The 47839-nt window shown below is 31.1% G+C and carries 43 protein-coding genes; 26 read left to right on the top strand and 17 right to left on the bottom strand.

Features of this window, described 5'->3' with window-relative positions; genetic code table 11:
• Positions 1-76 precede the first annotated feature (76 nt).
• The gene (locus tag IJI80_RS03830) at positions 77-547 is read right to left on the bottom strand and encodes a DUF2299 domain-containing protein (RefSeq protein WP_292787789.1); all 471 of its coding nucleotides are present in this window, start codon (positions 545-547) and stop codon (positions 77-79) included.
• 118 nt (positions 548-665) lie between these two features.
• Between IJI80_RS03830 and IJI80_RS03835 the strand changes: the two genes are divergently transcribed.
• Positions 666-1691, top strand: coding sequence for a cobalamin biosynthesis protein (locus IJI80_RS03835; RefSeq protein ID WP_292787791.1), 1026 nt, complete (start codon positions 666-668; stop codon positions 1689-1691).
• 250 nt (positions 1692-1941) lie between these two features.
• Here IJI80_RS03835 and IJI80_RS03840 read toward each other — a convergent pair whose 3' ends face one another.
• The 3 genes from IJI80_RS03840 to IJI80_RS03850 all read right to left on the bottom strand — a co-directional run bounded on the left by IJI80_RS03840 (position 1942) and on the right by IJI80_RS03850 (position 4006).
• Complete coding sequence (locus IJI80_RS03840) at positions 1942-2943, bottom strand: DUF6569 family protein (RefSeq protein ID WP_292787793.1); 1002 nt, start codon at positions 2941-2943, stop codon at positions 1942-1944.
• 80 nt (positions 2944-3023) lie between these two features.
• Positions 3024-3389, bottom strand: coding sequence for an HIRAN domain-containing protein (locus IJI80_RS03845; RefSeq protein WP_292787794.1), 366 nt, complete (start codon positions 3387-3389; stop codon positions 3024-3026).
• A gap of 362 nt (positions 3390-3751) precedes the next feature.
• Entirely contained in the window at positions 3752-4006 is a 255-nt protein-coding gene (locus IJI80_RS03850; protein ID WP_292787795.1) for a UPF0147 family protein, read from the bottom strand.
• A 278-nt stretch (positions 4007-4284) separates the two neighbouring features.
• Here IJI80_RS03850 and IJI80_RS03855 point away from each other — a divergent pair, with 278 nt between their 5' ends.
• Entirely contained in the window at positions 4285-4791 is a 507-nt protein-coding gene (locus tag IJI80_RS03855; RefSeq protein ID WP_292787796.1) for a Panacea domain-containing protein, read from the top strand.
• Positions 4792-4800: 9 nt separating this feature from the next.
• Here the strand turns inward: IJI80_RS03855 and tsaA are convergent, their stop codons facing one another.
• The 3 genes from tsaA to IJI80_RS03870 all read right to left on the bottom strand — a co-directional run bounded on the left by tsaA (position 4801) and on the right by IJI80_RS03870 (position 7739).
• Complete coding sequence (gene tsaA / locus IJI80_RS03860; protein ID WP_292787798.1) at positions 4801-5292, bottom strand: tRNA (N6-threonylcarbamoyladenosine(37)-N6)-methyltransferase TrmO; 492 nt, start codon at positions 5290-5292, stop codon at positions 4801-4803.
• Between the two features lie 83 nt (positions 5293-5375).
• The gene (locus IJI80_RS03865; protein WP_292787800.1) at positions 5376-5957 is read right to left on the bottom strand and encodes a class II aldolase/adducin family protein; all 582 of its coding nucleotides are present in this window, start codon (positions 5955-5957) and stop codon (positions 5376-5378) included.
• A 78-nt stretch (positions 5958-6035) separates the two neighbouring features.
• Entirely contained in the window at positions 6036-7739 is a 1704-nt protein-coding gene (locus IJI80_RS03870) for a DNA-directed DNA polymerase II small subunit (RefSeq protein WP_292787801.1), read from the bottom strand.
• Between the two features lie 330 nt (positions 7740-8069).
• Here IJI80_RS03870 and IJI80_RS03875 point away from each other — a divergent pair, with 330 nt between their 5' ends.
• From IJI80_RS03875 to IJI80_RS03890, 4 genes are all read left to right on the top strand, one after another.
• Positions 8070-8861 (top strand): hypothetical protein, encoded by a 792-nt coding sequence (locus IJI80_RS03875; RefSeq protein WP_292787803.1) that lies wholly within the window; start codon positions 8070-8072, stop codon positions 8859-8861.
• Positions 8862-8946: 85 nt separating this feature from the next.
• On the top strand, positions 8947-10083 hold the full coding sequence (locus IJI80_RS03880) for a cysteine-rich small domain-containing protein (protein ID WP_292787805.1): 1137 nt from the start codon (positions 8947-8949) through the stop codon (positions 10081-10083).
• A 102-nt stretch (positions 10084-10185) separates the two neighbouring features.
• Entirely contained in the window at positions 10186-10794 is a 609-nt protein-coding gene (locus tag IJI80_RS03885; protein WP_292787807.1) for a potassium channel family protein, read from the top strand.
• A 100-nt stretch (positions 10795-10894) separates the two neighbouring features.
• Entirely contained in the window at positions 10895-12235 is a 1341-nt protein-coding gene (locus IJI80_RS03890; protein WP_292787809.1) for a magnesium transporter, read from the top strand.
• A 48-nt stretch (positions 12236-12283) separates the two neighbouring features.
• On the opposite strand, the gene IJI80_RS03895 is transcribed toward IJI80_RS03890, so the two are convergent.
• Positions 12284-14641: a phage holin family protein gene (locus IJI80_RS03895; RefSeq protein WP_292787810.1), complete on the bottom strand. Its 2358-nt coding sequence runs from the start codon at positions 14639-14641 to the stop codon at positions 12284-12286.
• A 327-nt stretch (positions 14642-14968) separates the two neighbouring features.
• On the opposite strand from IJI80_RS03895, the gene IJI80_RS03900 reads away from it, so the two are divergent.
• The 5 genes from IJI80_RS03900 to IJI80_RS03920 all read left to right on the top strand — a co-directional run bounded on the left by IJI80_RS03900 (position 14969) and on the right by IJI80_RS03920 (position 19387).
• The gene (locus tag IJI80_RS03900) at positions 14969-15673 is read left to right on the top strand and encodes an ABC transporter ATP-binding protein (RefSeq protein ID WP_292787811.1); all 705 of its coding nucleotides are present in this window, start codon (positions 14969-14971) and stop codon (positions 15671-15673) included.
• 124 nt (positions 15674-15797) lie between these two features.
• On the top strand, positions 15798-18092 hold the full coding sequence (locus tag IJI80_RS03905; RefSeq protein ID WP_292787813.1) for an FtsX-like permease family protein: 2295 nt from the start codon (positions 15798-15800) through the stop codon (positions 18090-18092).
• 228 nt (positions 18093-18320) lie between these two features.
• Entirely contained in the window at positions 18321-18659 is a 339-nt protein-coding gene (locus IJI80_RS03910) for a hypothetical protein (protein WP_292787815.1), read from the top strand.
• An 18-nt stretch (positions 18660-18677) separates the two neighbouring features.
• Positions 18678-19022: a hypothetical protein gene (locus IJI80_RS03915; protein ID WP_292787817.1), complete on the top strand. Its 345-nt coding sequence runs from the start codon at positions 18678-18680 to the stop codon at positions 19020-19022.
• Complete coding sequence (locus IJI80_RS03920) at positions 19019-19387, top strand: HEPN domain-containing protein (protein WP_292787818.1); 369 nt, start codon at positions 19019-19021, stop codon at positions 19385-19387. The genes IJI80_RS03915 and IJI80_RS03920 overlap by 4 nt, the downstream gene beginning before the upstream one ends.
• 2 nt (positions 19388-19389) lie before the next feature.
• Here IJI80_RS03920 and pyrB read toward each other — a convergent pair whose 3' ends face one another.
• The 5 genes from pyrB to hisG form a co-directional block, all read right to left on the bottom strand.
• Positions 19390-20313: an aspartate carbamoyltransferase gene (gene pyrB, locus IJI80_RS03925; protein WP_292787861.1), complete on the bottom strand. Its 924-nt coding sequence runs from the start codon at positions 20311-20313 to the stop codon at positions 19390-19392.
• A gap of 142 nt (positions 20314-20455) precedes the next feature.
• Positions 20456-20599, bottom strand: coding sequence for a hypothetical protein (locus IJI80_RS03930; RefSeq protein ID WP_292787820.1), 144 nt, complete (start codon positions 20597-20599; stop codon positions 20456-20458).
• Between the two features lie 28 nt (positions 20600-20627).
• Positions 20628-20792: a hypothetical protein gene (locus tag IJI80_RS03935; protein WP_292787822.1), complete on the bottom strand. Its 165-nt coding sequence runs from the start codon at positions 20790-20792 to the stop codon at positions 20628-20630.
• A gap of 122 nt (positions 20793-20914) precedes the next feature.
• Positions 20915-21742: a fumarylacetoacetate hydrolase family protein gene (locus IJI80_RS03940; RefSeq protein WP_292787823.1), complete on the bottom strand. Its 828-nt coding sequence runs from the start codon at positions 21740-21742 to the stop codon at positions 20915-20917.
• Between the two features lie 70 nt (positions 21743-21812).
• Positions 21813-22676, bottom strand: coding sequence for an ATP phosphoribosyltransferase (gene hisG, locus IJI80_RS03945; protein WP_292787825.1), 864 nt, complete (start codon positions 22674-22676; stop codon positions 21813-21815).
• Positions 22677-23212: 536 nt separating this feature from the next.
• On the opposite strand from hisG, the gene IJI80_RS03950 reads away from it, so the two are divergent.
• Entirely contained in the window at positions 23213-23416 is a 204-nt protein-coding gene (locus IJI80_RS03950) for a histone (RefSeq protein ID WP_292787827.1), read from the top strand.
• A gap of 138 nt (positions 23417-23554) precedes the next feature.
• On the opposite strand, the gene IJI80_RS03955 is transcribed toward IJI80_RS03950, so the two are convergent.
• Positions 23555-24415, bottom strand: coding sequence for a hypothetical protein (locus IJI80_RS03955; protein ID WP_292787828.1), 861 nt, complete (start codon positions 24413-24415; stop codon positions 23555-23557).
• A 523-nt stretch (positions 24416-24938) separates the two neighbouring features.
• Between IJI80_RS03955 and IJI80_RS03960 the strand changes: the two genes are divergently transcribed.
• The 3 genes from IJI80_RS03960 to IJI80_RS03970 all read left to right on the top strand — a co-directional run bounded on the left by IJI80_RS03960 (position 24939) and on the right by IJI80_RS03970 (position 27336).
• Positions 24939-25412 (top strand): hypothetical protein, encoded by a 474-nt coding sequence (locus IJI80_RS03960; RefSeq protein WP_292787830.1) that lies wholly within the window; start codon positions 24939-24941, stop codon positions 25410-25412.
• A 65-nt stretch (positions 25413-25477) separates the two neighbouring features.
• Positions 25478-25936: a hypothetical protein gene (locus IJI80_RS03965; RefSeq protein WP_292787832.1), complete on the top strand. Its 459-nt coding sequence runs from the start codon at positions 25478-25480 to the stop codon at positions 25934-25936.
• A 188-nt stretch (positions 25937-26124) separates the two neighbouring features.
• Complete coding sequence (locus IJI80_RS03970) at positions 26125-27336, top strand: restriction endonuclease (protein ID WP_292787833.1); 1212 nt, start codon at positions 26125-26127, stop codon at positions 27334-27336.
• A 179-nt stretch (positions 27337-27515) separates the two neighbouring features.
• On the opposite strand, the gene IJI80_RS03975 is transcribed toward IJI80_RS03970, so the two are convergent.
• Entirely contained in the window at positions 27516-28148 is a 633-nt protein-coding gene (locus IJI80_RS03975) for a zinc ribbon domain-containing protein (RefSeq protein WP_292787835.1), read from the bottom strand.
• Positions 28149-28365: 217 nt separating this feature from the next.
• On the bottom strand, positions 28366-29718 hold the full coding sequence (locus tag IJI80_RS03980) for a Sau3AI family type II restriction endonuclease (protein WP_292787837.1): 1353 nt from the start codon (positions 29716-29718) through the stop codon (positions 28366-28368).
• A gap of 147 nt (positions 29719-29865) precedes the next feature.
• Here IJI80_RS03980 and dcm point away from each other — a divergent pair, with 147 nt between their 5' ends.
• The 10 genes from dcm (at position 29866) to IJI80_RS04030 (ending at position 44553) form a co-directional block, all read left to right on the top strand.
• A complete protein-coding gene (dcm, locus tag IJI80_RS03985) occupies positions 29866-31158 on the top strand; it encodes a DNA (cytosine-5-)-methyltransferase (RefSeq protein WP_292787838.1) in 1293 nt (430 codons plus the stop codon).
• Between the two features lie 215 nt (positions 31159-31373).
• Positions 31374-32225 carry a hypothetical protein gene (locus IJI80_RS03990; protein ID WP_292787841.1) on the top strand — a complete coding sequence of 284 codons (852 nt, stop codon included), beginning with the start codon at positions 31374-31376 and terminating at the stop codon, positions 32223-32225.
• Positions 32222-35044: a hypothetical protein gene (locus IJI80_RS03995; protein ID WP_292787843.1), complete on the top strand. Its 2823-nt coding sequence runs from the start codon at positions 32222-32224 to the stop codon at positions 35042-35044. Before IJI80_RS03990 ends, IJI80_RS03995 begins: the two co-directional genes overlap by 4 nt.
• Complete coding sequence (locus IJI80_RS04000; protein WP_292787845.1) at positions 35034-36371, top strand: DEAD/DEAH box helicase family protein; 1338 nt, start codon at positions 35034-35036, stop codon at positions 36369-36371. Before IJI80_RS03995 ends, IJI80_RS04000 begins: the two co-directional genes overlap by 11 nt.
• A 4-nt stretch (positions 36372-36375) precedes the next feature.
• The gene (locus tag IJI80_RS04005) at positions 36376-36549 is read left to right on the top strand and encodes a hypothetical protein (protein ID WP_292787847.1); all 174 of its coding nucleotides are present in this window, start codon (positions 36376-36378) and stop codon (positions 36547-36549) included.
• 9 nt (positions 36550-36558) lie between these two features.
• Positions 36559-38535, top strand: a complete 1977-nt coding sequence (locus IJI80_RS04010) for an AAA family ATPase (protein WP_292787849.1) — start codon at positions 36559-36561, stop codon at positions 38533-38535.
• A complete protein-coding gene (locus IJI80_RS04015) occupies positions 38528-38947 on the top strand; it encodes a hypothetical protein (protein WP_292787851.1) in 420 nt (139 codons plus the stop codon). Before IJI80_RS04010 ends, IJI80_RS04015 begins: the two co-directional genes overlap by 8 nt.
• Positions 38948-38968: 21 nt before the next feature.
• A complete protein-coding gene (locus IJI80_RS04020; protein ID WP_292787853.1) occupies positions 38969-39391 on the top strand; it encodes a YkvA family protein in 423 nt (140 codons plus the stop codon).
• A gap of 163 nt (positions 39392-39554) precedes the next feature.
• Complete coding sequence (locus tag IJI80_RS04025; protein ID WP_292787863.1) at positions 39555-42737, top strand: DUF3578 domain-containing protein; 3183 nt, start codon at positions 39555-39557, stop codon at positions 42735-42737.
• Between the two features lie 16 nt (positions 42738-42753).
• Entirely contained in the window at positions 42754-44553 is a 1800-nt protein-coding gene (locus IJI80_RS04030; protein WP_292787855.1) for a DUF2357 domain-containing protein, read from the top strand.
• A 604-nt stretch (positions 44554-45157) separates the two neighbouring features.
• Here IJI80_RS04030 and IJI80_RS04035 read toward each other — a convergent pair.
• Positions 45158-45733 carry a carboxypeptidase-like regulatory domain-containing protein gene (locus IJI80_RS04035; protein ID WP_292787857.1) on the bottom strand — a complete coding sequence of 192 codons (576 nt, stop codon included), beginning with the start codon at positions 45731-45733 and terminating at the stop codon, positions 45158-45160.
• Between the two features lie 798 nt (positions 45734-46531).
• Here IJI80_RS04035 and IJI80_RS04040 point away from each other — a divergent pair.
• A partial coding sequence (locus tag IJI80_RS04040) for an amidohydrolase family protein (protein ID WP_292787859.1) occupies positions 46532-47839 on the top strand: 1308 nt, incomplete at its 3' end.

Raw genomic sequence — 47839 nt, forward strand, 5'->3', positions numbered from 1 at the left:
AAGAAAAAAAAAGAAAAAATTGAAAAATTAAAAAAATATTAATAAATGAATTTTAAAAAACAATGAATAACATAATCTATAAATCAGGAAGATTGTTGTTTTGAATGGATCCATATGTTTTACCAAGAATCCAAATGCATTGAAGCTTTCCCTTAAAGACTTTCTTGATTGTTTTTATAAGAACATGTTTTGTAAGACCATCTTCAAAAATGTCTTCTGTTATTATGAATCTTGTCAATTGATCATTTGGATGTTCCAATTCAAAATCAAGAAGCATTTCATTCAATGAAAATCTTATCTTCCAAATGAATTCCTGATTGAGATCTTTAGGACTGTTTTTAATAATGTGCTGCTCTTCCTGTGAAACTTCTGTTGCACAACCTACGATTAAAACATCCTCTTTTGATTTAGGATTGATTATGTCCATTGCATTGTTGTTTGGAAAGTTAATAATGTAATGGAAATTAGCGTTTTCATCATAAATCTTTTCACGAATAAGGTCCACTTCCATTAACCAGTTTCTGACTTGCTCTTCATCTATTGCCATATTATCATCCATAAAATAAACATAAAATTTCAAATTGTATTTACTGTAAAAATTCTAATTTTAATTAAATTTTTAATATCAATAAATTATATATAGTTTGCTAATATATTTAATTTTAATGATAACTGAACTTTACTCAAATTCAATTTACATGCTGCTTACAATACTATTGTTTGCATTGGCATTTGATTTGCTGATAGGAGAATTTCCTGCTAAAATACATCCTGTTGTATGGATTGGAAACATAATCAGCTTTTTCAAGAAATATCTTATTAAATATGACAATAAGATATCCGGATTTATTATTTCAATATGTGTAATAGCAGTTTCTTCACTTATTGTTTTAGTGCCAATGTTACTCATAAAGCATTTCATGTACCTTAATGATGCAATGCTATACCTATTCAAATTAGTGGCTCTTTTATTGCTGTCATCAACTTTTTCAGTTAAATTGCTCCTTGATTCAGCACGAGATGTGGAAAATGATCTAAGGAACAATAATTTAAACAAGGCCCGTCAGGCAGTAAGTTATTTGGTAAGCAGAAAGACAAGTGAATTGAATAAGGAACATGTAATTTCAGCTGTAATCGAAACATTAACTGAAAACATTCCAGATTCTTATGTTTCAACTATTTTTTACTATTCAATTGTCGGTATCATAACATTCCTTTTAGGATTCAATGATTTAACTGTAGTGATATTGGCTCTACTTGCAGCATTGATTCATAGAACAGTTGACACTATGGATTCAATGCTTGGATATAAAACTGATGAGCTTTACAATATAGGATTCGTGCCAGCCCATTTGGATGATATATTGAATTATATCCCAGCAAGAATTTCAGGATATTTAATTGTGATTTCATCTGCATTCCTAGCCCTTAATTGGAAAGGTGCTTATTACATAATGGGAAGGGATGCCAGAAACTGTGACAGTCCTAATTCTGGTTATACAATGGCTACAGTGGCAGGAGCATTGAATATTCAACTTGAAAAGGAGGGAGTTTATACCTTAGGTGATAACTTGCATTCGCTTAAGGTTGAATGCATTGACAAGGCAATTGACATTGCAAGACTGACCATATTCTTGATTACAATATTTTTCTTTGTAGTGTTTATGGATTTGATTCTTCTTCAATTATAAATCTTTTAGTGGTTTATGGATTTGATTCTTCTTCAATTATAATTCTTTCAGTGCTTTATGGATTTGATTCTTCTTCAATTATAGAAGAACCTATTTTTCATGTAATCAATCTTTTTTTAAAAAAAAGGAATATTTAATTTTTAAAAAAACCAATGGATTTAAAAAAGAGTATGGTGTAAAAGGATATTACTTTCTAAGTGGATTATTGATGCAAAAAGAGTTTATAAAAATGAAAAATAAAAAAATGAAGTTAGATAATAACTTCATTAATTACAAAATCCTTGAAGAAAGTCATGTGAATCAATTCATCTTCCCATAGGAGGCCAGAACCGGATCCGAAATCATTTGAAAACTTGAGATTGTCACCAAGTCCTATTGATTTTTTGGACTTGAACTTGCTATCTGAAATGTTTTCCAAAACCTTCATGAGTTCCAATCTGTCAATATTGTCCACAGATTTCTTCTCAACTATGGCTTCTATGATATAGCTTCTGCAGAGCTTTTCATGATACTGCTTGTAAATGCTATGATTGTAGAACAATTCAAATCCTTTGATTTCACCATTAACAATGAAGATAACACCATTTTGGCCATCTTCGATATGGAATTTGCTTAGGTAGTCATTTTGCTTATCCTTAAGGTTTTCATAGCTGTCATTCAATGCGCTGGTCATTGATTTGAAATTGGATCTTGATTCGAATTCACTGATTGAATCCCAGACTTCTCCTTGATAGTCACGTTCCTCATAGGACGCTCTTGATTTTCTGCTTCTTGTACTGTGATTTGCAGAATACAATGATGGCTTGAAGGTTCTTGATGCTTCACCTTCTCCTCTAGTGTGCCATCTGCCGTGTTCAGTGCAGCTAACAGGAATATTGATTGTTGACTGGGCTGGAATTAGCAATGTGTCATTTATTATACGGTTTTGCATTGCACCGGTAATCTCATCTCCATCAATCAATATGAGTGGAACCACCGAATCGTTTTTGCATGAAACGGTATTTACTGTTGAATGTTCAAGTTCCTTGATTTCAACAAGGTTCATTTCATATCCTTTATTTAGGGTAAGGAAATCTTTCTTTCCAAAGGAATCAGTCTTTATTGGAATTGCTTCAACATTTTCATACTTTTGGCTATCCAATAGCTCAATGGCTATTTTAGTGCCGTTTATGTCAATGAATGCAATGTCTTCAATCTTTTTTAAATCTTCATTAATTTCATTGTTTTCAATTTTCTCATTTGTTTTTTCCACATTATCACCCCATATTTGTTTTATACTATTCAAACTAATTTAAATTAGATATTTATAATTTTAATTTTTGATAAAATGATTTAAATGAAATTAACATCATTTTCAGGATCTTTTCTAAGTTCAGCAAGCTCATCATCTTCGATGACTTTAGCAATTACATTTTGATGAGAGATGAACTTTACGATTGCATATGCGTTCTCATCATCAATCTTGTCGTAAACCCTTCCTGAACTCATAGTGCCTCTAACAACAGTTTTAGTGCTGTTTGCCAAGTATCCCACTTTACCTGCATACCTCATTTCAACTCTGATCGCTTCTGAGTCGTGATTATTGTCAGGCTCTTTGATAAGTTTTAAAATAGAACCAATTTTGAATATCTTCTTTCCATGGAATTGGTTAAAACAGATTACAGTTACATATTTTTCATTAAATTTTTCGTCGTTCATACATTTCACCCCTTAAAAATAGCATGTACACTATGTTATGAAATCCGTTACTTATAAAGGTTTTTGATTTTGAAAAATTTTTGAAAAAAAATAAATAATTTAATACTAAACTTTCTTAATTTTACACTTGAAATGCACGTCTAGGTTTAATGTAATTTGAGTTAATTGAAATAGCATTTATGAGAGTGTGTATAATCATTTTGAAAAATTTTACTCAAATGAAAAATAATGATAAATTATGTTAAAAATAGTTATTGATGTAAATTTAAAATTTTTAAAAAAAAGATAAAAGAACTTTTCACAATATCTGTGAAAAGAGTTTTGGTCCAGGTTTTACGAGCCAAAGGCGAGTAAAAGCTGGGTTATACTGTGGTAGCTTCCAATTTAGATAAGATTTCCCAAATTAAGGTTCTTGCATGAACTGGGATATTTGGATCATTACTGATTTCATCTAACTTTAAGATTACAGCACTAGCTCTTACAGTTGGATCTTCACTTTCATCGTTTAATGTTTGGAAAGATTCATCTGCAGCTCTTCTGATATTACGTGGTACACTTGGGTTTTCCATAATATGTTTTAAAATTGCGGATACTTCTTCAAAAGTTTCGTTTACCATAATAATTCCTCCCTATTCATCAATTTTTGAAAATATTATAAAAATAAGTATAAATCAGTTTCAAAAAAAGTAAATAGTCTATAACAATAAATGATATGCTTTTTAAAGTATATATATTTATGGTATATTGTTAGTAAAATAAGAAATGATTATCTTTTTTAAGTTTTGATAAAAAGTTTATTTTTAATTAAGAAATCGTTTTTATCCATGTTTTATAATTTCAAATAAAAAGTTTTTAATAATTTATAAATGATATATAATTTCAAAGAGGGTTTAAAATGGACTTTGATAAGGATAAATTCAAAAACGTATTGCATTTCATCATATACAAGTGCGGCTTTAAGAATACTGTTGGAAGAACAGTGCTTCACAAGCTGCTTTACTTTTCAGACTTCAATTATTATAAGGAGTTCAACCAATCCATCACAAATGAGTCCTACATAAAGAAGGAAAGAGGTCCTGTGCCGATTCATTTTGAAATGGCTATAGAGGAATTGGTTGATGAAAACAAAATTAGCTTGGGAAAAAGAAGATTGCCATGCGGCAAGATAATGAACAGATACTTTTCCCTAAAAGGGCCTGAAATGGATTTCAAAAAAGAGGAATTGATTGTAATCAATAAGGTCATCAAGAAATTAAGTCATATGAATGGTATGCAGATTGGTGAGTATTCCCTTAGGGATGTGCCTGTAAAGAAAACTGAAGCTGATGAGATTATTGATTATGATTTGGTCTTTTTCCGCAAATCAAATAATCATGATAAGGTTTATGTGAAAATCAGTTAGATGATAAGTTCATTTTATGAATCTGTCATCTGCCTTTTGGCTTTTAGCCTTTTGATGGTTGTTTTCAAACCATCCTATTTTTAAATCATCAACCAAAGTGTCTTCAAATAGCTGAGGAACGTATGGCTTGATGTCAAGAAGTGGAGTTCCATCAAGTATGTCAACATTGGAAACGTATAATATGCCGTCTTCCACCTTATCTAATTTTACAGTAGTCATTCCAATATTGTTAGGCCTTTTAGGAGATCTTGTTGCAAAGACTCCATGTGTATTGTTGTCCATAAAAGGCTTGACTTCCAGTGCATGACCATTTGTCTTATGCAAGTGATAGATAAGTATCAGATGTGAAAATCCATCAATATCCTTTAATCCTGCCTTGAATTCATCCTTAATGCATATTTTTCCTTTAATTCCCTTTGCACCAGTTGGTTGGATTGGCATTCCCTCTAACTCCTTGAATGGAGAATGGATTGTTCCAATACTTTCAAATTCAATTTTCATACTATCATATTAATTTTTGATATATATAAAATTTTACAACGATGAATTATTTAAAATAAAAAATTATATAGCATTGACTTATTTTAATCTATTGAGTTCAAGACATGAGTCACAAATTGGGTTTTAGCTATTTCCTCAACGAATTCAACGAGAGCAGCAGCTTCCTTAACTGTTTCTCCAGTTGCTATGACTCCATGGTTTTTCAAGATGATTGCATCCTCTGTTTTTAGAGCTTCACTAGCAGCTTCTGCAAGTTCCTTGCTTCCAGGCTTGAAGTACTCAATGTCCTTTAGGTATTCTGATTTTATTTCTCCAAATCCTTCAAGACGCTTTATTTTCTTGTTAGAAAATGCAAATCCTGTAGCATATGGTGAATGTGTATGTGCAATTCCGTAAACATCCGGCTTTTCTCTGTATATTGCCAAATGCATTCCCACTTCAGATGATGGCTTTCCTTTTGTTAGGATTTCGCCCTTTTCATTTACAAGAACAATGTCCTCTTCCCTCAAGTCTGCAAGGGATTTCAAGGTAGGTGTAATGGCTACAATGTCGCCGCTTTCACCCTTGAATCTTGCGCTTACATTTCCAGCTTTTCCAGAGACAAGTCCTCTTTCAAATACATAAGCTGACATTTCCACAACGGATTTTACAATTTCCTTTTCCATTTTATCATCCTTAATAAATATTAAAATTAAAAAAAGCAAGATAACTAATAAATAGCTAGATTATTCATAAAAATTGATTTAATCAATGAATTTCAATTGCTTGTATATTCCACCTACATCAATGATAGGAACCTCTGCAGGTGTCGGCACAATGTTGTAAATCTTCTGGAACTCTGTTTGAGTCTGAAAAGTACCTGAATTTATGCAGTGAATTCCCTTATAGTTTGTATAAGTGTTAATGTGAACATGGCCTGTATGCAATACATCAGGTACAGTGTCAATAACCAAATGGTCCTCAAGCTCTGAAGCAAGGGGGGTTCTCTCACCATACAATGGAGCCAAATGCCTTTTTCTTAGGAATTCCTTCATGACAAGGTCATTGCGCTCATGTGAGAAATCATTTGATCCCATCACCATGTCATCTATTCCTCTTCCATGGTAAATCAATACCTCAAGGCCATCCAAGCTGACAGTACTTGGATTTGACAGGAACTCTACATTATTTAGCTTGTATAATGATTTAGCATACTTTTCAGGAACAGCCGGCTGTGGCTCAGCAACCCTTGAAGCATCGTGGTTTCCAGGAGTAATGATGATTTTGATGTCGCTTCTGATATCACCAACCAAACGAGCAGCCTCATCATATTGGGCTGTAATGTCCTTAATGGCCAATTCCTTATCCTGGTTTGGATAAACACCAATTCCATCTACAATGTCTCCACCAATAATCATATACTTAACGTTATTTGCCATTTCCCTCTGTTCTTCATTTCCATAGTCACCATTAAGCCATTTTGTAAATCTGACAAATGCATCTTCAAGGAATGTTGAACTTCCTATATGAATGTCTGATGTAAATACAGTACCGAAATCAACTTCCTTCCTATCCTTTCTTGGAACATCAGGGTCAATGAGGTTTTGACAAATTGCCAATTGGTTTTCACTTTGGCCAGCTCTTTTCTGAGCAATTACTCCAATGACTTCATCTTTCATCAGGTTTCTTGCAGCTCTTAAAAGCTCTTCATTGTCTTTGCTTACAAGGATAGGCATGGAACCTGTATCATCCTCCACTTCAATCAGATAATGGCCATTTTTAGTGCTTCTGATATCTGTAATCATTACGATTAGGTTCAAGTCAGTCTGGTTTTCAGTGATTTCATTGATCTTTTGCCAGGTTCTAAGTTCAGGCCTCTTTTCCAATATTCCGGATAATTTCTTGTATCTGTTTTGGAAGTATTCAATTAGATTTCCAATCTCACCGCTTGTGTATGATTTATTGCTTGTGTCCTTAAGGACTTTGAATTTATCAAAATTGACTTTGGATTCAGTGAGGTTTCTTTTATATTTTATTTCAACATCCTTTGAAACTTCCTCATCTTCAATTTTTACTACATGCTCACTTGCATAACCTGGATTTGATTGTGGATTTTCAGGTTTTGCACCTTCTTCTTTGATTTCAGGCTTTTGAAGTTCCATGGCTGTTTGCTTATTAGTTGGAGCTATTGTTTCAGGCGCTTTTGCTTGAATAGGCACCGGCTTTTCTTCTGCCTTAGCTTTATTATCTTGAATAGGACCTTCCATTTCTAAATTGAGCCCTTCCATTTTTTTAATGGTGTCTACATCAACTGGAACCATCTCATTAGAATAATTTCCGCTTTTCAATTTCACTATAATTTCTGAACTTAAATTTATAGGATTTTTAGAGTTTTTGATTAAATCATAAGCTTCTGGAGATAATATTATCCCTTTCCTTGCAAATTTAATAAGAATTTCAGCAGTCATATTTAATCCTCTTGTCTTTTTTTGAGTAAGTCCATATTCTTTAGGATTTACTTATTGAAACAGTTCCATTACATTCGTATAAAAATTTCTTAATCCAATTTTATATATCTTTTTATTAGTTAATAAAATAATCTATATTTCCTTCTTTTTCGATAATTTTATTATATATAAATAATAAAAATTCTATTATTATAAGATACTAACTATATGTCTTCATCACATTTAAAATTAATTGTAGAGCTTGAAAAGTTTGTTTTGTGAGGAGACATAACGATTGCTTATAAAATGATTTAGAAACGTTTTAAAAATTAATTCAAAAAGGTATGTAAAATGAAAATTTCAAGAATAATACTTATAATATTGTTATTTTTTGTATTTTTTGAAATAGGGCTATTCAGTTCCTATACTTTAGCAACTGGAGAGGTTCCTGATCCAGGAGAATTAATAAATATGCAAGTCAGCACTGTAACTTCATTTTTCAGTCCTGACAATGTTGGTGGATTGCTTATTAAAGATCCAGACCAAATCAATGTAACAAATAAATATGAATTGGCTGATAAGCTATCAGAGGTGGCAGATGTCGATGGGGTCAATGTGGAAAACATGACCATCACAACCGTTGACGATACTGATAAGGATGAATTCAATGTAACTATAACCGCTTTCGGATATTCCAAGCCTAGCGGAAAATCAGGTTCAATCATCATCAATGGTGAGCCAGATTATAAGATTATTGCTACAGCAAGTGCTGAACATACTATAAATGGTATTGAAGTCAAGTTGGACACATTAAAGGTTGATTCAATCTTGAAAATATTTGATGCTGAGGACAATAGCTATTCCATATTGGAGGATGACTATAATTCAAGTTCCAAATCCAGTTCAAGCTCAAAATACAAATCAAGTTCCAGCAGTTCCAGTAGTTCCAGTTCAAGCTCTAGCAGTTCCAGTTCCAGTTCCAGTTCATCTGATTCAGGATCAAGCTCTTCATCCGAAGGTTCTTCTTCTGGTGGTTCTAGTGGCGGTTCATCATCTGGAGGTTCATCATCTGGAGGTTCTTCTTCTGGTGGTTCTAGTGACTCTACAAGTGAACTATTAGCACCTTTATTCTATCTGTTTTAAGTTTAGCTATTTTTAGCTAAATCACTTATATTTTAAAGGTATTTTCAAAAGATAAAAAATAAGCATGTCCTTTAAAGGTGATATGATGATTAATCTTATTAATATGGGTTCTGATATAGGAAACATGACTATAAATGCATTCAATGCAATAATTGAATCTGATATCATAATCAATTATGACAATATTGACTTATCTGATTTAGATACATATTTGAAGGATAAGGAAATCATTGCTAAGGATTTAGATAAGTCCAATGATGATGTGATTATTGGTTTGGATGAATCAGAGTCTATTGAAGAGACTTGTGATATCTATTCCAAGCTTGAGGAATACTATTCAAAAATAGAAATGGCCATTTCACGGTCTTCTGGCAATAATGTAGCACTAATCTGTTCTAACGAGAGAAACATTCATGGCATTGCCAATCTTTTGATTCAATTTAGTTCAAAATATAATGGTCTTGAATTAAAGATTTATCCTGCTGTTTCTCCAATAGATTACAGTTCAGCTGTATTAGGGGCTCCATTAAATGATTTTGTAGCTATTGATTTAAACAATCCAATAGTATCAGATAAAGAGCTTAAAAATAAGATTAGCTTTGCTTTAAAAAATGATTTTGTATTGTTCATTCACAATCCAATTGGTGAAAATGATGAAAGGACCAATTTCAATAAGCTTAAGGAAATAGTCAATGATTACAATGATGAATTATTGCTTGGTATTGTTAATGAGACTTACACATATGAAATCTCCAAGTTCAAGGACATCAATGACGAAAGTGTTAAAGAAAATTCCACATTGATCATTGGAAACAAATTGTCTTACAAGCTTGAGGATTACATGGTCACTTCATCTGACTATATTGTCAAGCCTAAGTTCATTTCACAAAACATAGATTTCTTTGAAAGGTACTTGAAGGATGAAACACCTAAAGGACTTGACTATGACTGTGAATACTTGCCATGCCATAAGGAATTGGAGGCATGTGATTTCTGCTATTGTCCTTTCTATCCATGTGCTGATGGATTGACTGGAGGCGAATGGATCAAGGACAAGGATGTTTGGAGTTGTCAACACTGTGACTGGGTTCACCTTGAAGAGCCATGTCAAGCCATAAGAAAAGGACTTGAAAACATTCTGGAAGACAAGAATGACTTGATAAGCAAGCATATTGAATTGTTGAAATTAAGGCGTGAATGTCTATTGGAAACTTTAAAATAAATTTTAATAATTTTTTTAACGGATAGATTTTAAAATTTTTAACTCAGATTATTGAATTGAATTATACTTATTTATTACATATTAATTAAAGAAGGTTTTAAAATGCCAAGTGTAAAAGATATTTTAATTGAAATGAAAGATATGTCGGAATTGATGGTCGATTTAGCTTATTCTGCTGTTTTATTCAATAACAAAGCTGCAGCAGAAGAGGTATTGACCCTTGAAAACAGACTCAACAGCATGAATTATGAAATCAAGAAGCAATCTCTTGTAGCTGCACGTTCACTTGAGGATGCTGAAAAATTGACTACCTTGCTTGAGATTGCAGAAGCTGCTGAATCCATGGGTAATGCTGCAAAGGATTTAGCTGATTTGACACTAAAAGGATTCGAACCACACCTTGTTTTCAAAATGGTTATGGAAGAATCCGAAAGGAACATCATTCGTGTGAATGTTGAAGACAGTTCAGTTTTAGCAAATCAATCTTTAGGAGAATTGTTGCTCCTCAACCGTACTGGTATGAGAATCATTTCCATCAGACGTGGAGATTCCTGGATTTACGGTCCGGATAAAAATACAGTTATCCTTGCAGGTGACGTCTTGATTGCTAAAGGTTCTGAAACAGGAACTGAAATCATTGAAAAGCTTGCTGATGGAGAAATGCATTTAGAGGATTTAGGAAATATTGAAGAGTTTATTGATGATGATTAATTATTTATTGGTATTTTAGATTTTATACGAATTTGATTTCAATTAAATTATTTATTTAATATGTATGGATGTGACACAATGATGAGCGGAGGTGAACCAATTGAAAAGTCTAATGAAGATGATACGTCAATTTGGGGAATCTCTCATCACATTGGTTGTTAGCATCATTCTATTTTTATTCAATGCTGTAAAGTTCATTGTTTCACTTCCAGCACGTCTTGTCGGCTATATTAGGGAATTTTTAGCTGACACTGATTCTGTTTTAAAGGAAAGTCTTATTGCCCTTTCCATTTGTGCTGTCGGTGACTTGTGTGCAGGTATCATTTTAGGAAACATGGAATTCTTCCTACAGACCTATCCTGGTCTTATGGTAATCATTCCAGGAGCTATTGGAATGAGAGGAAACATCTTCGGATCATTCGGTTCAAGGTTAAGCACTCACCTCCACATTGGTACCATTTCCCCTGAATTCAAAAGGTCAGACCTTTTGGATGAAAACATTACAGCATCCATAATCTTGACTATGGTCCTTTCCGTTTTGCTTGGAGCTATTGCGAAGGTAATCTGCATAATATTCAATTTCCCAAGCATAAGCCTTTTTGACTTTGTATTGATTTCCTTTATAGCAGGATTGATATCAACAGTCATCATGCTTCCTATTACCATGTTCATTTCACTTAAGAGCTTTGAAGGTGGTTGGGACCCAGATAACATCACAACACCCTTCATTGCAGCAGTAGGAGACTTCTTTACATTACCTGCAATCATTTTAAGTGTTTTGATTGTCAATCTCATTGGCTTTGATCCAATAGTCAAGATGATATTGTTTGCAATCATAATCTTGATTACACTTGTATCCTTGATTTCAGGATATACCTCTGACAATGAGGTAAGGCATATCGTAAGGCAATCCACTCCAGTATTGTTCTTCTGTTCCATATTGGGAACCGTTGCAGGTGGAATATTGAACAACTCACTTAGCACACTCTTGAAGAATCAAACATTGCTGACCTTGGTACCATTGTTCTCAGGTGAAAGTGGTGGTTTGGTAAGCATTTTAGGTGCAAGATTGTCCTCTGGTCTTCACTCCGGTTTAATCGACCCAGTATTGAGACCTAAAAAGCACACCATGGAAAACTTCATAGCTATTGTTACATTAGCTATTGTAATGTATCCTTTAATAGGATTCTTGGCAGAATCCTCTACAATAGCTTTCAATAACATTGGTGTCGGATACCTTCAATCAATTTTGATAAGTCTTGTTGCAGGTATGATATTGATTTTAGTCATGTTGCTTGTAGTCTTCTATATCTCTACAATTTCATATAGAAGAGGGCTTGATCCGGATAATATTGTCATACCATTATCTACAAGCCTAACAGATTCAATATCCACATTGATTTTAATTGTAGTGTCCTTAGGTCTTTTGAGTTTTATTTAAGTGGATTAAAAAAAGAGTTTGATGAAAAGACCTATACTTTTTTTATTATTATTTTTTATTCCAGGACTTTTCCATTTCGCTTTTAAAGAACTTATAGACATTTTCAGAACCGAAAATCTCATCTTCCAATGACCATTCGCTTGGATATAGGATAAATGGATATTGCTGGTTTCCTCCAGCTCCTCCATGGGTTCCAATCAATTCCTCAAAGGCATAGACTTCATCATTTTCCTCATCATATGCACTATTGACTAAAATGTCCGGCACATGTGCGAATCCGTCTGTTCTCTTGAGCTTTCTGATTGTGTTCTTTCCAAATCTGTCCAGGAAATGATTTCCATAATACTCTTCAGTGTCGAGGTAAAGGACATCATCGTTTGACAATACTATTGTATCATATATGTCAGACTTTACCATAACGAATCCTATTCCATCATGATGAGCTAATCCACTGATAAGTCCAGGAAATGCGTCTTCTATCTGTTCATATGTCATTCTATCGGACCAGTCTGTAAAATAGATCAATCCTAAATTTCCAGAGGCAAGAACTATTGCTTGAGGGGTTTCCTTGCTTACAGTTGTCTTGCTTGAGAATTTGATGTTCAAGTTCAAGTCAGTTGAAATATTGTTCAATCTTTGGCTTAATGGCTCTTCGCTATTTAAAAAGCTTCTTTCACTTTTCAACTTATTGAAATACTCTAATGTTGAAGAGTTGTTTTTTATTTCATTGAACCTTTCACGTGGGCTTATTTCAAAGTCAAGTCTGGAATCTATTCTTTCTCTTGTGTTGTCTATTCTGGTGTCTAGTTTTTCTTTGGTGTTGTCTATTCTTTCCTTTGTATTGTCTATTCTGGTGTCTAGTTTTTCTTTGGTGTTGTCTATTCTTTCCTTTGTATTGTCTATTCTGGTGTCTAGTTTTTCTTTGGTGTTGTCTATTCTTTCCTTTGTGTTGTCTATTGATCTTTCAATCCTTCTATCCATCTTTTCTAAGTTGTCTTCAACGTATGGCTTTAGAGAGTATTTTTCCCTAAAGTGGTCATCGTTTGAATGAAGTATACTGTGAATTGTAATGTCGTCAGGCAAGAGCTCTTTCACCAAGTCATTCAAGCTTTCACCATATTTTTCCTTGAAAGTCAATCCTTTGCTTTGGCCATGGTCTGACAATACAATTAGCTTGTAGTTTCTGTCAGATTTTTGTATTGCATTATTCAAGCGCTTGAATTGCCTGTCTATTTGCCTGAGTGAATAGAATGAGTCATAATCCTCAACTCCTGAATGGTGAGCTATTTCATCATAGCCCATGTATGTTGCATAAATCACATTGTAGTTTCCTGCAAAGATATCCCCGATTAAGGTGAATGTTGTAGCTTCCCTCATAACCACGTTTGTACCTGCACGTGCAACATAGTAAGCCAGTCCTCTCCATTTCAATCTAGGCTTTATATTCTTGAATAAATGCCTTATCCTTGATGCAAGTTCCATAAGCATATCAAACATGAAGAGTATCAGGATTCTTGTAATGACATAAGGCTTTGAGTAGAGATAATACCAGCTGTTTGATCCTATGCTTTCGGATTTTGAGAATTTGCTGAATGTAAGTATGTGGTCTTTAGCATCACCTGAAAATAGATTGCTTCGGCTTGCTCCATTATTTGAAAGAAGCCCTTTTCCATTTGATATTCTTCTTTCAATGAGTTCAGAGTTATCCCTTCCATTGGAAGATATTAAACGATTGTCATTTTCCTTTTCAAGCCAACGGAATGCTGGAATGTTATTGTTGTTTCCATGAAGAATCCCTGCTTGGGATGATGATGTCTGGCTTGAAAGGTCTGTTTCCCATTTTACAAGCTCATGGCTTCCATCTTCCATCCATTTGGATAAGGTAGGCATGTCACCATTATCCAATGCCTTTCTTAATGTATTGTAGGAAAGGCCATCTATTTCCAGAAATATGAAGCCGACCTTATCACTAGGTTTAGTGTAGATAGCTTTCATTTCCTTTTCAAGAATGTTGTGGTAGTAGCTATTGTCGTCATCAATATTCAATACAAGTGAGACAAGTGAGGATATGAGTCCGATTAGAAGTGGAACTGAAAACAAGGATATTCCGCTGATGTAAACTCCTGGAATGAATAGGCTTATGATGTAAAGGAGCATTCCGTCGATAAGGAAGGTTCCGAATCCAAGTGTCACTACAATGAATCTAAGTGAAAAATAGCTTAGGATAGGCCATAAAATGGCGTTTACTAAAGACAGGAGTATTATGACTAAAAAAGCGGTTCTGAAGTTTGGTATTGTTATTCCTCCAAGGGTTTTGGTTATAAGGAAGAAGATGCTTACTTCTAGAATTAAGTAAACTATAAACAAAATGCCTTGCTTTATATCTTCCCTTATTGAGCTTGTCATAATAAAACCTGTATAATTTTAGAATATTGAATGAGTTTTTTGATTCTATTTTATATTTATTTTTTAATTATTTAAAGATTTTTTAGTTGAATAGATTAAGTATATTAAGCATTTTTACTATAATAGTTAATATAAGTTTTTCATTGTTTAAAAGCTTGTATAAAACATTTAAGGAAAATTATAATTCATTCGAATTTTAAGATAATTTTTACATGCTATAATATTTTGGCATACCTAAATATTTATATAATTTAAAATATAAATTATATGCTGATAATATTTAATTTGAAATATCATCTTGCTTAATCATTTTTTTAGAGGGTTGACATGTCAACAATGATAGAATTTGAAAACGTATCAAGAATCTATAAAAGCGGAGACCATGAATTGAAGGCTTTGGATAACTTAAGCCTTAAAATCGATAAAGGTGAATTCGTTGTTATTTTAGGCCCATCAGGTGCAGGAAAATCCACCTTATTGAACTTGCTTGGTGGATTGGATTCTGCTACTAGCGGAAAGATAGTGGTTGATGGGCAGAATATTGTAGATTTCGATGATGATGAATTGACAAAATACAGAGCCAAAAGCGTTGGCTTCATATTCCAGTTTTATAACCTGATTCCAAACTTGACTGCAAAGGAAAACGTTGAATTGATGGGGGATATCACAGATGTGGATGTGAATGGTGATGAGATCCTTGAATCCGTTGGCCTTACAGGCCATGGAAATCAATTCCCAGCTCAACTTTCAGGTGGTGAACAGCAAAGGGTATCAATTGCAAGGGCTTTGGCAAAGGAGCCTGCAATGCTCTTATGTGATGAGCCGACTGGAGCTCTTGATTCCAATACTGGTGTATTGATTCTTTCATTGCTTCAAAAAAAGTGTCATGAAAAGGACACAACTGTAGTGATTGTAACCCACAATTCAAAGCTTGCTGATGCAGCTGACAAGCTGATTAGAATTAAAAACGGAAAGATTGAAAGTGTTACTGTCAATGAAAATCCTTTAGATGTTAATTTGATTGAATGGTAGGAATGCCTTTCTTTTTATAAGTGATAATTTAATTTGATTGAATGGTAGGAATGCCTTTCTTTTTATAAGTGATAATTTAATTTGATTGAATGGTTGGAAAACTTTTCATTTTAAAAGTGATAATATGAAAATGCTATTTAGGAAAATGCTACGTGATTTTAAGGATCATAAGGCCCAATTTCTCTCTATTTTTTTAATGGCTCTTATAGGAGTCTTTGCATTTACAGGAATCAGCGGTGAGGCTGTAGGATTGGTGGAGGTGTCAAGCAGCTATTATGAAGACACCAACCTTGCCGATGGATGGATCTATGGAGAGGAAATAGATGACGATGTATTTTCCGATATTAAGTCCATGGATGAAATCAAGGATGCCCAAAGGGAGATGGTAGTGAGCACGGTTGCCAACTACTCTTCAGACCCTGACATCACTCTCCATATTGTAGAGGGAAAGCAAAACATCTCTAAATTCTATCTTTTCAAAGGGGAAGACTTTGACCATAATGATGAGGAAGGAATCTGGATTGATAAAAGGTTTGCAGATGGCCGTAATTTGGATATTGGAGATAAGATCACCTTAAAGTTCGATGGAAAGGAAGTCTCTAAAACAGTTAGGGGCATAATGTATTCACCGGAATATGTCTATTATATCCAAGAAGGCAGCTTGCTTCCAGACTTTTCTCAAGTGGGCTTTGCCTATATGCCATCTAAAGGTGCTGATTTTGACATTGTATACAATACAATAGCTCTTGATGCACACGAAGACTTGGATGAGAAGGATTTCAAGTCTGCATTGGAAGAGAAATTAGGCCAAAAGGCATATGTTCAGTATGTCGACCGTGACAATAATGTTGGAATTAAGACCTTGCAGGATGAGATAGATCAGCACAAGATGTTTTCAGGAATTTTCCCTGCGATATTTGTCCTTGTATCACTCTTGACTTTAGTTACAACCATGTCCCGTGTCATTTCAGCTCAAAGGATGCAGATAGGTACCTTAAAGGCTATGGGCTACAGCAACAAGTCAATAATCCTTCACTATCTCTCTTATGGATTCGTATTGTCCTTGACAGGTTCAGCTATTGGGCTTGTAATAGGGCCTTTGACCATACCGTATCTATTCTACCCTACAATGTCTTCAACTTATTCTCTTCCACGTTGGGGACCTTCATGGGACATCAGCTTCTTTGTCGTAGCAGGACTTATGGTAGTCTCTTCAGTATTGATTAGCTACATTTCAGTGAAGGGAATCAGCGATGAGAATCCTGCAGAAACAATCAGGCCAAAAGCTCCAAAGCTTGTAAGTTCAGGCCTTATTGAAAGAACCAAGATATGGAAAAGGTTCAGCTTCAATGAAAGATGGAACTATAGGGATGCTAAAAGGAACAAGACCAGAGCAATCATGAGTGTCTTTGGAGTCTTTGCATGTGCCCTTTTGGTGATGTCTGCATTTGGAATGGTGGATTCAATCAATGATGTAGAGGATTGGCAGTACAATCAGATCTATAACTTCAATTCTAAGCTGATATTGGAGGAAAACATCACCGATTCACAATTGGATCATATCCTGGATGAGACCGATGGTGAAGGAATCAGGGAAGAGGCAATTGAATTGAAGTACAAGGGAATCAAGAAGACAGGAACCCTTACGGTAATGAATGATTCTGAGTATTACAAGGTCACAGATGCCAATAGAAATTATATAAGCTTGGATCCTAAAGGAGTGGCCATTTCAGACAAGATGGCTGAAGTTTTGGGATTGAAGGTTGGAGATAAGGTAAGGTGGCATGTTGCAGGAAACCCTAAATGGATTGACTCTGAGATTACAGAAACCTATTCAATTCCTTTTGGCCAAGGATTGATAATGTCTCCTGAAGTCTTTGATGAGATTGGAGGGGATGACTACAACTACAGCACAAATGTTGTCTTGACTAAGCAAAATGTAAAAAAGAATTACACTGGAGTAAGCAGCGTTACAACAAGTGAAGACATCAGAAAGGGATGGAACACCATGACTGAAGCATTGGATATGATGGTCAGTGTTCTCACTACCTTTGCAATTGTATTGGCAGTTGTGGTATTGTATAATCTTGGGCTGTTGTCATTCACTGAGATTCAAAGGGAACTTGCGACCCTCAAGGTTCTTGGATTCAATTCAAAAAGCTTGAGAAGGCTTTTGCTCACTCAAAACCTATGGTTCTCAACCATTGGATTTATTCTAGCTATTCCTGGAGCTTATCTCTTGATAAGCATTATGATGGGGTCAACTGGGGATGACTATTGCTTCCCAATCAACATTTACTTATGGAACTTCGTTCTTAGTTTCCTGATTACCTTTGGATTGTCTGTTCTTGTTAATCTAGCATTTTCTAGAAAGATCAAGAAGGTAAATATGGTTGAATCCTTGAAGAGCAATGAATAGATATCCATAATTTTCTTTTTTTATTTTTATTATAATTTTTAAATTTTCTCATGGTTTACTATATAAAACTATATCTGTTAAAATCACTCTAATTTTACTATATCATTATAAAATTGATTCAATTTTGTTAAAAAGACTTTTTAATTTAGTTATCTTTAAATATAACTTTTTTTATACTATTATTTAAGAAATAAAGATTTTTAATTAATTTTTAAAAAAGGTGATATTTTGTTAATTCATGAAAACAATAAGGGGTGTGTATTGGATAATTTTAAGTTAGTAAATCGTGATGAAATAATAAATTTTATTAATTCTCACAATGGCTTATTGGAATTAATAGAAAAAGCATATCCTTTGCTAAAAATCTATTTTCCAAAATATTCTTATTGTTTATTATATTCAATAGATCCTGAAATTATCAATCTCGAGCATATCATGCTATTTATCAATGGTGATGAAAAGGTTTATGATGAGGATTGTTTGAGGTTAAAAGAATTGGAAAATGAAATAGAGAAATTGAAAGTTTCTAATTGCAATGTTAAGCCATTACTTTTAGTTGATATATGATTTGATACAAGTGATAGTATGTTAATTGAAGAAAATAAAAGAGATTGCATATTAGATAATTTTAAATTAATCAATCAAAAAGAGATTATTGATTTTATTCGTTCTAATACTGGATTATTGGAGTTAATTGAGAAAGTCTATCCTTTGCTTGAATCTTATTTTCCAGATTATTTCTATTCATTATCATATGCAACTGATCCTGAAATAAAGGATTTGGAAGATCTGATGCTATGCATTCATGGTGATGAAAAGGAATTTAAAAGCAATCGTAAGAAGTTGCATGATTTAGAAAGGGAAATCGATTGTTTGAAAGTCTCTAACTGCAAGGTAAAGCGTTTGCTATTAGTGGAGGTATTGTTTTGACTTTCACTTGGGATAAATTTTATGATGTTGGAAGCTGCATGAAAAATATTTCCAAAAAGGAAGAGTATCAACGTTCTGCTGTAGGCCGTTTTTATTATGCAGCTTTTGGATTAGTGAAGAATTATTATGAAGATAAATATCAAAAAACAGTTCCTTCTAATGATTCTCATTCATTTTTAATAAATGAATTGGAAAAATCTTATGGTGATGAGAAGGCCTTAGGTGAAAACTTGAGAAAAATTAGAAGATTTAGGAATTATGCTGATTATGACAATAAGTTCTATATTAAAAATGTTGGAGTCAGCGAAGAAATATATAATGAAATTGTTCAATTATTGAATAATTTGAATAAAAAAAGTAAATGATATTACTCATACCTATGAGTAATCAAGTTTCTTAAGATAGCCATTCTTACTGGAATTGCATTTGCTGCCTGTTCAAAGTACTTATTGTACTTTGTATCATCAACATCATATGCAATCTCATCAATTCTTGGAAGCGGGTGCATGACAATAAGGTCCTTTCCTTCAAGCAATTCCTTATTGATTAGGTAAGCTCCCTTGATTTTTTCATATTCCTCTTCATCAGGGAATCTTTCCTTTTGGATTCTTGTAACGTAGAGAACATCAACATCATCAATGACATCCTTAATGTTATTGGTTTGCTTGAACTTGATGTTGTTCTCTTCAAGGTCATGCAATGTTTCCTTAGGCATCTTAAGCTGGTCTGGAGAGACAAAGGTCATCTCCACATCATACATTCCCAAAGCGTATGAGAGGGAATGGACTGTACGCCCATATTTCAAGTCTCCAAGAAGGGCAATGTTCAATCCATCTATCTTTCCAAAGTGCTTTTTGATTGTGTAAAGATCCAATAATGTTTGGGTTGGGTGTTGGCCAGCACCGTCACCTGCATTAATGATTGGAACATCCACCATATCGGATAGGAAACGTGATACTCCTTCAAGGTCATGCCTTATCACAATTGCATCACAGTATGATTCAAACATCTTAGCTGTATCAGCAATGCTTTCACCTTTAGCGACTGAACTGATTGAAATGTCTCCAAGTTCAATGCATTCCCCTCCAAGTCTTTTCATGGAGGCTTCAAAGGAAAGTCTTGTTCTTGTGGAAGGTTCATAGAATAAGAGTCCTAATATTTTTCCTTCAAGCTCTTTAGATAGCTTTTTTGATTTAGCAACATCTTCAAGCTTGCTTGCTTCCTCTAAGATGAATTCAATTTCATCCTTTTTAAAATCCTTTAATGAAATAAGGTTTTCATGGCCAAATATAGTATTACGCTCCTTAGATTTACAGTTGAAACACTGTTTTTATAAATAAAAAGAAAAAAATAGATATGAATTTTATTTTAAAAAAAAATGAAAAAAGTTTTTAATTTAGATTAAAAACTTTTTAATTCAATTCATCATATTATTAGAATATGTATCCTAATAATGCCATTATGATGAATACAAGAATAGCGATGATAAACACTTTCATGCCTATCTTCATCATCCATTTCAATAGCCCAAATATAATCATCAATAGTATAGCTATTATAATAATCTCTATAATCATTTTTTCACCAGGCTATAAAAAAGGATACTTAAGGAGCGATTTCGTCTCCTTTGAACCATCCAATAATTCCCACAATTACGGAAATGATAATACCAAGAATTAATGCTTTCCAGAAGTGGTGCATAAAGAATCCTACTATTGGGATTAAAAAGAATAATACGATTGCACATAAACAAACTTTATTTAATTCCATATTTTCACCTCTTTTTCAGAACTCCTTTTTTAAATAAAGGATATTCTATTTTATAATATATTGTTAAGTATTATAATAATTTATCTATTTTATTCAAGTTTTTTATTCTTTTTAAGCATTTATTAAATATTTAATTCATCAATCATTTCCTTGATTAGATAGTTCTTTAATGTTCCAATGTCTTCTATTGTCACTTCAACAATGGAATCTGCCTTCATTTCACCTACACCTGGAGGTGTTCCTGTAGCTATTACATCTCCAGGATTCAATGTCATGGTCTCGCTTACATAGGATATGATTTCCTGAGGGGAAAAGATCATTTGTGAAGTGTTTGAGTTTTGCCTTGTTTCTCCATTTACCTTGGTTATGATGTTTTGATTCAATGGGTCAAGGGCTGTTTCTATATATGGTCCTATTGGAGCAAATCCGTCACAACTTTTTCCTCTTGTCCATTGGCCATCTCCAAGGGTGAAGTCCCTTGCTGTAACATCATTTATTATTGTGTATCCGAAGATGTAATCATCCGCTTCTTCTATACTAACTTGTTTTGTTGTTTTTCCTATTACAACAGCAAGCTCTCCTTCATAATCTATTTGCTTGGAGACTTTAGGATAGACGATTATGTTGTCTGTTCTATTTACTGTAGTGGATGGCTTTATGAATATCACTGGACTTTCCGGTAGCTCTAGATTCAATTCCTTTGCATGATCCTTGTAATTGAGGCCAATGCAGACTATCTTTGATGGTTCGGTAGGCGAATATATTTCAATCTCATCTAAGCTGTGTGATGCCACCATATTGTCTAAAATGAATTTTATGTCATTATTGAAGTAGTCTAAGATGTCTCCCTTTAGTTCGATGACTTTACCTTCATCGTCTAGGAAACCTGATTTGATTTCTCTATCTTCATTTAGACTGTCTGCCTTGTTTTTGAATCTTAGGAATTTCATTTAATCACTGAAATGATTATTTTTTTCATATTAAAATCTTCATATTAGGAATTTCATTTAACCACATAATTTATTGAATGATCCTTTCTATTGGAACTACAAGAATGTCACGTGCACCTGCATTTCTTAGCTTGTTTACAAGCTCGAAGACTTCTTCCTCTCCAACCACTGCCTGAACAGCCATTGTTTCCTCTTTTGACAAGACTTCAGATACAGTTGGTCCGCTCATTGCAGGCATGACCTTTTGAACTTCGCATAGGTCCTTTTTAGCTACATTCATCATAATCAATTTCTTTCTTCCAGCTTCAAGCACACCTTGAATTGATGTGCTTACCGCTTCCACAAGGTTTTTCTTTTCCTTGTAGGAATCCTTGTTTGCAATTAATTTGATTGAGCTTTCAAGTATTGTATCAACTATCTTCAAATGGTTCATGTTGAGAGTTGTTCCTGTGCTTGTAAGGTCTGTGATTGCATCAGCTATTCCAATGAATGGAGCTATTTCAGTTGATCCTGTAAGCTTTACGATTTTTATGTCTAAGTTGTTTTCTTCCAAGTATTTCCTTGTAAGTTTAGGGAATTCTGTAGCTATTGTCATTCCATCCTTTAGGTCATCCTTTGATTCTATTTCACTGTCATCAGGTGAAGCCAAGACAAGCTTGGTTGCACCGAACTGAAGGTCTAAAAGGATTTCAACATCTGCATCGTTTTCCTCTATGAGGTCGTATCCTGTGATTCCCATGTCACAGATTCCTTCATCCACAAATTCAGGTATGTCTGCAGCACGTGCAAACATCACGTCTATATCTTCATTGTAAGTCTGTGAGAATAATTTTCTGTTTGTGCTGTCCTTGAGGCGAAGTCCTGCCTTTTCCAATATCCTTACTGCAGGATCACTGATTCTGCCCTTTGACGGCACCGCAATTTTGAGTTTCATGATTTCATCCATATTGTTTTATCTAAAGATTAGCTTATTATTGAAGCCATTGATATTTTTTATCTACAATTATTTTAGTTTTATTTCTATATAATATTAATCAATTTATGAAATTTTTCGACATGTTTGATTATTAAATAATTTCAATATTTTTTCATCGTTTGTAATATATTTAAAAATAAATTTTACTTTTGTTTAGTTTCAGTTTTGATGAACTAATTTTTTATATGCTATATGAATAGCTAGAATTTTATTTGTTGTATATATAGTTTATGATTTTTAATTATAAATCATTACAATTACTGAATTCAAATTCTGTATTGTAATATATCATATTTTGTTAATTAAGGGCGTTATAAGGGCTATTTTTTAGAAACCTTTATATACTAGTAAATTATAAGATAATATTGTACTTATGAAAAAAAGCTTGTTCAGCTAGTATTTTTTAAAAATATGAAGTCTGAATAAGTTTACACTAATTATTGCATTAGTAATAAGTATAGTTTTTTAAAATAAAATTATGGAGAATGATATTTATGGCAATTCCTGTAGCTCCTATCGGAAGAATCATTAAAGATGCTGGTGCTGAAAGAGTAAGCGAAGACGCTAAAAAAGAATTAAACGCTTACGTAGAAGCACAAGCTGCTAAAGTTGCTAAAAAAGCTATCAAATTCGCAGAATTAGCAAAACGTAAAACCGTTAAAGCTGAAGACATCGAATTAGCTATTAGCGAATTATAGATCCCAGCTTTTCCAGCCCTTCGGGCTGCAAAACCTGGACCAAAACTCTTATCACTACGTGTTAGTGATAAGGTTTTTACTTTTTACTGTTTTTTTATATTTTTTTTACATTTTTTTCAAGATCTAATTTTTTCAGATTTATTTTGAGCATTGTTGTTTTAGTTTTTCATACTCTTTTTGGTTTAATTTTGTTATTCTTTTTATTGTTTCATCGTCTAGTCCTTCGTTTATGAGGTCTTTTGCTACTTCATAGTTTCTTGATTTTTGTCCTTCTTCATAGTATATTCGGTCTCTTCTTCCTAGTATTCCTTTAAAATCCAGTGCACTTTCATCTATCATTTTCATCACTTCCTTATATTCTTCACTATCCGTTATGAATTTTTTAGCTAAAAATGATTGGAGAACTGCTGTGTGTAACTTATCTGTTTCATTCATTTTTGCATGGCATGTTAACTCGATTGATTTGATTAGCAATTCTTTAGGTGATCTTTTTGATTTCATGAATGTAAGTATTCTTAAATCCCCTATTTCCGATTTGCTAAGCTCTTCGTTGTTCTTATTTTTCAAACTTATATTATTTATAGTTTTATCTCCATCAAAGCTCTTAAACGATTTATAAGGTATAGTAAACCTGTCATTGTTGTGCCAATTCAAAATAAACTCATCATTGTCCTTATAATGAGTGCTAAGGATTAATGTGTGGACTTTTCTTCTATATTTGGTGCTCATATAACATGCATAGTCAAAAAATTTTTCCTTATCTTCCTTTCTTATTGCCGTTGAATGTGCTTCTAGACTAATTATGTCATTATTGTCCAATTGCCCAAAGAAATCTGCCCTTCTTTCCTTTCCATCATATGTCACGATCTTGGTTGGACAAGGTCTCACTATTTTATATGGAAATCCAAATTTTTCAAGAATGGAATTTATTCCAGGATATAGAAGGCAAAAGTATTTGTCTTCAATTTTTTCCAAATCTATTTTTTCATTATTTTTCATTGTTTCGCCAAAATAATCTATAAATAATCCTAGTTTAAAGTTTATGTTATTTAAATTGATTAGTTTTTTTAAATATTGGATTTTAATTGTTTTTTAATATTATAACGAAATTAAAACAATCTTTCAATCTGATATTTATTTTCCGAAACATTTAAATATAACAATTGTTATATTATAGTATAGAGAAATATAACAATCGTTATATTTTTTCTAAAGAAGAAATTTTAATCATTTCTAAAATTTCTTTTTTTAAAAATAAACCCTCCTTAAATGCAATTTTAATTGCTACAGACATTTATTTATCGCTCTTAAAACACAAATCAAACACACACAACACATATGATTAAAATAATGTAATCTCCTAAAAAATAAATAATTTCTTCTACAAGTCTTTAAATCTCAATCATTTTATTATTTTAATCATATTTACTACTTTTTTTATTTTATTTTATTCATTTTTTATAGCTGATTTTATAAAAATTTATTAAAAACAAATAATAAATTCTAAATTAAAGGTGATTAAATGAGGTTTAAATATTTGTTTTTATGCGCAATCTTTATTGTCTTGGCATCTAGCATAGCAGTTGTTTCAGCCGAAGATGCAGAAATAGGCGATTATACCTTTACCATTCCGGAAGACTTTAACATTACAAATCAAAGTGATGAAGGAATTTTTCTAGAGGATGATTTAGGATTTTATACCATTACACTCTCTATGGCAGACGTCAAAATGAGTCAGGACCAAGCCATTGAAAATCTAAAGTTACAAGGATGGGATTTGGAAAAAGATCAAAACACAAAGGAAATTGGAATTTTCAATGTAACCCAATATGTTTATAACTATAAGAATGCTTATTGTGGATTCTTTTTCTTCTGTGAAAACGATGATGATATGTTAATGATCACTCATGGAACTTCAGGACAAGACGATTTGTTCCTTGAAAGCGCCAGAGACTCTGATGTAGAGGATTTGATAGAATCCTTTAAGGAAAAATGAGGCTATAGACTACAAAATTTTAATGCTCATTATTGAGGTAATCAAAAATAGTTTTAGGTGATAAAATGAAATTTAAATATTTGTTTTTAGGGGTTATGCTTTTGATATTGGCAGGAAGCATGACAGCTATTGCAGCTGCAGATGACTATGAGTCTGTAGGAGATTATACCTTTGATATTCCAGATGGATATCAAGTTGTTGACAAGGATGACGTTTCTGTTGGCATGGAATTGGATGAAAACCATACTGTTCTTGTTTATCAGTTAGATGCAGTAAGTGACATCAATTTTTTCAAGTCAATGCTTGAATCTGCTGGATGTGAATTCGGTGATGCACAAGAATTGAAAGTAGGAAATTTCGAAGCAACCCAATCCACTTACAAATTTGATGAAACCCAAGGATATTTCTATATTTGCAGTGATGGTGGAAAACCTATTGTAGTAGCTGATGGAATGCCTGCAAGCGAAGAGCTTCCAGCAGCTGAAGATAGTCCTGCTTATCAGGTTATTAATTCTTTAGAATAAGTTAATTCTTATTCTCTTTTTTTCTTTTTTTAACTATTTTTAATTTTCAAACCCTATTTTTTTTTAAAATTTCACGAGTTTACTATATAAAACTATTTATGAAAAAATTTTATATTTTATAAATAGTAAACTATACATTAAAAGATAAAAATTTTAAATTTAATAATTCTAGTTTTTGGGGTGTATAAATGAAAAAAAGTTTTGATGATTTGGAAGGAGCAGACCTTATAATTGATTGTATTTATGAGGGAGGTAATCAAGGAGGAACCCGTGCTGATCCTTTATCTAAATTATTTCCTAAGTGTGGGAATTTAGGTGGCTTTAGAAAAGTTAATAGGGCTGATGGTAGTGGTAAACCTGCTTATGTTGTTTTAACTACTACAATGTCTGAATTGGAGTGGCCTGACTACATTGATGAGGAAACAGGTATTTTTAGATATTATGGAGATAATAGAAAATCTGGAAGAAGACACACAGATACAAAACCTAATGGAAATAAATTATTGGAGCATGTTTTTGCCATGTTAAATTCTAATGAATCTTTAGAAGACATGCCTCCTTTTTTTGTTTTTAAAAGTACTGGGACTGGTAGAGATTTTAAATTTTTAGGTTTAGCAGCTCCTGGAAATCCGAACATATCCCCAGATAGAGATTTGGTTGCTATATGGAGAACAATGGAAGGAAATAGATTTTTAAATTATGAATCTTATTTTACTATATTAGACACTGGCACTGAACCAATTACTCAGGACTGGTTAAAAAGCCTGATTGATAATCATGAAAATAATTTAAGATATGCCCCTTTGGTTTGGAAAAATTTTATAGCAAAAGGCCGTAATGGAATTCAAGCACTTAAAGCACCAAGGATTCATCAAGTTCCTTCAAAAAACGACCAAATGAACTGTGATAGGGAAGGAGAAAGGTGTATTGAGATAATATATAATCATTATAAAGAAAATCCTTTCGGCTTTGAAGCTTGTGCAACTGAGCTTATAAAAAACATGGATACAAACTTTGTAAAATTTGAGCTTACTAGGCCTTGGCGTGATGGTGGTAGGGATGCATTTGGTGAATATCATATAAATTCAGAAAGCAGTGCAAATTATCCTTTAACTATAGAATTTGCTTTAGAGGCAAAATGCTTTTCACCTGATACTGGAGTAGGTGTTAAACCAATGTCTAGATTAATATCTAGAATAAAATATCGTCAATTTGGAATATTAGTTACTACAAGCTATGTTAGTAAACAAGCTTATAAAGAAGTTCATGAAGATGGGCATCCTATTTTAATTATTACAGCATCTGATATTGCATCAATTCTAAGATCTAATGGAATAACTACAAATAATATAGAAGAATGGTTAGAAAATATTGATCAGAATGTGACAAGATTATCATAATATTATTTTATCAAAAAATTGTTTTAATTTTGCTTTTATTTTAATCAATTACATAGTTGATTAAAATAATTGTACTATTTTTTCTATTATTTTAATAAAAGCTACATTTAATTAAATTAAATCTAAATTAAAAAATATAATTTCTAATCTACAACATGTAGATAAAAATTTATTTTTTATCAAAATTTCCTCCTTCTACCAACCACTCTACCAAACTGATTGTTCTCTTTAATCAAGTCACCATCAATATAATACTTAGGCCTTCCATACATTTCTTCTCTTATATAGTTGCCGTCTATTCTATATGCTGGCCTTCCGAATTGATTGTTTTCCCTAATTATGTCTCCATCGATGTAGTATTTTGGCCTTCCATACATTCCTTCAACTATAAAGTTTCCTTCTGTGGAAGCCATTGGCTTTCCGAACATTCCTTCTACAATAACTTCTTTTCTAGGCTGGTCTTCATCTGCATTGCTTATTTGTTCATATGGGATATCATCTTCCCTTTCTGATTTAGGATAGTTTATTTGAGGATTGTTTTCCTTATATGTTTTGAGAGGGTCATAGTCAATGTAATCTTCTTTTTCCTTTTCGATTTCCTCTTCAGTAGCTATTTTGTCCTTTAGCGGTGAGTTGATCCTTTCAAGGTAATCGTTATAGGATTCCCCTTCCCTTTTATTGTATTTGCTGTGGGATTGCCTTAGGTAGTCCTTGTATTTATCTTCGTGTTCGACTAATTTGGTTCCGCATTTTATGCAGAACTTTTGATTTTTTTCTATTAGTTTAGCTCCACAGTTGAAACAGTAGTTCATGATGATTCCCCTAAATATCTTCCTAGTCTATCCTCTCATGTAAATTTTTCTGTTGTTTTCAGTTCTAAATTGCATTTAGGTCATTACCCTTTTCTACATATTGTTGGTAACATTGAGGGCAGGTTTTCATTTCTGAGGTAGTTTAACTCCATGATTATATATAATTTTCTTAAATTCTTATTTCAGTACTTGAAGACTATTTCCATCATTTTTCTTTTCATAGGTATAATTTTTCATTTAAAAATTCTTTTGTTAATGCAAAGGAAATTACTTTATCTTTTTCTAAAAATAAGTCATATGTATTTTTACCTTTACTTCTTTTTGGTGCAATTTCTATTATTTGCCCATCAAAAGATTTAGGCTTAGGTAATAAATTTAAATCTTCTTTTTCTATTGTTTCTTTAATCATATTGTAAGATTTTTCAATTGATTCTAAATCATCATCATTAAAACTAATTCTTTTTACACCATCTAAAACCCTGTAACCATTTTTTGTCTTTTCTTTAGTAGGTTGTTTATAGCAAATAACTAACAATGTTGTTTCTTCAAAATATTTTTTCCAATCGGAATCTTCCCAATCATCAACGAAATCCTCTTTACTCATTGTCCTAAAGGTCATTCTTTCTTTCGGATAACCAGTACATAATAAAGGTAAATTTTTAATTATAAAACTTGATTTCTTAAATAAATCATTTTTTTCTTCCAATTCTTCATCTTTTCCAATTAAAATATTAGCTATTTGTTTATTTATATCATAACGGACTATTTTTCCTCTTTCAAAAGTAACTCCAGTTAATTTTTCATATATTTCCACTTGTGTTTGCCCTAAATATGGTTCAATTTTATCGTAAATATAATCTTCAGCTGTTTTATATCTAGTTTCAAATGTTAAGGTAGTTTGTTTGTGGTCTTCAAATCCATCTCTCAAAATCCAAGTCATATATTTTTGTTTCAATGAAAAAGCTCTAGTTGGAGCAAGAACATCAGAGTTTGGTTGAGTAGTAGTACTAGATCCGTCTGCTCCTTTCCTACAAGCACCTAAATAAGTTGTATCTCCTTCTGATAAATCTTCGGCATGCCCTTTTAAAACTTTTTCTTGAATTGTATAAAAATCATTTTTAAAGATTTCTTTGTCAGTATCCATATCAAATAGCTGATAGTGTGTAATAACAAAGTCTTTAACCATTTTACCTTTTTCATAAACATACCAAATAAACAATATTTTTTGGTTTTTACTGATTAAATGGCTTCCTTCATAGTCTTCTTCAACGATTTCGTTAAAATTTATTTGATTTAAAGAAACTCTTTCTTTTGCTGATATGGTTCCATTTTTATTTTTTTTATATCCAGTAACTTTTAATTCCACACCAATATTATCAAAATCAGCTTTAGAAATATTGTTGTTGGGATATTTGTAAAAACCAGTTTCAACTAACTTTCCTAAATCTCCTCTTCCTCCAACTAAACTGGTTCTATCCCCTAAAATGTCATCTTCATCAAATTCTTTAAATGTTTTACCTTTAATTGCTTCTGTATAGTTAAGTAATTCCTCAATTGTATTGAATTTCATATTTTAATCCCCTTACTCAATATTTTGTTATATAGTTAATTATACATAAAACTATTAGTTTTCATTTGCTCCCATTCATTGTTTAAATATGAAAATTAAATTAAATATATAAATCAAAATTTATAAAATATTATAAGAGGAATTTTTATGGATAAAACAGTAGTAGAATTATTTGCAGGTGTTGGTGGGTTCCGTTGTGGATTCAATCATGTTAGCCTAAAGGATGGAAAAGTCCACGAAGAGGATAATTGGGACTTTGTTTGGGCAAATCAATGGGAACCTTCCACTAAATCACAAGCTGCATTTGATTGTTATGTTGAAAGATTCGGAGAATCTGAGAATCATGTAAATGAGGACATAGCTACTGTTGATAAAAAGACAATTCCTAATCACACTCTTCTTGTAGGAGGATTCCCTTGCCAGGATTATTCAGTTGCTCGTTCTTTATCTGGTGAAAAGGGAATTGAAGGTAAAAAAGGAGTGCTTTGGTGGCAAATAGCTGAAGTTTTAGAAGAAAAAAGGCCTCCTTTTGTTCTTTTGGAAAATGTAGATAGATTATTACGTTCACCTGCTAGCCAAAGAGGAAGAGACTTCGGTGTAATGTTAAGGACACTTCTCGACAACGGTTATTCCGTGGAGTGGAGAGTAATCAATGCTGCAGAATATGGATTCCCACAAAAGAGAAGAAGAGTATTTATTTTTGCTTATCATGAGTCTACTAATTATTATAAAAAGATGGATAAGGTAGATTATGAGGATTTAATTTACAAGGAAGGAATTTTTGCTAAGAATTTCCCAATTCAATATAATACAGATAAGAATTTGGATGGAAAAGAAGTTTCCATTGATGAATTTGGACAAACATCAATCAAAAAGAAAGATTTTGATGATCTTGTAGCTATTAGTGATGATTTTGATTTCCATTTCTTTAATTCTGGACTTATGCATAAAGGAAATATTTACACCTTTAAGACCTCTCCTGTTGAATGTGAGAATATGACCACTTTAGGGGACATTATAGAAAAAGGAGAAGTTGATGAGAAATATTATCTTTTAGATGAAAAATTGGAAAAATGGAAGTATTTAAAAGGATCTAAAAAAGTTCCTAGAAAAAGACCTAATGGTGAAACTTACTATTTTTCAGAAGGTAAAATTGCATTTCCTGATAAATTAGATGTTCCAGCTAGAACTATGCTAACTAGTGAAAGTACAACAAATAGAAGTTCTCATGTAGTTAAAGATGTTAAATCAGGCAATTTAAGAACTTTAACTCCAGTTGAGGCTGAAAGGATTCAGATGTTCCCAGATGATTGGACCAATATTGAATCTAAAGCGATGACTGAACGTAGAAGATACTTTATGATGGGTAATGCACTTGTTGTTGGTGTTGTAGAGCGTTTAGGTGATCATATTTCAACTATTGTTGAAAAGGAAGACTAATTTTTTAATTTACTTTTTAATTTTTTCCCTTTATAGTTTTTTTAGAAAGTATTTTATTCAATAAATTATATACTATATTTAAAGGTATTATATTATTTATGTAAAAATGGGGGATTTTTATTTTAACTAATTCTGAAAATTTAGATATTTGTCCATTCTGTAAGAATGTTATTCCACATGGTCCTGCTTATTTTTGTCCTACTTGTGGAAAGAGATTGGATGAAAAATATTCTAAAAGGCAAATTATTTTAGAAAATACAGACATTTTAATGGATGAAACTGATTTTGAAGACTCTTCTATTGATGAATTAGAAGACATTACTAGTTTAATTCAGTCTAATAGTTCATATTCTAATGATTTTACCTCAGATATAAATCAAGATGAAAAATCAGATGATATTGTAAAAAGTACTGATGAGAATGAACAGGGGACTATTGAAAATATCGAAGAGGACTCATTAGATTCTGAAGATGACATCAATGAAAATTCAAGCGAAGTTAACTTAAAATCACAAAATAATTCTATTAAATTAGATCTATTCCTAAAATATTGTGTAGATGAAGAGTTCTCTTATAATTTCTTAAGATTTAAAATTGTTGATGCAGATGGTGATAAGGACACTTTAGTGAATAGGATTATATCTAATTTTAATTTAAGAGACATTATTAATTACAAGTATAAGTATAGATCTTCTAAATTAGAAGAAATTTTTGATTCATTTGTTAAACCGTTAAAAGTTGTTGATTTAGTTAGCATTGCCGAAAAATATGATGTTAAGGTTTCTTTAAGTAAAAGCGCTTTAAAAAATAATTTTTTCGAAAAATTTGATTCTTATGATTTAATTCTTGTTTTAAATAATGAAGGATTAGACATTTACCATTATGCAAAAATTTCGGTTTTAGAGCAAATTTATCTCTTAAATGACAAGAAATTAATAAAAGAGGCGGGTAAATGTCCAAACATTAATCATTCCAGGCATGAAATGATTTCTTGTCTAGTTAAAAATTTCAGTGAAGGATTCTTAATAAGCAACAATAAGTTTGAAAGAGGGGAGGATACTAAATGAAACTAAGACTGTATACTGCTAAGGAGGATTCTGAAAATTTCAGCAGATCTTTTTCAACAAAATTATATCCTAAATTTGAGCGCAGCACTTTCTTATTTGTAGATTTTAGTATCAATGAATCTCAAAAAGATGTTTTTAAAATACAAGTATTTTACTCAGAAAATGGATTTTTTTATACTAAATTTAATTCAAAAGAGATTATTAGGCATGCTTTTGGAAAATGGGATCAACTAAATTTTATATTGGCAAGTGATAAAAACAAGCCTTTAAATCCTTTATTTATTTTTGATTTTCCATTAAATAATTCTAAATCCCCTTATGATGCAATGTTTGCGAATGTAAATGGTGAATTGCATATTTTATCTAAAATTTACAATTTATCTGATGAACATTTTAAATTATTGAGAAAATCCTATAAGTTATATAAAACTAAGGGTGCTGATTACACTTTATTTGATTTTGGAAATTGCTTTAGTTTCATTGATAAATTTTTAAATAATCTTGAAACTATTCTAGATGATGTAGATTTCAAATTAAACGATTCTAATGAATTAATTATTAATCCGATTCCTTTAGATTCAATTAGAAAAAGGGAAGATAATTATAAATTCTGCATGATTTGTGGTAAAAAATTAGAATCTACTCTTAATAAGAATTTATTGGAGCTTTCTCGTAAATTCCCTGCAAGATGTGAAAATTGCTTAAAGAAAATTTATGCATTAGATCTTTATTATAAACTAAATGAAGGTTCTATTTCAACTAATATGCTTTCTACATCTGAATTGGAATATATGTGGGATGAAGAAGGATTATTTGAATATAATTTTAAATTATTAAAAGATTATGGATTTTTAAAACCATTTTCCGATGATATTTATAAATTATATCTCAATGATGATATAAATGAAGCTTTTGGTTCTTTATTAAATCCTATTGAAGAAAAAGGAGAGGAATCTAAATCAAAATCCGCACTTGATGATTACTTTGGCTTTACTGATGATAAAGAAAAACCTAAATGCAGAATTTGTGGAAAGGAAATTGAAGAAGAGGATGGAACTGATATTTGTTCTAATTGCTTTGATAAGCAAATGACAATTGAACAAATCCACAAGTTTTTAGAATATGTAAAACCTGGAACAGGATTTAGTAAATCTTCTTTGATTGAAAAAGGTTTTAATATTATTGATTTGGATATAACTATTGCAGATTTAGAAGATAATGGTTTATTAAGATATGATTCCGATGATCTCATCATTTTAGCTAATAGAACCAAATTAAACGAATTTATTAGGGAATATTCTGATTCTGAAGAATATATTATTCAAATAAAGGAAGAAGAAATTCCTAAATTAAATATTTATGACGAATATTTGAAAAGTGAAGAAACCTTAGATAAAGCAATAAATCTAATAGATTATCAAAACTTTGTTGAATGTTATTATAATCATGAAAATTCTGATTGGATTGTTACTCTTAAAAAGGAAGGCCATATTTTCCTAAGTCAAAATTTTGTCACTCCATATCAAGCTAAACTGATGGCTGTAAGATATTTGGGAGAAATTGGCGTTGTAAACATTATTAAAAATAATTTTGATTCGAAGTTTGAGAATAATCATGTATTAAGGGGACCTACAGAAATTAAAGATGCAAAAACCGAAGCAAATCTAGATTTATCTGAAGAATCGAAAGATATTGGACCTAAGAATGATTCGGATGTTTCCATTAAAACTAATGTATCTGCTAATAAACATAAAAAATGTCTCATATGTGGAAATGAGATTATTCACAAAGATTATGCTACAAATAGGAAATATTGTGATGAATGCAAAAATAAATATAAACCTTCAGAATTAAGTGCTTTAGTTGGTATTAAAGAGGGGAAATACACTGAAGAAACAGTGAATTCTATTAAGAAATTAAAAATGGAAGGAAAAACTAATACTCAAATTGCATATAAATTAGGCATACCTAATCCTCTAATTACTCCTATTTTAAGACATTATCCTACAGATAATGCTTCATCATTATCATTTGTTCCAGAGAATAATAAGGAGAGCAATAATAGTAAAGTGTGCCCTATTTGTAAAAAAACTTTTGAAGAAAAAAAGAGAGGGTCTGGCCAAAAGTATTGTGATGATTGTAAAAGCAAATTTACTCCAACTGAAATTCAAGTGTTAATCGGAATTAATGAAGGAAAATACACCACAGAACTAGCTATTAGACTTAAAGATTTAAAAGAACAAGGGTTTACAAATACTTTTATTTCCTCCGAAGAAAATATTCCATTAACTCTAGTAACTCCTATTATCCATATTTTATTAGATGATGATAAAAAAATTGATGGAATTTCTTTCAATAAGAAATTATCAAAATGGTTTGTATATACAAAAGTTAATAATGAATATATTAATCTAGGTTTTTACAAAACAAAAGAAGAAGCTATTTTAGCTAGAAATAAATATTATGATGTCCACCCTTATAAAGAAAACTTTGACAAATTGGATTTATCTGTAGAAGAAGCTGAAGAAGAAATTGAAAAAATTGATGAGGAAACTCAAAATGAATCATTAAAACAATTATTCCAAAAAGATTGCGGAGATGATTATTCAAAAATTTTCTTAAAAGGCATAATTTCAGAAAAGGATCGAGTGTCTATCTTCAATTTTATTTCATTTATAAATTGCAATTTAAATAAACTCCTTTGTGAAAAACTAGAAGATAATAATTATGATTTCATGTTAGACATTGATATAGAAAAAAGCCGTTTAAAATCAGCTTTAAAAGATTTAAAATTATTAGGTTGGGAAAATGCAAAATAGTAACTCAAATATTAAACTAAGAGATTATCAAATAGAAGCTATCGATTCTTGGTTTAATAATGATTGTAGAGGTATTTTTGAAATGGCTACAGGTACAGGAAAGACTTTTACAGCTCTTTCTTGCTTTAAGCAACTTTCAGATACTAAAGACAGATTATTAACAGTTATTGCATGTCCTCAATCTCATTTAATAGATCAATGGATAAATGAATTAAAAAAATTTCATGATGGCCCAATTATAACCGCATCTGGAAAGAATTATAAATGGAAAAAAGATTTTAAAAATTTATATACAGATTATTATTTAGGGCTAGTTGATAAAGCAGTTGTTTTAACAACACATATTTCTTTATCTTCAGATTATTTCCTAGATACAATTCAAGAATTTGAAGTAGAAATATTGTTAATTGTTGATGAAGTTCATGGGATAGGTTCAGAAAAACAAATGATTGCATTAAATAATCGTTATGATTATCGTTTAGGCTTAAGTGCAACTCCTGCAAGATGGTTTGATGATTTTGGAACTCATGTTATTGAAGAATTCTTTGGTGGAGTTGTATTTGAATTTGACATAGAAAGAGCTTTAAATGAGTTTAATCCAGATACTGGAAAGACTTATTTAACTCCTTATATTTATAAACCGATTCTCGTTGATTTAACTTATGATGAATTTGAAAAATATTCTAATTATAGTAGGAAAATCGCTGTTATGATGGAGGCGGATGAAGAAAAGGATGAAAATGGTGTAAGTTTAGAGACATATTTCTTTGCTCGTCAGAAAATAATTAACAATGCTGAAGAAAAATACAAAGCATTTATTGATATACTAGAAGAAAAACCAGACATTGATAAATTAATTGTATTTTGCTCTCCACAGCAAATAGACAGAGTTCAGGAAATTTTAAATGAAAAAAGGATTATTCCTCAACATAGATTCACTCAAGAGCAATCGGCTACAAAGAAGAAAAATGACATATATTCAGAAAGGGAATATTTGCTTAAAAAGTTTGAAGATGGATCTTATAAGGCTTTAGTGGCTATTAAATGTTTAGATGAAGGTGTTGATGTTCCTTCAGCTGAAAACGCAATTATTATGTCAAGCACTTCAAATCCAAGAGAACACGTCCAAAGAAGAGGTCGTATTTTAAGAAATTCTCCTGGAAAGGAAAGAGCTATTATTTATGATATTTTGGTATTTCCAAAAGAAACAACTAAAATAGGAGAAAAGATAAGAGAAAAGGAAATCAATAGATACATGGGATTTGCATCTAATGCAGAAAATTCATGGGAATGTATTAAATTATTGAAGAAATTAGGAGAATGGTGATTGTATGGCTTTAAAAGTAGGAAAAAAACTAATAGAAGATATTCAGAATTCTGAATATGATGAAAAAACCAAAGCATTCATAATTCAAGCTTTGAGGTTGGAATTTAAAAGAGAAAAAGAGGATATAAGCCATTATTTTAAAAAATATGATAGTTTAATTGAAAATTTCGTAGATTAAGGTGGGAAAATGATACTTAATAGGGTTTCTATTCGTAATTATCGCCAATATCGTAATGTTGATATTGATTTTGCCCAAGGTGATGGTAAAAATTTCACAATTATTCAAGGAAATAACGGAACAGGAAAAACCACACTATTAAATTGTTTAAGTTGGTGTCTTTATGGTTCTGAAATTCATGACTATAAGGATGATTCTTCAATGGAAATATGTAATAATAAAACTGCTAATTTGGCAGTAATTGGAGATAAAATAAAAGTTAGTGTGGAATTAGAATTTTTAGATGAAGGAGAGATTTTAGCTTTCCATAGAGTAAAAGGGTTCCGTAAAACAGAAACAGGCTTAGTATCACAACCTAGTTTGGATAAATTTGAGGTTAAAACACAAGAAGGCAATGATATTAAAGTAAAGGCAAATGATTCATACACAATTGAACGTAAAATTCCTCAAGCTATTGAAGATTATTTCTTTTTTGATGGAGCTCGTTTAAGCGAATACTTCCAAAAGGAAAAGACAAAAAAAATTAGAGAAACAGTATTTAGCTTATCTCAATTAAACTTACTTGAAAATGCTAGTAAAAATTTGATAAAAGTGAAAGATCAGTATATTTCTAAAATAAAGCAATTAGAGCCTAAAATTGGAGGGGCTAGTGAAAAAGTAAGTGAATATGATAAACAGATTAAAGAAGCAGAAGAGGACTTAGAAAAAACAGAAAACGATCTTAAAGAAATTAAAATAGAAATTGACAACATTAATGATGAATTAGTCAACAAAAAATCAACTGAAGTTAGAAAAGATGCAGAAAGAAATATAGTGCTTGATAATGCAATAGACTCAAATAATAAAAAACTGTCAAAATTAGAAGCTGAAAGAAAAAAGCATGTATTAACTAAATACCCATTCATTTTATCTTATGAGTCTTTTTTGAGTTTTATGGAATTAGGTGAAAAATCTAGACAAAAAGGTTATATTCCACCTAAATTTAAAAGAAGTTTCATTCAAGATTTATTAGATGAAGGTAAATGTATTTGTGGTACTGATTTATCAGTTGATATAGAACACAGAAAAATGTTAGAACAACTTTTGGAAGAGACTAATCCTTTAACTGATCATGCTGAAGAACTTACAGTTGCTTTAAATCAAGTTAAAGAAGTTATCATGAAAGACATTCAAAAATTCAAATCTAGATCTTTTGAGATTCATTCCGAGATTCGTTCTATAAATGAAGAGCAAGAAAAATTAATCATTGAAAAAAGAGATGTGGAGTCTAGATTAACTGATAATCCTCTTGAAGGTATTGAAAGATTAACCAATCGTAGAAAACAATTAAGAACATCAAAGGATAGTAAAGAAACTAAAATTAAAAATTTAAAATCTCATATAGAAAAATTAGAAGGAGAACGAGGGGAACAACGTAAATTAGTTAATAAAGAGGCACGCTACTCAAAAGAAATTGAAGAATTCAGAATTAAAAAGGAATTCTGTGAAAATATGAGTAAGTCTACTGAAACTATTTACAAAGATTTAAAAGAAAAAATGAGGGCAAATGTTCAAGAATTAACTAAAGAAAAATTCATCAAAATCTCTTGGAAAGAAGATGAGTTTGTTGATATAATAATTGACGAGGATTATGAAGTTTTCATTCAAAATAGGTTAGGTGATTTAGAAAGACCTGGAGATTTATCAGATGGTGAAAAATTATGTTTAGGTCTTTGTTTTATGTCTGCATTACACAATATTTCTGGATTTGAACTGCCTATTATTATGGATACTCCTTTAGGTAATTTAGATGTTGATATGAGGCATAACATTGCAGAATTTTTACCTCAATTTGTAGGTGATAAACAAACAGTTTTACTTGTAACTGGAACCGAGTATACTGATGACTTTAGGGACACTATACATGGTTCAGTTGGAAAAGAATATATGATTGAGTGGAATAATTCTGATGAAGGTAAAGAGTCTAAGGTGGTTTTAAATGGCTAAAGTAAATGAAAGAAGGATTAATTATAATGAAGATGATTATGAAACTTTAAAAAGATTAATGGTTGAAGAACCTTTTAGAAGTTTAAATCTCATAGATATTTTTGCAATTTCCTTAATATATGGGAAAAAAGCAGGAATAAGAACTCCTTTGGATAAGAAAAAAACTGGCCGTATACGTCAAACAACAATTGAAAATTCTAATGTTCATTATTTAATGATGGCCGTTGCTGTTGAGGAAACAGGGAGTTTTGAAGTTTTAGCTAAACGTAATGATTACTTTAAAATATGTGAAGAATATGCAAAAACTGGCCTATCTCTTTTAGAAGAAGATTTCATTGAAAATCCTAAAGGATTATTAGATGATTTAGAGCTTGAAGCATTAAAATATTTTGATAAGTTTATAAAACAATAATTTTTATTTTAAAGTGATTTTATGTCCGAATTTAAAGATTTCTATGATACTTTAATAGAAAACTTAGAGGGATACGAGGGTGAATACGCATACTTTATCAATTGTGGCCCTAATTTATTTAATCTCTTATGCGACCTTCTTTCGCAAGAGGAAATTAATAGACAGATGAGATTAGAAATTAGTGCAGCTATTGCATATTATGTTGCTCCAGATGATATCATCCCAGAGGAAATATATGGCCCTTATGGTTATATTGATGATATCTTCGTATCTGTTTATGTTTTAAGAAAAGTAGCCAAACAATTTGGCTATGATTTTCTTCAAAATTTATGGAATCATGAAACTGATGTTAAAGAAGTTATGGATGATTGTTATGATAATTCTTTAGAATTATTGGAAGACAAAGTTCACCCAGTCTTATCTTATGTTGGTTTGATGGATTAACTTTTTTTATTTTTTATTTTTTTTAAATTGATATCATCTTTTTTTTTAAAAAATTTTATATTTTATAAATAGTAAACTATATATTAACTGTTAGTTAATTAACAAATATTTTTATTATAAACATAAAGGGGACTTACTTATTTTAAAACAAGATATAAGACAAATATTAGATGAATATCTAGTATCTAGGAAAACTTATGATTCTTCAAAAAATCCTATTTTTAAATTTATTAAAAATGATTTTAAACGAGATTTAGAACGTGCTTTAGGTGAAAATTTTTCTATAGATTCCTATTCTAGAACTAAAGATTTAGGAACCATTCCTCGTGTAAAAATTATTGATAACACTGTTGCTGATCAAGATTTTTACTTAAATCTAATGTATTATTTTAAAGCGGACATGTCTGGATTATATTTAATATTAAAAGTTCCATATGAAAGAAAAACTAAAACCAAATATGGTAAATATTATGCTAATTATCTTAGAAATAAATCAAATTACATTAGGGAGTTTTTAGAAGAAAACGGTAAACTTGAAGAAAATTTAGTTTTCAGTGTAGATTTAGCTGAAAACAGAGTTAAATCAAAGTTACATGATAGTGCAACAATAGTGGCTAAATATTATGATAAGTATACTATTCCATCTACAGAGGATTTAGTTTTGGATATAAAACGATTTTCAGATTTACGTAAATTTGTTTTAAATAATTATACAGATCAAATTGACATCTCTGTTGATGAATGGGTCTCTGCTTTAGAAAATAATACTGTAATTGATAATAAAATGTTCAGTATTCTTGAAATCATGTATGATATAGTAGATTATCAAGTTACTACTGGTCAATTAATTAAAATAAGAGAAAAATTAGGTTTTAGTAATGAGAAATCCTATAACAGTACAATTATTGCTAATTCAAATAGAGTAAAGAATTTTTTAAACAAGAAAGCAGTTTATAATAAAGACGGGACTGAAAATTATTGGATGAGATTTTTTTATGGATCAGAGGTCAGAGCAAGGAATAAAGGTAAAACAGGAAAAGCATTCCAGTTCACATTAAAAGATGAATTGATAGAAGCTTTAGGAAAAGCTAATAGAAATAAGGATGAAGTTGATGTATTTGAAAATGTTTATGATAATGATATAGAAGAAGATTTTATTGAAACTGAAAGGGTAGATGATATGGCTGAAGAAAAATTATTTAATTCATTTTATGATTATCTTTTGTATAAAGGATATTTCTTTGATAAGGAAACAATTGAAAATTACTTATTGTCTTTAAAAGCTAAACCATTTGCTATTTTGACAGGTAATTCAGGGACTGGAAAAACCAAATTGTCTCAGCTATTTGCTCAATATCTTACAGATAATCATCCCTTAGAAAATGAAGACACTATCAGTTCTATTAATACTGAAGTTTTAGTTGGAAAATCCTCTGAAAGTGGGGGATGGTCTTTAAATAGAAATGATATAAAAGATTTAATTCCAATTGATGAACTTGAGAATAGTTATTCAATTGTTGTTGATGGTGTTCCTGCAAATGCAAATTTAAAATTAAATCCTCGTTTATTCTACAAAGGAGATGAATTAAAGCGACATCTTGCGGAATTGGCAAATGAAGATGAGAAGCAAAAGGTTCCTTTAGAAATATTATTAGATGAGGATATCACAAATTTTAAAGCCGATAAAAATTATAATAATGAAGATTATTTTTATACACAACATTTTCAAAAAGGTAATGATTTTGGGGAATATTATGTAGAATTGACCAAGAGTTCAAAACAATTTGCAAAAAACTTTGAAGATGAATTTAGTAAAACTCTTTATCCCTTTGATGAATATTATGGTACTTGCCTTGTTGAATTAAATCGTAAAGTACAAATGGCGGATGTTGTATATGAACCTTGGATTAGTTTTAAAGAAAATGAGGAGATAATAGAATATATAAAAAGTAATTATCCGAAAGGCAATGACTCAAATATTAATATTAAATTCAATTCCAAAGATATTTCAAAATGTTTAATAGAAGATTTTATTAAAAGTAATGAAATTTTGGAGGGTTTTTTAGAAAACAATAATTTAAAAAGAATAAAATTACCGCTTAAAAGAAAAGATTTCCCTGGAGATATATCTGATTTTGTTCCATTAAGGCACGAAACTCGTTGTAGGGTTATTGTTGATGACAAAATATTTGGTGAAGCAATTTTTAGATTATACATCATGTTTAAATTAAATGATGAGAATTCAATTGGTGAAGGCAAATCTGTTTATGTAAGAATACATCCTAATACTTTTGAATATAAAAAAAATAGAACATCTAATTTTGTTACTTTTGGAGAATTTATTGATTATGTAACCTATAAAAATAAAACAGGAATTGATTTATTATTTGGCCATCAAGAAGATTTGAAGAGAGATATTTTAGAAAAAAGGGGTGGAAATAATTATAAACAAAATAGTCCTAATTATAAAATAATCCCAGTAGGTGCTAATTGGACGGAAAACAGACACATAATAGGCTATTACAATGTAATTACAAATGAATACCAATCCACACCTGCATATGATTTAATAAAAGCTGCAAATAATTCTACAGAACCATATTTCCTCATACTAGATGAAATGAACTTATCTCATGTAGAACGTTACTTTGCTGACTTCCTATCAGCTATTGAAAGTGGAGAGAAAATCCCACTATATGGAGAAAAAGAACTCACTCTACCTGAAAACCTATTCATCATAGGTACGGTGAATGTAGATGAAACCACTTACATGTTCTCTCCAAAGGTTTTGGATCGTGCTAATGTTATTGAGTTTGAGACTTATTCTGCTTCTGATTACATGAATAATAAAATCAATCTCACAGCACCAAGTGGAAACATATCCTACTTGGAAAATCCATTGGCAGGAAATGAGATTCGTTCTTATGGAATAGATGAACTAAGGAATCTATTCGATGAAGTGGAATATGAAGGAGAAGCATTCTGGAATTTATTGACTAATGAAATCTATGAGTTCCAAAAAATATTAAAGGAATCTGGGTTTGATTTTGGATTCAGAGTCATCAATGAAATAGTACGTTTTATGGCTGTAGCATGGGAATATGAAGGTGAACCTGATGAGTTTGTTAATTGGACTCGCTACTTTGATGCATGCATAAAGCAAAAGTTACTTCCTAAATTACACGGTTCTGAAAAAATTATTGGAGAAACCTTAGATAAATTATATGCTAAATCTGTAGGTAATCATTTAACATATGAAACATCCAAATATCCTGAATCTGCTCGTAAATTAAAAGAAATGAAGGATATTTTAACTAAACAACGCTATGTATCATTTATTAATTAGATTTATGGGTTAAAGTATGGAACAGTATATTAAAATAAAAGCTCATAATGATGAAGGAGAGCTTTTAGGAACTATCAAACTTTCAATTGGACTGGAACGTTCTACTAAATCCACAAGGACTATTGTAGATTTTAATAAGGAAATCAAACTAGACAATTCCATATACAATATACCTTCTAATGCCTCTCTTATTTTATATAATGTTCCATTAGTATATGAATATGACAATAAGACTCCAATTCAATTTTACAAAAACAGTGAAAACAATATCAATATAATGCTGTTAGAGGAATTCAGATATAACTTAAGTTTTAAGCCAAACTATAAGTTGGATAAGGAATTCAAGGATTTAGATGTTTTCCACTCCATATTGAAATTTGAAGCTACAGTTTTAGAGCTCTTTCCGCATAGTTATAATGGATTCTTATCCTTTGGGTCTTATGTTGGAAAAAGCTATTTTGATATTTATGAAAACAATAAATCCATTTTCAAAATTCCATTTGAAGTTCGTTCTCGCAAAATCGATTATGCAACTGAATATGCGGCTATGATAGGGGATTTGTCCAAATACTCTCAAAGTCTGATATACGAATCATCTTCACCATTATCCCAACTTTTTGATTTAGATAGTATACAGGATAAGTCAAGCTATGAGGAATTCATGCTGCTTGAATACTTATTTAAGGATGAAAACTTGCCATCCACTATCGAATATCTTTCCCGAAACTTGTATTCAGCACTAATTGATACAAAAGAGGAAGTTCCTACATCATTTGCATCCAATATAAATCCAAGTGATTTGATAGATGTATTCTCTAATTCTGATAATTTGACAAAGACAAATGATCCTGATTCCATATGGCATAAGCGAACAAAAGGTCATATTCCACTAAAGATTAATGAGACAAAATACATTGATAATATTGATGTTCCTGAAAATCGTTTTTATAAGAACTTTTTGGAATCAATTGAGAATTTAATCAATCAATTATTGAAAAAAGTCCCAGAAGGATACATTAAAGACAAGCTTCAAGTATACAAAGAAACAATAAGCGCATATCTATCACAGAGATACTTTAAGGATATCGGCATGATGGATTATGTGCCTTTAAATTCACAGCTTCTTCAAAAAAAGGAGGGGTATCGTGATATCCTCCAATACTATCTGATGTTTGAGTTAGGTTTCAAGCTGAAATGGGATGAAGTCACCGATGTATTCAAAGGAAATGAGAAAAAGGTCTTTGAGCTTTATGAGTATTGGTGCTATTTTGAACTGGCAGACATGATTAGCAATATTTGTGATTCTACAATAGATTTCAATGACATTTTCTCCCTTAGTGAAGATAATATGACAATATCATTAAGAGAGGGTATTGTCAAGAAATTCTTTTTCAATGCAAATTATGATAGTATAAGAATAGATTTATTGTATAACAAAACTTTTAGAAAAAGCAAATTCAGTGACTATAATTCTTATTCAGTCAATTTAAGGCCAGATTACAGTTTAGTAATTCATATTGGAGAAGAAAGATACATTATTCATTTTGATGCAAAATACAAGTTGAACATCAATGAGGAATCCTTCAAGAATGAGGATGTTGTAAAGATGCATGCCTACAAGGATGCTATTGCAGATACAATTGGTGCTTATGTTCTTTATCCTGGAGAAAAAAAGAGATTATATCATGAAGATGAAATGAAATTGAAGTCAGTAGGGGCATTTCCATTAAATCCCGGAAAAACATCAGACAATAGAAAAGAATTGGTTGATTTTATTCATAATAAGATTTTGGATTTAAGCGATTTAAACAATTAACTTTTCTATCAAATATCTATCAAATAGATATTAAATATCTATCATATATCTATCACTTATCTATCAATTATATATCTAATATCTATCATATATCTATCACTTATCTATCAAATTACTATCATTTGCATATCGATACTTTCAAAATATTATCAAAAATCCCCCATTTTAATCAATTCTTAACTCAATTAAGTATTTATAACCAAAATAAAAAACTTAATATACTCATTTTTACAAAAATTATTATTGTAATAAAGTATACTTTATTAAATAAAAGGGTTGGTTACAATTATCCTTGTATTTCAAAATGACTGATTCTCTAGGAACATATAATAATTATTAATAGTCTTGAAATTGAAACCTTAATTATCTTAAAGGGGTTTGATTAATTGTTTCTCTTTTATCAGATCATTAATGCAAAATTATTATATTGGGGGTTGGATCTGAATTGATTATAAGGGTAATTTTCTATGATTAGAAAATGTTAGTTCCTTTAAGCTAATATTGTAGGGGTTGGTTATCTTTTATTAATTGTCAAATAATTTGACAATTAGCTAATTTTTATTTATCAAGTTTTTTAAAAAAAGAGTAAAGTACTGATTAATAATCAGTACCCATAAGTCAAGATGTTTCCATCTTCATCAACTATTCTAAAGTATCCGTCATCGTAGGTTATTCTGTATGTTCCATCTCCAAGATCTTCTCTGGAAACCTCATGCTCTGATGGATTCCACCCATCAATGACATCATCCACCTTATTGTCTGTTTTGTATTTGTCACTGCTTGATGATTGAGCGATTTTCTTCACATATATGATTCCGCTAATCATAGCCGGTTTGTAATCCTTGTTTCCATTGAACTTAGCACTAAGTGTGAAGTTGTCTGCTATAAGATCCTCTAGTCTGCACTCTCCATTTCCATTTGTCTTGAGAGTGAAGTTTTCAGTGACTCCATTAGATGCATGGGTGAGGTTTATCTCGATCTTTTCACCTGAAATCGCGTTTCCATCCTCATCAGAAAGCTTTAGTATCAGGCTGTCCCCTTCATAAAGATGTTGGCTGCTTTCCATAGTTAGAATTGCAGTTTCACCAGCACCTCCAAAAGGATTGGACAATACAAAGACTCCAATAGCAAGAATAATGATTATTGTAGCGCATATGTATATAATATCTCTTGTATTCATATTAACCCCCAAAATTGAATTTTTGATTTTTAGATAATTAATATTATTATTTCATTCTTATTTTATTCTTTTCTATTTTGGTGTGGTGATTTTTTCTATAAGTAATTTTTTCATTCATTCCTATTTTTTATTGGGCTGATTTTTTCATCCATTTCCATTTATAATCATAAAATACTTAAATGACTTATTATAAATCATATCTTGTGATATTTCTAATATCTTAAATTAGAATACATATCACTTTAGTTATCAAATCATGTTAAGGCAGTATAATCATTTGGTTATACTGCTCTACTTTTTAAAAATTTAATCAAAAATCAGTACTAATTTTCAACTTTTTTTAAAATTTTTAATAATTTTACAATTTTTATCAATCCATTATTAAAAAAATTTATATTAGATAAAAAACATATATTACATAAAGTATAATGGATATTTTTTCAATTATACTTTATATAGATTTTTAGCTAAAGATGTGAGATTAAATTACCCTAAAACTATATAATTAAAAAATTTATTAAAACTATCAAACTATATTATTTTTCCTAAAATATATGTTTAACGAAACCCCTTTACTAACCTATTATTTGGTTTTTTTAAACAATTTTATTGTTCGTATATTTTAGTCTTAATCTTTCTTTAGCTATTAATCTATATTTGCCGCTATTTTTTTAAATAAAGATTATTTTCTTCAATCATTCCCAATAATAAAAATCTTTAAATTTAATCTAATCAAAAATATATATAGATTATAAATAAATTAAAAAATTTCATAATTACTAATTCATAGGTGTTTCAATGGAAAGTCAAAACATATTAATCAAGAATGCAACTATTTTAAATCCATTGGGAAATGGAAAAACAGAAGAGAAATCTGCAGATGTATTGATAGTTGAAGATAGGATTGCAGAAATCAACGATACAATCGATGAATCAAATGCAGAAAAGATAATAGGTGCAACAGACAAGATCCTAATGCCAGGGCTCATCAACACTCACACTCACATTTCAATGTCACTTTTACGTGGAATCGCTGATGACCTTGAATTGGACACTTGGCTTAACGATCACATCTGGCCTATGGAAGCACACCTAAGCAGGGAATACTGTTACATAGGTGCACTTCTTGGTGCAGCTGAAATGATCAAGAGCGGTACAACCACATTTTCAGACATGTACTTCTATATGGATGGTGTCGCACAGGCAGTTGAGGAAATCGGTATGAGGGCAGTGTTGTCATATGGTATGATTGATTTCGGCATTGAGGAAAAACGTGAAAATGAATTCAAGGAAAACATATCTTTAATAAAAAATCACAACAATACTGCAGATGGAAGAATCACTACAATGTTTGGTCCACACTCAATTTACACCACTTCAAGTGAGCTTCTAGAGAGGGTCAGAAAGGAAGCTGATAAGTACCAAGTTGGTATCCACATTCATATGAATGAGACAATGAAGGAAATTAATGACTGTAAGGAAGCACATCAAAATAAAAGACCCTTCGAGTATTTAGATGACATTGGCATATTAAATGATGATATTGTGGCTGCTCATTGTGTATGGTTAGATGCAAATGAGATAGATTTAATCAAAAAGTATGATGTCAAGGTTTCACACAACCCATGCAGTAACATGAAACTTGCATCAGGTGCAGCACCTATAGGTGAACTATTAAGTCAAGGTGTATGTGTTGGATTAGGTACTGATGGTGCATCAAGCAATAACAATCTTGACATGTTCGATGAGATGAAGTTTGCAGCACTTCTTCAAAAGGTTTCAACTCTCAATCCGAAACTTGCTACTGCTGATGAAGTGATTAACATGGCAACATTCAATGGTGCAAAGGCATTAGGCATTGATGCAGGTTCAATTGAAGTTGGCAAGAAAGCGGATCTTATTCTTGTTGACACAAACGCTCCTAACATGACTCCAATGAGCAATGCACTTTCATCCAACTTGGTCTATTCCGCTAACGGTTCCAATGTTGACACCACTATCTGTAACGGTAAGATATTGATGGAGAATAGAAAGCTTCTCACTGTGGATGAAGGCCATATCTTAAGTGAGGCAAAAAGAGCTATTGCAGAAATGAAAGAGTTAAGG

This window comes from Methanobrevibacter sp. (assembly GCF_017432245.1).
Lineage (GTDB): Archaea > Methanobacteriota > Methanobacteria > Methanobacteriales > Methanobacteriaceae > Methanobrevibacter.

Excerpts from the sequence above, each read along its gene's own strand:
- IJI80_RS03830 (WP_292787789.1), bottom strand. The coding sequence starts at position 547 with ATGGCAATAGATGAAGAGCAAGTCAGAAACTGGTTAATGGAAGTGGAC.
- IJI80_RS03835 (WP_292787791.1), top strand. The coding sequence starts at position 666 with ATGATAACTGAACTTTACTCAAATTCAATTTACATGCTGCTTACAATA.
- IJI80_RS03845 (WP_292787794.1), bottom strand. The coding sequence starts at position 3,389 with ATGAACGACGAAAAATTTAATGAAAAATATGTAACTGTAATCTGTTTT.
- IJI80_RS03850 (WP_292787795.1), bottom strand. The coding sequence starts at position 4,006 with ATGGTAAACGAAACTTTTGAAGAAGTATCCGCAATTTTAAAACATATT.
- IJI80_RS03855 (WP_292787796.1), top strand. The coding sequence starts at position 4,285 with ATGGACTTTGATAAGGATAAATTCAAAAACGTATTGCATTTCATCATA.
- tsaA (WP_292787798.1), bottom strand. The coding sequence starts at position 5,292 with ATGAAAATTGAATTTGAAAGTATTGGAACAATCCATTCTCCATTCAAG.
- IJI80_RS03865 (WP_292787800.1), bottom strand. The coding sequence starts at position 5,957 with ATGGAAAAGGAAATTGTAAAATCCGTTGTGGAAATGTCAGCTTATGTA.
- IJI80_RS03870 (WP_292787801.1), bottom strand. The coding sequence starts at position 7,739 with ATGACTGCTGAAATTCTTATTAAATTTGCAAGGAAAGGGATAATATTA.
- IJI80_RS03875 (WP_292787803.1), top strand. The coding sequence starts at position 8,070 with ATGAAAATTTCAAGAATAATACTTATAATATTGTTATTTTTTGTATTT.
- IJI80_RS03880 (WP_292787805.1), top strand. The coding sequence starts at position 8,947 with ATGATTAATCTTATTAATATGGGTTCTGATATAGGAAACATGACTATA.
- IJI80_RS03885 (WP_292787807.1), top strand. The coding sequence starts at position 10,186 with ATGCCAAGTGTAAAAGATATTTTAATTGAAATGAAAGATATGTCGGAA.
- IJI80_RS03895 (WP_292787810.1), bottom strand. The coding sequence starts at position 14,641 with ATGACAAGCTCAATAAGGGAAGATATAAAGCAAGGCATTTTGTTTATA.
- IJI80_RS03900 (WP_292787811.1), top strand. The coding sequence starts at position 14,969 with ATGTCAACAATGATAGAATTTGAAAACGTATCAAGAATCTATAAAAGC.
- IJI80_RS03905 (WP_292787813.1), top strand. The coding sequence starts at position 15,798 with ATGAAAATGCTATTTAGGAAAATGCTACGTGATTTTAAGGATCATAAG.
- IJI80_RS03915 (WP_292787817.1), top strand. The coding sequence starts at position 18,678 with ATGTTAATTGAAGAAAATAAAAGAGATTGCATATTAGATAATTTTAAA.
- IJI80_RS03930 (WP_292787820.1), bottom strand. The coding sequence starts at position 20,599 with ATGATTATAGAGATTATTATAATAGCTATACTATTGATGATTATATTT.
- IJI80_RS03935 (WP_292787822.1), bottom strand. The coding sequence starts at position 20,792 with ATGGAATTAAATAAAGTTTGTTTATGTGCAATCGTATTATTCTTTTTA.
- IJI80_RS03940 (WP_292787823.1), bottom strand. The coding sequence starts at position 21,742 with ATGAAATTCCTAAGATTCAAAAACAAGGCAGACAGTCTAAATGAAGAT.
- hisG (WP_292787825.1), bottom strand. The coding sequence starts at position 22,676 with ATGAAACTCAAAATTGCGGTGCCGTCAAAGGGCAGAATCAGTGATCCT.
- IJI80_RS03950 (WP_292787827.1), top strand. The coding sequence starts at position 23,213 with ATGGCAATTCCTGTAGCTCCTATCGGAAGAATCATTAAAGATGCTGGT.
- IJI80_RS03955 (WP_292787828.1), bottom strand. The coding sequence starts at position 24,415 with ATGAAAAATAATGAAAAAATAGATTTGGAAAAAATTGAAGACAAATAC.
- IJI80_RS03960 (WP_292787830.1), top strand. The coding sequence starts at position 24,939 with ATGAGGTTTAAATATTTGTTTTTATGCGCAATCTTTATTGTCTTGGCA.
- IJI80_RS03965 (WP_292787832.1), top strand. The coding sequence starts at position 25,478 with ATGAAATTTAAATATTTGTTTTTAGGGGTTATGCTTTTGATATTGGCA.
- IJI80_RS03970 (WP_292787833.1), top strand. The coding sequence starts at position 26,125 with ATGAAAAAAAGTTTTGATGATTTGGAAGGAGCAGACCTTATAATTGAT.
- IJI80_RS03975 (WP_292787835.1), bottom strand. The coding sequence starts at position 28,148 with ATGAACTACTGTTTCAACTGTGGAGCTAAACTAATAGAAAAAAATCAA.
- IJI80_RS03980 (WP_292787837.1), bottom strand. The coding sequence starts at position 29,718 with ATGAAATTCAATACAATTGAGGAATTACTTAACTATACAGAAGCAATT.
- dcm (WP_292787838.1), top strand. The coding sequence starts at position 29,866 with ATGGATAAAACAGTAGTAGAATTATTTGCAGGTGTTGGTGGGTTCCGT.
- IJI80_RS03995 (WP_292787843.1), top strand. The coding sequence starts at position 32,222 with ATGAAACTAAGACTGTATACTGCTAAGGAGGATTCTGAAAATTTCAGC.
- IJI80_RS04000 (WP_292787845.1), top strand. The coding sequence starts at position 35,034 with ATGCAAAATAGTAACTCAAATATTAAACTAAGAGATTATCAAATAGAA.
- IJI80_RS04005 (WP_292787847.1), top strand. The coding sequence starts at position 36,376 with ATGGCTTTAAAAGTAGGAAAAAAACTAATAGAAGATATTCAGAATTCT.
- IJI80_RS04010 (WP_292787849.1), top strand. The coding sequence starts at position 36,559 with ATGATACTTAATAGGGTTTCTATTCGTAATTATCGCCAATATCGTAAT.
- IJI80_RS04015 (WP_292787851.1), top strand. The coding sequence starts at position 38,528 with ATGGCTAAAGTAAATGAAAGAAGGATTAATTATAATGAAGATGATTAT.
- IJI80_RS04020 (WP_292787853.1), top strand. The coding sequence starts at position 38,969 with ATGTCCGAATTTAAAGATTTCTATGATACTTTAATAGAAAACTTAGAG.
- IJI80_RS04030 (WP_292787855.1), top strand. The coding sequence starts at position 42,754 with ATGGAACAGTATATTAAAATAAAAGCTCATAATGATGAAGGAGAGCTT.
- IJI80_RS04035 (WP_292787857.1), bottom strand. The coding sequence starts at position 45,733 with ATGAATACAAGAGATATTATATACATATGCGCTACAATAATCATTATT.